The sequence below is a fragment of the Pseudomonas sp. ACM7 genome (assembly GCF_004136015.1).
Classification (GTDB): domain Bacteria; phylum Pseudomonadota; class Gammaproteobacteria; order Pseudomonadales; family Pseudomonadaceae; genus Aquipseudomonas; species Aquipseudomonas frigoris.
On sequence record NZ_CP024866.1, the window covers coordinates 1,487,379 to 1,545,049 of the forward strand.

The 57,671-nt window shown below is 57.2% G+C and carries 50 protein-coding genes and 1 pseudogene (1 of these 51 only partly in view); 31 read left to right on the plus strand and 20 right to left on the minus strand.

What is annotated here, in order from left to right; genetic code table 11:
• The 13 genes and pseudogenes from CUN63_RS31900 to CUN63_RS32075 all read left to right on the plus strand — a co-directional run.
• Positions 1 to 192: hypothetical protein (locus CUN63_RS31900; protein WP_218570145.1), on the plus strand; the 192-nt coding region annotated here is incomplete at its 5' end.
• 259 nt (positions 193 to 451) lie between these two features.
• The gene (locus CUN63_RS07065; protein ID WP_010455578.1) at positions 452 to 967 is read left to right on the plus strand and encodes an Hcp family type VI secretion system effector; all 516 of its coding nucleotides are present in this window, start codon (positions 452 to 454) and stop codon (positions 965 to 967) included.
• Between the two features lie 131 nt (positions 968 to 1,098).
• Positions 1,099 to 3,141: a type VI secretion system tip protein VgrG gene (gene tssI / locus CUN63_RS07070; protein WP_129438211.1), complete on the plus strand. Its 2,043-nt coding sequence runs from the start codon at positions 1,099 to 1,101 to the stop codon at positions 3,139 to 3,141.
• Complete coding sequence (locus CUN63_RS07075) at positions 3,134 to 4,033, plus strand: DUF4123 domain-containing protein (RefSeq protein WP_129438213.1); 900 nt, start codon at positions 3,134 to 3,136, stop codon at positions 4,031 to 4,033. Before tssI ends, CUN63_RS07075 begins: the two co-directional genes overlap by 8 nt.
• Positions 4,030 to 7,392, plus strand: coding sequence for a toxin VasX (locus tag CUN63_RS07080; RefSeq protein ID WP_129438215.1), 3,363 nt, complete (start codon positions 4,030 to 4,032; stop codon positions 7,390 to 7,392). The genes CUN63_RS07075 and CUN63_RS07080 overlap by 4 nt, the downstream gene beginning before the upstream one ends.
• Positions 7,392 to 8,489 carry a DUF6708 domain-containing protein gene (locus CUN63_RS07085; RefSeq protein WP_371928214.1) on the plus strand — a complete coding sequence of 366 codons (1,098 nt, stop codon included), beginning with the start codon at positions 7,392 to 7,394 and terminating at the stop codon, positions 8,487 to 8,489. The genes CUN63_RS07080 and CUN63_RS07085 overlap by 1 nt, the downstream gene beginning before the upstream one ends.
• 61 nt (positions 8,490 to 8,550) lie before the next feature.
• A pseudogene (locus CUN63_RS07090) lies at positions 8,551 to 10,278 on the plus strand (polymorphic toxin type 46 domain-containing protein); the annotation flags it as partial.
• A gap of 59 nt (positions 10,279 to 10,337) precedes the next feature.
• The gene (locus tag CUN63_RS07095) at positions 10,338 to 11,315 is read left to right on the plus strand and encodes an IS5 family transposase (RefSeq protein ID WP_129438217.1); all 978 of its coding nucleotides are present in this window, start codon (positions 10,338 to 10,340) and stop codon (positions 11,313 to 11,315) included.
• A 150-nt stretch (positions 11,316 to 11,465) separates the two neighbouring features.
• Positions 11,466 to 11,675: a polymorphic toxin type 46 domain-containing protein gene (locus tag CUN63_RS32670; RefSeq protein ID WP_371928227.1), complete on the plus strand. Its 210-nt coding sequence runs from the start codon at positions 11,466 to 11,468 to the stop codon at positions 11,673 to 11,675.
• Between the two features lie 27 nt (positions 11,676 to 11,702).
• On the plus strand, positions 11,703 to 11,975 hold the full coding sequence (locus CUN63_RS07105; protein WP_129438219.1) for a hypothetical protein: 273 nt from the start codon (positions 11,703 to 11,705) through the stop codon (positions 11,973 to 11,975).
• A 710-nt stretch (positions 11,976 to 12,685) separates the two neighbouring features.
• A complete protein-coding gene (locus CUN63_RS07115; RefSeq protein WP_129438223.1) occupies positions 12,686 to 13,015 on the plus strand; it encodes a hypothetical protein in 330 nt (109 codons plus the stop codon).
• 147 nt (positions 13,016 to 13,162) lie between these two features.
• Positions 13,163 to 13,663, plus strand: a complete 501-nt coding sequence (locus tag CUN63_RS07120) for a DUF3916 domain-containing protein (RefSeq protein WP_129438225.1) — start codon at positions 13,163 to 13,165, stop codon at positions 13,661 to 13,663.
• A 120-nt stretch (positions 13,664 to 13,783) separates the two neighbouring features.
• Positions 13,784 to 15,106: a HEPN domain-containing protein gene (locus tag CUN63_RS32075; RefSeq protein ID WP_256657670.1), complete on the plus strand. Its 1,323-nt coding sequence runs from the start codon at positions 13,784 to 13,786 to the stop codon at positions 15,104 to 15,106.
• 266 nt (positions 15,107 to 15,372) lie between these two features.
• On the opposite strand, the gene CUN63_RS07135 is transcribed toward CUN63_RS32075, so the two are convergent.
• The gene (locus CUN63_RS07135) at positions 15,373 to 15,870 is read right to left on the minus strand and encodes a DUF4411 family protein (RefSeq protein WP_129438229.1); all 498 of its coding nucleotides are present in this window, start codon (positions 15,868 to 15,870) and stop codon (positions 15,373 to 15,375) included.
• Positions 15,867 to 17,003 (minus strand): ImmA/IrrE family metallo-endopeptidase, encoded by a 1,137-nt coding sequence (locus CUN63_RS07140; RefSeq protein ID WP_129438231.1) that lies wholly within the window; start codon positions 17,001 to 17,003, stop codon positions 15,867 to 15,869. The genes CUN63_RS07135 and CUN63_RS07140 overlap by 4 nt, the downstream gene beginning before the upstream one ends.
• 655 nt (positions 17,004 to 17,658) lie before the next feature.
• Between CUN63_RS07140 and CUN63_RS07145 the strand changes: the two genes are divergently transcribed.
• From CUN63_RS07145 to CUN63_RS07175, 7 genes are all read left to right on the plus strand, one after another.
• Positions 17,659 to 17,970, plus strand: a complete 312-nt coding sequence (locus CUN63_RS07145) for a DUF3077 domain-containing protein (protein WP_129438233.1) — start codon at positions 17,659 to 17,661, stop codon at positions 17,968 to 17,970.
• Between the two features lie 720 nt (positions 17,971 to 18,690).
• Positions 18,691 to 19,167 (plus strand): formate dehydrogenase subunit gamma, encoded by a 477-nt coding sequence (locus CUN63_RS07150; protein ID WP_129438235.1) that lies wholly within the window; start codon positions 18,691 to 18,693, stop codon positions 19,165 to 19,167.
• The gene (locus tag CUN63_RS07155) at positions 19,167 to 20,726 is read left to right on the plus strand and encodes an NADH-quinone oxidoreductase subunit NuoF (protein WP_129438237.1); all 1,560 of its coding nucleotides are present in this window, start codon (positions 19,167 to 19,169) and stop codon (positions 20,724 to 20,726) included. Before CUN63_RS07150 ends, CUN63_RS07155 begins: the two co-directional genes overlap by 1 nt.
• Positions 20,723 to 23,605 (plus strand): formate dehydrogenase subunit alpha, encoded by a 2,883-nt coding sequence (gene fdhF, locus CUN63_RS07160; RefSeq protein WP_129438239.1) that lies wholly within the window; start codon positions 20,723 to 20,725, stop codon positions 23,603 to 23,605. Before CUN63_RS07155 ends, fdhF begins: the two co-directional genes overlap by 4 nt.
• A complete protein-coding gene (locus CUN63_RS07165) occupies positions 23,602 to 23,823 on the plus strand; it encodes a formate dehydrogenase subunit delta (RefSeq protein ID WP_095131521.1) in 222 nt (73 codons plus the stop codon). Before fdhF ends, CUN63_RS07165 begins: the two co-directional genes overlap by 4 nt.
• 246 nt (positions 23,824 to 24,069) lie before the next feature.
• Positions 24,070 to 25,992 (plus strand): alkaline phosphatase D family protein, encoded by a 1,923-nt coding sequence (locus tag CUN63_RS07170; protein ID WP_129438241.1) that lies wholly within the window; start codon positions 24,070 to 24,072, stop codon positions 25,990 to 25,992.
• 14 nt (positions 25,993 to 26,006) lie between these two features.
• On the plus strand, positions 26,007 to 26,510 hold the full coding sequence (locus tag CUN63_RS07175; protein WP_129438243.1) for an adenylate kinase: 504 nt from the start codon (positions 26,007 to 26,009) through the stop codon (positions 26,508 to 26,510).
• Between the two features lie 118 nt (positions 26,511 to 26,628).
• On the opposite strand, the gene CUN63_RS07180 is transcribed toward CUN63_RS07175, so the two are convergent.
• A complete protein-coding gene (locus tag CUN63_RS07180) occupies positions 26,629 to 27,804 on the minus strand; it encodes an aspartate aminotransferase family protein (protein WP_129438245.1) in 1,176 nt (391 codons plus the stop codon).
• 102 nt (positions 27,805 to 27,906) lie between these two features.
• On the opposite strand from CUN63_RS07180, the gene CUN63_RS07185 reads away from it, so the two are divergent.
• A complete protein-coding gene (locus CUN63_RS07185; RefSeq protein WP_056743154.1) occupies positions 27,907 to 28,812 on the plus strand; it encodes a LysR family transcriptional regulator in 906 nt (301 codons plus the stop codon).
• A gap of 75 nt (positions 28,813 to 28,887) precedes the next feature.
• Complete coding sequence (locus tag CUN63_RS07190; protein WP_129438247.1) at positions 28,888 to 29,901, plus strand: sensor domain-containing diguanylate cyclase; 1,014 nt, start codon at positions 28,888 to 28,890, stop codon at positions 29,899 to 29,901.
• A gap of 19 nt (positions 29,902 to 29,920) precedes the next feature.
• On the opposite strand, the gene msrA is transcribed toward CUN63_RS07190, so the two are convergent.
• Genes msrA through msrB form a run of 3 tightly spaced genes read right to left on the minus strand, consistent with a single transcriptional unit; the run spans position 29,921 to position 32,984 of the window.
• Positions 29,921 to 30,628, minus strand: coding sequence for a peptide-methionine (S)-S-oxide reductase MsrA (gene msrA, locus CUN63_RS07195; RefSeq protein ID WP_129438249.1), 708 nt, complete (start codon positions 30,626 to 30,628; stop codon positions 29,921 to 29,923).
• Between the two features lie 31 nt (positions 30,629 to 30,659).
• Entirely contained in the window at positions 30,660 to 32,423 is a 1,764-nt protein-coding gene (locus tag CUN63_RS07200) for a cytochrome c biogenesis protein DipZ (protein WP_129438251.1), read from the minus strand.
• Positions 32,424 to 32,465: 42 nt separating this feature from the next.
• Positions 32,466 to 32,984: a peptide-methionine (R)-S-oxide reductase MsrB gene (gene msrB / locus CUN63_RS07205; RefSeq protein WP_129438253.1), complete on the minus strand. Its 519-nt coding sequence runs from the start codon at positions 32,982 to 32,984 to the stop codon at positions 32,466 to 32,468.
• A 151-nt stretch (positions 32,985 to 33,135) separates the two neighbouring features.
• Between msrB and CUN63_RS07210 the strand changes: the two genes are divergently transcribed.
• From CUN63_RS07210 to CUN63_RS07220, 3 genes are all read left to right on the plus strand, one after another.
• Positions 33,136 to 33,852 carry a response regulator transcription factor gene (locus CUN63_RS07210; protein ID WP_123365373.1) on the plus strand — a complete coding sequence of 239 codons (717 nt, stop codon included), beginning with the start codon at positions 33,136 to 33,138 and terminating at the stop codon, positions 33,850 to 33,852.
• Positions 33,849 to 35,366 (plus strand): HAMP domain-containing sensor histidine kinase, encoded by a 1,518-nt coding sequence (locus tag CUN63_RS07215; protein WP_129438255.1) that lies wholly within the window; start codon positions 33,849 to 33,851, stop codon positions 35,364 to 35,366. Before CUN63_RS07210 ends, CUN63_RS07215 begins: the two co-directional genes overlap by 4 nt.
• 164 nt (positions 35,367 to 35,530) lie before the next feature.
• A complete protein-coding gene (locus tag CUN63_RS07220; RefSeq protein ID WP_129438257.1) occupies positions 35,531 to 36,235 on the plus strand; it encodes a hypothetical protein in 705 nt (234 codons plus the stop codon).
• A gap of 73 nt (positions 36,236 to 36,308) precedes the next feature.
• On the opposite strand, the gene CUN63_RS07225 is transcribed toward CUN63_RS07220, so the two are convergent.
• Both CUN63_RS07225 and CUN63_RS07230 read right to left on the minus strand, forming a co-directional pair.
• Positions 36,309 to 36,803 (minus strand): RidA family protein, encoded by a 495-nt coding sequence (locus CUN63_RS07225; protein ID WP_129445070.1) that lies wholly within the window; start codon positions 36,801 to 36,803, stop codon positions 36,309 to 36,311.
• Between the two features lie 185 nt (positions 36,804 to 36,988).
• A complete protein-coding gene (locus CUN63_RS07230; protein ID WP_129438259.1) occupies positions 36,989 to 37,267 on the minus strand; it encodes a DUF3077 domain-containing protein in 279 nt (92 codons plus the stop codon).
• Positions 37,268 to 37,547: 280 nt separating this feature from the next.
• Between CUN63_RS07230 and CUN63_RS07235 the strand changes: the two genes are divergently transcribed.
• On the plus strand, positions 37,548 to 38,957 hold the full coding sequence (locus CUN63_RS07235) for a PLP-dependent aminotransferase family protein (protein WP_129438261.1): 1,410 nt from the start codon (positions 37,548 to 37,550) through the stop codon (positions 38,955 to 38,957).
• 206 nt (positions 38,958 to 39,163) lie between these two features.
• Here CUN63_RS07235 and cyoE read toward each other — a convergent pair whose 3' ends face one another.
• From cyoE to CUN63_RS07305, 12 genes are all read right to left on the minus strand, one after another.
• A complete protein-coding gene (gene cyoE / locus CUN63_RS07240; RefSeq protein WP_095132943.1) occupies positions 39,164 to 40,051 on the minus strand; it encodes a heme o synthase in 888 nt (295 codons plus the stop codon).
• A gap of 11 nt (positions 40,052 to 40,062) precedes the next feature.
• Complete coding sequence (cyoD, locus tag CUN63_RS07245) at positions 40,063 to 40,398, minus strand: cytochrome o ubiquinol oxidase subunit IV (RefSeq protein WP_033061037.1); 336 nt, start codon at positions 40,396 to 40,398, stop codon at positions 40,063 to 40,065.
• Positions 40,399 to 41,025: a cytochrome o ubiquinol oxidase subunit III gene (locus tag CUN63_RS07250; RefSeq protein WP_008147627.1), complete on the minus strand. Its 627-nt coding sequence runs from the start codon at positions 41,023 to 41,025 to the stop codon at positions 40,399 to 40,401.
• A gap of 3 nt (positions 41,026 to 41,028) precedes the next feature.
• The gene (gene cyoB, locus CUN63_RS07255) at positions 41,029 to 43,059 is read right to left on the minus strand and encodes a cytochrome o ubiquinol oxidase subunit I (RefSeq protein ID WP_129438263.1); all 2,031 of its coding nucleotides are present in this window, start codon (positions 43,057 to 43,059) and stop codon (positions 41,029 to 41,031) included.
• A gap of 3 nt (positions 43,060 to 43,062) precedes the next feature.
• The gene (gene cyoA / locus CUN63_RS07260; protein WP_008147621.1) at positions 43,063 to 44,007 is read right to left on the minus strand and encodes a ubiquinol oxidase subunit II; all 945 of its coding nucleotides are present in this window, start codon (positions 44,005 to 44,007) and stop codon (positions 43,063 to 43,065) included.
• An 817-nt stretch (positions 44,008 to 44,824) separates the two neighbouring features.
• Positions 44,825 to 45,334 carry a disulfide bond formation protein B gene (locus CUN63_RS07270; RefSeq protein WP_129438267.1) on the minus strand — a complete coding sequence of 170 codons (510 nt, stop codon included), beginning with the start codon at positions 45,332 to 45,334 and terminating at the stop codon, positions 44,825 to 44,827.
• A gap of 190 nt (positions 45,335 to 45,524) precedes the next feature.
• Complete coding sequence (locus tag CUN63_RS07275; protein WP_129438269.1) at positions 45,525 to 46,301, minus strand: ABC transporter substrate-binding protein; 777 nt, start codon at positions 46,299 to 46,301, stop codon at positions 45,525 to 45,527.
• A 319-nt stretch (positions 46,302 to 46,620) separates the two neighbouring features.
• Entirely contained in the window at positions 46,621 to 47,073 is a 453-nt protein-coding gene (moaE, locus tag CUN63_RS07280) for a molybdopterin synthase catalytic subunit MoaE (RefSeq protein ID WP_129438272.1), read from the minus strand.
• A gap of 3 nt (positions 47,074 to 47,076) precedes the next feature.
• The gene (locus CUN63_RS07285) at positions 47,077 to 47,319 is read right to left on the minus strand and encodes a MoaD/ThiS family protein (RefSeq protein WP_129438274.1); all 243 of its coding nucleotides are present in this window, start codon (positions 47,317 to 47,319) and stop codon (positions 47,077 to 47,079) included.
• Positions 47,316 to 47,789, minus strand: coding sequence for a cyclic pyranopterin monophosphate synthase MoaC (moaC, locus tag CUN63_RS07290; RefSeq protein ID WP_129438276.1), 474 nt, complete (start codon positions 47,787 to 47,789; stop codon positions 47,316 to 47,318). The genes CUN63_RS07285 and moaC overlap by 4 nt, the downstream gene beginning before the upstream one ends.
• A gap of 237 nt (positions 47,790 to 48,026) precedes the next feature.
• Complete coding sequence (locus CUN63_RS07300) at positions 48,027 to 49,421, minus strand: PhoH family protein (protein WP_129438280.1); 1,395 nt, start codon at positions 49,419 to 49,421, stop codon at positions 48,027 to 48,029.
• 337 nt (positions 49,422 to 49,758) lie between these two features.
• Complete coding sequence (locus CUN63_RS07305; RefSeq protein ID WP_129438282.1) at positions 49,759 to 50,883, minus strand: polysaccharide deacetylase family protein; 1,125 nt, start codon at positions 50,881 to 50,883, stop codon at positions 49,759 to 49,761.
• A gap of 232 nt (positions 50,884 to 51,115) precedes the next feature.
• On the opposite strand from CUN63_RS07305, the gene yaaA reads away from it, so the two are divergent.
• From yaaA to algK, 5 genes are all read left to right on the plus strand, one after another.
• Positions 51,116 to 51,895 carry a peroxide stress protein YaaA gene (gene yaaA / locus CUN63_RS07310; protein WP_129438284.1) on the plus strand — a complete coding sequence of 260 codons (780 nt, stop codon included), beginning with the start codon at positions 51,116 to 51,118 and terminating at the stop codon, positions 51,893 to 51,895.
• An 805-nt stretch (positions 51,896 to 52,700) separates the two neighbouring features.
• Entirely contained in the window at positions 52,701 to 54,017 is a 1,317-nt protein-coding gene (locus CUN63_RS07315; RefSeq protein WP_129438286.1) for a nucleotide sugar dehydrogenase, read from the plus strand.
• A 210-nt stretch (positions 54,018 to 54,227) separates the two neighbouring features.
• On the plus strand, positions 54,228 to 55,709 hold the full coding sequence (alg8, locus tag CUN63_RS07320; protein ID WP_371927029.1) for a mannuronan synthase: 1,482 nt from the start codon (positions 54,228 to 54,230) through the stop codon (positions 55,707 to 55,709).
• Positions 55,710 to 55,744: 35 nt separating this feature from the next.
• Positions 55,745 to 56,914: an alginate biosynthesis protein Alg44 gene (locus CUN63_RS07325; RefSeq protein WP_129438290.1), complete on the plus strand. Its 1,170-nt coding sequence runs from the start codon at positions 55,745 to 55,747 to the stop codon at positions 56,912 to 56,914.
• A 63-nt stretch (positions 56,915 to 56,977) separates the two neighbouring features.
• Positions 56,978 to 57,671, plus strand: partial view of an alginate biosynthesis TPR repeat lipoprotein AlgK gene (gene algK, locus CUN63_RS07330; protein WP_129445071.1) — the 5' portion only. It continues 662 nt past the right edge of the window; 694 of the gene's 1,356 nt are visible here — the first part of the coding sequence; it begins with the start codon at positions 56,978 to 56,980; its stop codon lies off the right edge, out of view.

A 57,671-nucleotide genomic window follows, 5' to 3' on the forward strand; every position in this document is an offset into this window, starting at 1 on the left:
ATTCGCGCGACCTTCCTGCTTATGCCTGTCGGATCTACGTCGCAGCGTCCCGTGCAAGTATTGGGCTTTAGGGAAACACGCCCCTTTACCCCGCTGCGCCGCCTCTATCCGCTTGCTGTTCGTCAAGCCAGCATTTTGCCTCGGGCTTCCTTCAGATTCGCGGTCACCCGCGACACCCTTGCCTCTGGCTAACACTTCCCCTTGCCGGGTGTGTAGAGGACTTTCACCTCCAAGTCACCAGCGAGGCCACCACAGCCAAGCTGGTTGCGCTTGCGCGCAACGCGCCATGCCTGGCGCACTTGTAAAAAACTCGCTGAACGGCGAGCCAGGGCCGGCAGGCCACCGGCGTCTGGGCACTTCACAAAAGCTGGCACGCTCCTTGATAACAGTCAGGCACCCACCGGGCGATACCGCCTCCCGGGCACCCTAACTTTTAGCAAGGAGCACATCCATGGCTACACCAGCGTACATGTCCGTTACTGGCGAGAAACAAGGCCTGATCACTGCCGGCGCATTCACCGCCGACTCCGTTGGCAACACCTACCAGGAAGGTCACGAAGACCAGGTCATGGTTCAGGCTTTCAGCCACGACGTGATTATCCCGCGTGACCCGCAGTCCGGCCAACCGACCGGTCAGCGCGTTCACAAGCCAGTCGTGATCACCAAGGTCTACGACAAGGCTTCGCCACTGCTGCAAGCCGCTCTGACTTCCGGCGAGCGCATGAGCGAGATCGTTATCCAGTGGTACCGCACTTCGGCTCAAGGGACCCAAGAGCATTACTACACCACCAAACTGGAAGACGCGATCATCGTCGCCATCAACAACAAAATGCACAACTGCCAGGATCCGTCGAACTCGCACTTCACTCACCTGGAAGAAGTGCAATTCACCTACCGCAAAATCACCTGGACCCACGAAGTATCCGGTACTTCGGGTTCCGATGACTGGCGTATGCCGGTCGCCTAAGTCAGGCTGACCGTCACAAGCATCGGCCAGCTCTGCTGGTCGATGTTGTTTCCGCCCTTCCAGAATTTCGCGTCCGTTGACCCGGTTTCCGGGTGTCAGCGCATGCCGCAGCACTGCACGAGGAACAAGGGATGTTCGCGCCGGCCAATCAAACTCACTTTGCCCTGACCATCGAAGGTCTTTCCAGCGACTTTCAGGTCCTTTCCCTGCAAGGTCGGGAAGCCATCAGCCAGCCTTTTGTGTTTGAGGTGGAGCTGGTCAGTGAACAGCCGTCCCTGGACCTCGAGACCCTGCTGCACAAACCGGCCTTTTTGCAGCTCTCGCCTGACGGCAGCGGCATCCATGGCCAGATCTATCGCGCCGCCCAGGGTGATTCCGGCAAACGCCTGACCCGCTACGCGGTGACCCTGCGCCCGCAACTGTCCTACCTCGCGCACCGCATCAACCAGCGCATCTTCCAGAACCTCACGGTGCCGAAAATCATCGGCATGGTCCTTGAAGAGCACGGCATCCAAAGCAACGCCTATGAATTCAAAGTCGGGGCGATCTATCCCGAGCGCATCTACTGCGTTCAATACGATGAATCGGACCTGCAATTTGTCCAGCGCCTGTGCGAGGAAGAAGGTATCCACTACCACTTTCAGCACAGCGCCACGGCCCACAAGCTGGTGCTCGGCGATGACCAGACGGTGTTCCCGAAACTCGCACCCGTGGCCTATCAGCAAGACTCCGGCATGGTCGCCAACGACCCGGTGATCAAACGCTTCGACCTGCGCCTGGAAACCCGCACCAGCCGCACCACCCGCCGCGACTACGACTTCGAAAAACCGCGCCTCACCCTCGAAAGCGAAAACCGCGGCGACGCACTGCCCGACCTCGAAGACTACGACTACCCCGGTCGCTTCATCGACCGTGATCGCGGCAAACACCTGGCCAAGCGCAACCTGGAACGCCACCGCGCCGACTTTCAACTGGCCGAAGGCAAAAGCGATCAGCCGTTGCTGGTCAGCGGCCATTTCCTGGCCCTGACCCAACACCCGAAAGCCAAATGGAACGACCTGTGGCTGCTGACCGAAGTCCTGCACGAAGGCAAACAGCCGCAAGTGCTGGAAGAATCGGTGACCAGCGACACCACCAGCCTCAAGGGCGATTTCCACCAGGGTTACCGCAACCGCTTCCAGGCCACGCCATGGGACGTGCCGAACCGCCCGCCGCTGACGCAGAAGAAGCCGCGCATCCTCGGCAGCCAGAGCGCCGTGGTCACCGGCCCAAAGGGTGAAGAGATCCACTGCGACCAATACGGCCGCGTCAAAGTGCAATTCCACTGGGACCGCGAAGGCCAGGCCGACGACAAGACCAGCTGCTGGCTGCGCGTCTCCTCCGCCTGGGCCGGCGCCCACTACGGCGGCATCGCCATCCCGCGGATCGGCATGGAAGTGCTCGTCACCTTCCTCGAAGGCGACCCCGACCAACCGCTGATCAGCGGCTGCCTGTACCACAAGGAAAACGTCGTCCCCTACCCGCTACCGGCGAACAAAACCCGCAGCACCTTCAAAACCCTGAGCTCCAAGGGCGGTGGCGGCTTCAACGAACTGCGCATCGAAGACAAGAAAGGCCAGGAACAAATCTTCCTGCACGCCCAGCGCGACTGGGACGAGAACGTCGAGCACGACCAGAAAATCCGCGTCGGCAACGAACGCCACGACACCGTCGAGCAAAACAGCTACAGCGAATTCAAGGCTGAAGAACATCACACCGTTTATGAAGACCGCAAAGTCGAAGCGCGCGCTAACGACCACCTGACGGTGGGCGTGAATCAGCACATCAAGATCGGCACCGGGCAATTCATCGAAGCCGGGCAAGAGATTCACCTGAGCAGCGGCATGAAAGTCGTGCTTGAAGCTGGAAGTGAATTGACCCTGATCGGTGGCGGCAGCTTCATCAAGATCGATGCGGGCGGCGTGACGATGAGCGGACCGGCGATCAACATCAACTCCGGTGGCGGACCGGGCAGCGGAACGGGGGCGGCGCCGTTGTTGCCGGGGCCGTTGAAGCAGGCGGATGCGGATAAGGCCGGGCAATTGTTGGTGCCCGCACAACGGCAAGCATTGATGCAGAAGAAGCCGATCTGCGCGATTTGCGAGAAGGCCAAACTGGAGGCGCAAAATGCTTAAGTCCGATTGGCCCCTGGAAAATGGGCTGCCTCAAGGATTGCCGTGGAATAGCACGGTCGGTTTGCTGCTGGATGGCGTCAGCGTCGAAAAGCTGCCCCAGCACCTTTATCAATGGTCCGACGACCCGGTGTTCGAGCCCCTCTATCTCGGTACCCAATGGGCGGCATTGGGCGACGTTTCGCCGTGTCTGGTTCAGATAAAAGCGCAGAACAATCCCATCCTGGCAAAGTTTCTGGCTGAGCCTCGCCAGGAATGGGGCTACCTCGTTTTCAGCGATCAACCTTGGGAACACATGATCGATCACTTCCGCTGGCTGACCAGCGTCATGCACCCACAGGGTGAGGAAGTGTTGCTACGCGTCGCTGACCCGGCCGTGGCCCATGCGCTGCTCGACCATGGGGAGAGCATCAAAGATCCTACCCTGTTCGGTCCTTGCTCGCAGATCGTCTCCGCCGACGCGGCGCTGGGCTGCTGGCACATCAACCAGCGACCGGGCAAAGCAGCCGAGCCAAATCACAGCAAACGCTACCGCTTGAGCAACGAACAACTCAGCCAACTGGATGAAGTGAATTTTCGCAGCATCGTCCTGCGACTCGACGCGCACATGCGCGAATACTTTCCGTCCTATCAGTCGCAATCGACGCCATTGCAGCGTTGGGAACACCTGCACGTATTGGCTTCGACCTCGTATGATCGCGGCTTCAACACCGAACTCGACATCACACTTTATGCCAACATTCACGGGTTTCTCGGTGAGCGAGCGCTGGAGGAACATCCCGACCTGGATGCGATACTCAAGACCCCATCGGAACAAACGCCCGCTCAACGACTCGAACGGGTCGCTGATATTGCCCAGGAACGGGCTGGAACCCCGCTAAGGAGCCAAGGATGACAACGCCAACATCGACCGGCAAAAGCCCGAACAACGTTGCAAAAAGCCGGGACGACGGCAAGTGTGCCATGGGCGGCTGCTCGCTGATGAAGGCCAAAATCCAGCTCATCCCACTGCGTTACGGCCTCGTTGAACGGCTCGACCCGTCCAGCGCACTGGCGATGCCTTACAAAACCACTTCCCGCCCATTGGGCATTCGCTTGATCCGCGACGGCTGGCTCTACGTCATCGTCGACAAAAAACCTCAAGCCGTCATGCACGAATACCGAATTCAGAACGGCATCGTGACCCAACTGCTGTGGGAAAAGGGCGAAATCACCGCCAACAAACGCGAAAGCAACGTGGGCGAAGCCGTGCTGGTCTTCCCGCGTTTGAGCAAGCTCTACATCAACTACTCCGAAGTGCAATGGACCGCCGCCAAATGCGCGCAGGTCATCAAGCACAAGTCCGAGCGTGAATACTTCATGCAGGCAGTGGACCTGACCAGGGCTGATCCGGAGAAAGGCGCGGCTAATCTGTTGACGCCAAGTCAGGCGGAAAAGTGGATTGCGGAAGTTGCAGAGCAGCCGAGTAAAGATCCAGCGGCCACGGGTGCCAAGCCTGAGGAGAGCAAAGACTATCTCTGGGAGCAAACACCTCACTTCAAAAAAACTCAGTTGGGCGCGCTCAAAAAGCAAGTACAGGCAGAAAATGAGCGTGACCATCTGTACTTGGTCGTACAGGATGACTTGGGCGTGTTGCGCGATCTCGCTGAGCATCAGGATTTGGTCACTGGCTGGATCAGTGACTGGAGTGACGCTGAGGCCAATCAAAAGAAGTATGTGTTTGGTTGCTACATTGAATCGTTATACACCGTAACCGGCGAAACCATTCTGAATGCCGCCCAAGGCGACCCACGTTTTGCCAAACTCAAGGACGAAACGAGCGAAGAGCAACGGCAATCCATCGTCGACTACGTCAACGTTAAAAATCAAACCCAGTATTCAGGCGCTGGTACGCATCGTGGGGCTATTGCAGCTTCAAAGTCGCGGATGCGTACGAGTCTTGGACCTTTGCATTCCAAGTACGAAGACCTGATCGAGACCATCGAAGACAACGCGGATGAAGCGCTCAATGGCGCAAAAATGGGACAAGAAGGTATCAACGACCTGATTGACCGACCGGCTATGGAAGCCTTTCTTAAACAACAGCGAGCACAATTAAGCCGTTGGAATAAGCGGCTGGATCTGATAACTGAAGATCGAATAAAATTAGTATGCGAAAAACGCTTCTATAAATCTGCTTGGTATTTTGATCCGAAATTTGGAACCCAACTTGAATCGGCTCTTGCTACTGAATACGCGTGCATGAGAGATATATGTCGCACCGACAAGGCTACCGAAGCGATTGCAGACCTAATAGAAAAAGAGCCAGGCTTTACAGTTCCAACCTTCTTTACTGCAAGTTTGACCGATCAGAAGGACCTGTTTGCGAAAATCGGTTCATTAATAAAATCGGCTCGGGATATACCCCTTTCAGCAAAGGACTTCCAAGGACTGCAAAAAATTAGTCGAGAGTTTGTAACGCTCCTGACCCAAGATCTCGCGGCATCAATCAATCTAAGCAACGACGGTATAACTTTCGATCAAGCACGAAACACAGCTTATGAACCTGCCAAACAACTCCGCTTGGCGAATGCTCTAGAAGAAGCTATAGAAGGACTACGCAACGGCCGGGCAATAGACCCATCTAAAGTTCTGCGAAATATTCCCGGTTCAGCATGGATCGACGTACTAAGAACATTTGGCAAAAAAGGAATTACTCTTGAGTTTGCTTCTGCAAGCCAGCTTCATGCGTTCGAAGCTGACATGGCGAAACTCACCGAACTCCGCCAGCAGATGTCCTCGCTCAAAAACAAGATCAGGGAGACATTGGCTAACGAGCGAAAAGGTCGAGCCCCCAAGGGAAGCTATCGATCTTTGGTCGCACAGCGCAAATCTGTTCAGCAATCCGTCGCCCCGTTAGAGAAAAAAATCGCGCCTGCAATGATTGCTGTTGGCGAAGGCCCGAGTAAAGCAAGTATAAAAATTAAAGGCCTAACCAGCGCCCAAGAAGCTGAATTCCACCGAATGGCCGAAGATCATCGCTTAAACACAGGCGACAAGGTAAGAGGACTAGGAAAAGATATATTTCAATCTGCGGGAGGCGACATCTTCGCATCAGCTGTATTTGTCGTGCAATTAATTAGCTTCGTCACTGTTTATTCAGAGTTAAGAAGAAAACCCAGCTGGGATAAAACTGATTACATTGCATTTGGCAATGCGTTCTTCTCTGCAAGCGGAGGAGGCTTTGCGGCTGCACAGGGGATATCAGCCACCACTCTAAACGTAGTCAAAAACAACTATTCAAGTGCAGCCGGCAAAGTTCAGCTAGCCGCGCGCATTGGAAAGCTCACGGGGGGGCTGGGGCTAGCCGCTTACGGGTTCGGTATGGCGGCGGCAGCCACAAGTCTGTATGGGGAAAAAGGCTCTGTCGCTCGTTGGACTGAAGCCTTGAGGTCGGGAGATAGTGCAAAGCTGGCTGGTGCCAGCATGACAATCGCGGGCGACTCTGGACAGTTCGTCGTTAACGGTTGGGCAGTTGCACGGACAGGGCAATATATGTTTGAGGCGGCTTCAAATGTTAGCCAGGCAAGAGCTGTCGCTTGGGTCACAGCTGGTGGCAAACTTCTGAGCGTTGCTGCGAGAGCCAACTTAATAGGGTTAGGCTTGACGGTGTTGCAGCTAGGTGGCGAGTGGATTTACAACCGAAATAATAAAACGAAGCTTGATAACTGGCTTCAGCAGGGCGCGTGGGGAAAGAAGAACCAAAATCGCGAATTCCAAGAAGATCGCATGCAATTGGCAGAGATCACTTCAACCCCTCAGGTCGGTCTGAAACAAATAAACAACAGACCTATTGCAGTGATTAGCATTCCAAATATAACGATTCGAGAGCTGGATGATGTTGGATTTGGCCTTACCGCATATTGGTCAAGCAATCTCCAGCGCAATGACTGGGAGCCTTGGACTGAACCTTTGCTATATCAACTCAATTTACTGAGCCCACCAGACGCGCCACTCCAACTGGGGTTAGAAATTTTTGCACATGAGGCCAACGCCCAGCACGGTCTTGCCATAAAGTTGCGATACCATCCACTCCCCGGAGCCCAAAAATACCAGGAAATAATGTTTGAAACCAAGACACTTAACGTTGGAAGCGGGAAGGAATTCTCAACAACCGGGTTTCTCAGCGCACGAAATACAACCGCTCAAGCAATCATTGTGACCACCGACACGCTGACTGTGCTCGAATCATCAAAACAAGCCGGGCAAACCTAATGTCTTCAATAAATGAGCAATCCAGCGACGATCTCAATCTCAAAAAAATGCGGCCCGTGGCTGGTGAGAAGCGTAAATTCGCGACAGGTGAAGCATTATTCCTCTCCCCGCTTCCGATACCAACGGGCAACGCCCCCATGGATTTGGGCGGAAGCTTTGTTGAGGTGAATGACACATTCCTCGACGTAGGCAGTAGTAATTTCGGCAAGGCTTTCCAAGCGAGGGCAATGATTGGACTCGGGATGATGTTTATTTTTTCATGCCTGATTATTCTGCCTTTGCTTGCAGGATCTACTACCTGGGGAAACCCATTTTCCGAGTCCTTTTGGGACAGAACAGCAGGCATGTTCCATTTCGGTGTGACCTTTAGTATTTGGGGAGGAGGAATAGCTGCGCTCCTGGGTACTTACGTTATCTTGAGCACTACCAGAGCGAAGTCGCGCACCCGTCCTATTAGATTCAACCGCCAACGTCGTGAAGTCTGTTTCTTTCCCGAAGGTTCTGACCTCCCCGTCATTCAACCATGGGAAGAGACAGTATCTTGGCTTTCAATCAGTACAGGTGTTACCGGAGTAGGAGTAACAAGCGCCTATACATTTGGTATGGCGTTCGACGATTCCAAAGCTGACGTAGTGCATTTTGTGAGACAAGGCGTGATGACTCCTGCTCATGCCTTGGGTAAGTGGGAAGCCATACGGATCTATATGGAAAAAGGTCCAGAGTTCTGCCCTGGCAAAGCACCCTACGAGGGTCGCCACACCTTCGATAAAGAACGACAAGACATGCACGAGGAATACCAGCACAACGAACGTTCCGCTTTAGGAGTTGGTTGGTGGTACCTGACACATCTGATCACTTGGTGGCGTTTTCCGTACTGGGTAGCGGAATGGGACCATCGTTTCAGCATGAAATCTCTACCTGAATCCATTGCTGAGTGGTCCAAACCGTTACTCTCTGAACAATGGGTCAAACCAAGCGCCGCTCTGAAAGAGCAAAGCTCGAAAATCGAAAAAGCCTTTGCTCAAGGACAGGATTTCATGGCGTACTTTAACGCCAACCTAAACGAAACCAAGGCAGAAGAATCAACAAATAGCTGAGCACTGTGAAGCCCAAGAATCAGATGGGACGCCGCCAACCGCCTCGCACAAATCACCCTGTCTGATCCAGCAGGAAACCGGCTTCGACGGTCGCCGCACCGCCTACGAGTACGACCTCAACGGCCAACTGCTGAAGAAAACCGAATTCGGCGATGACGGCAGCGAACTGGTTACCGAGTACCAGCGCGACGCCGCGGGCCGCCTGCTGGTAAAGACCCTGGCCGATGGCGAAGAAATTCACTACAGCTACGATGCATTGGGTCGCTTGGTAAACGTCGACGACGGCCACTGGCCTCTCGCCTACGAATATGACCTGCAAGACCGCCTGATCACCGAACACCAGGGCTGGGGCACCACGCGTTACGAGTACGACAAACTCGGCCAACTGAGCCACTGCCGCCTCCCCGACGGCAGCAGGCTCGACTACCGCCACCAATCCGGTGGTCGCCTGAGCAGCATCGACCTCAACGGCTCGCGCCTGACGACTCACCAGTTCAGCGCCGGCCGCGAACAGCAACGTCAACAGGGCTTGCTGCTCAGCCAATACCAGTACGACGAACAAGGCCGACTGCAAGCCCACACGGTGGGTCAGCAAGATCGCAACCTGTTCCAGCGGCGCTACGCCTACGATGCCAATGGCAACCTCGCCGGCATCGACGACAGCCGCAAAGGCAATCGCAGCTACCATTACGACCCGCTCGACCGACTGATCAACGTCCGTGGCACCACACCGGAAAGCTTCGCTCACGACCCGGCGGGTAACCTCTTGGGTCAAGGCGACCAACCAACGGCAAGCCTGGCCAACGTCAAAGGCAACCGCCTGCTGATGCAGGGCGACCGCCACTACGACTACGACGCCTACGACAACCTGGCGCGGGAACGTCGAGGAACCGGACAAAAACTCGTCACGGAGTACCGTTACGACTGCCAGCACCGCTTGATCGGCGTCAGCCTCCCCGGCGGCAGCCATGCAACCTACAAATACGACGCCTTTGGCCGCCGCATCGCCAAAACCGTAGATGGCCACACCACGGAATTCCTGTGGCAAGGCGAGCGTCTCATCGCCGAAAGCGCCAACAACCGCTATCGCAGCTACATCTATGAACCGGGCACCTTCCGCCCGTTGGCCATGCTCGATGGCGAAGGCCCGCTCAAAGCGGAACCGTTCTACTACCAACTCGACCACCTCGGCACCCCGCAGGAACTCACCGACTACAGCGGCCAGATCATGTGGTCGGCGAAATACCGCGCCTACGGCAACCTTGCCACCCTCGACGTTGCGGAAATTGATAACCCGTTGCGTTTCCAGGGGCAGTACTTCGACGCCGAATCGGGCTTACATTACAACCGGCATCGCTACTAAAATCCGGGCACTGGGCGGTATCTGACGCCGGATCCGATCAAGCTTGCGGGTGGGTTGAACAACTACCAGTACGTGCCTAACCCGACGGGGTGGGTGGATCCGTTGGGGTTGAGCTGCGTTCCGAGTAACTGCCCAGATGACAGACGAGCTGAGCTGAATCAAAAATACGGCCGGACAGGGGATATCAATAACGATATCAATGCCCGCGGAAGAAAAGAGACCGCTACGGAGTTTTACCGAACACAAGGCTTTGAAGAGACAAGCATTCCAGGGCATTTAAACGGCATAGATTTTAATCAACCGGTAAATGTAGAAACGTTAAACCGAGGAAAAACCGTTTATCAATTCCAATCACCGGGTGCTCCACAAGGCAACTACTACTCTCTGAACCCTGCTACAACCCCATCAGAGCTAGGAAAACTCTGAAGAAGACTTCCAAATCTGGTGAAATACCCGCCTGACACGAACACGACGGTTGAGTCCCGATGAAACAGATGTCCTTCGCCGATGCCGAGTACGCCGGCAAACGTAAGCAGACCCGCCGCGAGCGCTTCCTGATCGAGATGGATCAGGTCGTGCCCTGGAAGGGCTTGGTTACTTTGATCGAGCCGCATTATCCAAAGGGCGAAGGGGGCCGTCCGGCGTATCCGTTGATGGCCATGTTGCGCGTTCATTTGATGCAGAACTGGTTCGGCTACAGCGATCCGGCGATGGAAGAATCACTATATGAAACGACGATTCTGCGCCAGTTCGCGGGCTTGAATCTGGATCGGATTCCCGATGAAACCACGATCCTCAACTTCCGTCGCTTGTTGGAAAAACATGAGTTGGCAGGCGGGATTTTGCAGGTCATCAATGGCTATCTGGGCGACCGTGGCCTGCTGTTGCGTCACGGCACGGTGGTCGATGCGACGATCATTCACGCGCCGAGTTCGACCAAGAACAAGGACAGTAAACGCGATCCCGAAATGCACCAAACCAAGAAAGGGAATCAGTATTTTTTTGGTATGAAAGCGCACATCGGCGTCGATGCCGAATCCGGCTTGGTGCATAGCCTGGTGGGCACGGCGGCCAATGTGGCGGACGTGACGCAGGTCGATCAGTTGCTGCACGGTGACGAAACTTACGTGTGTGGCGACGCCGGTTACACCGGCGTGGACAAACGTCCCGAGCATCAGGATCGCAAGATGATCTGGTCGATTGCCGCCCGACCAAGCAGCTATAAAAAGCACGCAAAAAAGAGTCTGATCGGGCGCATGCGACGCAAGATCGAATACGCGAAAGCGCAGGTGCGGGCCAAGGTTGAGCATTCGTTTCGCGTGATCAAGCGCCAGTTTGGTTATACGAAAGTGCGCTTTCGTGGCTTGTCGAAAAACATCGCTCAACAGACAACCTTGTTCGCTTTGTCGAATCTGTGGATGGTGCGAAAACGGTTGATGGGGATGGGCGAGGTGCGTCTGTAATGCAGGCTGATCGCCCTGAAACAGCGCGATCAGAGGAAAGAACCATGAATTAAGGGCAAGAAAGGTCTGATTTTCGACCGACTTATGATTTTTGAGCCTCAAGTAGCGAGGGCATGAAAAATCAGTGGGTACTTCAGACCTTCCCTAGGAATTGGTCCACTCGGAGATAATCGTGCAGCAGGGACAGTCGAACTAAAACTGCAAGGTATTTATCGAACAACCGAAAAAACGCCCGTATTGAAATCGACAGCCAAACAGATAGATGATACTTGGTCTGTGAAAGGTGTGACACAACCGTCGTCAGGGGGTGGTACTCAAGTCTTTAGCAGCGCTAAAGGAAACTTCGAAAAAATCCCGTAAACTGTAATAACATTTAGGAGGCCACAAATGAAACAATCCGATCTATATGACATGGCAAGTCGTTGTGGCTTTACGGTAACAGTATTTTCGGATCACCCCGATTTTTTCTCATCTTGGTCTTTGAGTTTCAAAAAAAATGAACAAAAATACATGATCGAACATGAAGGCAGAGACAACTGGTTAATATTTTACAAAGAAAACGAACCGAATAAATTCAAAGAGATAGAAAAAAAAATATCTCACGCAATGAACGACAATGCAAAACTGAAGCAGTGTGAGTCTTGGCTTTTAAGTGTTTAACAAACAAAAAGTTAGCCACAAAACAAAAGGGGATAGCCGTGCCTGAGTTCAGGCGATCTGAAAATCCGACTTTTTCAACAGAATCGGCCGATTGCTGCATGTCGCCAGGTACTTTTCGACCCATAGCGCATGTCATTACGAGGGCGAGGGATGACCGCTAGAGGTGATGCAGCTTGTCGTGATCTCAGTCAACACCGAGCAGGTTGTCTATGATTACTGAACAGAAACTCAAACCACCTTTGAGGTTGAGGACATAGGTCATGATTTCCATCCTTGAACTTCGCCACATCATTGAGTGCGGTTTTCTGCCTCTTTCTTGCGTCTGCACGGCATTTTTTGGCAGACCAGGGAGTCTATCCGTAACCAGTTTCTTGTAGATATTACTCACAGCTCATCGGAAATTGGATGGAGAAATCCGATCAAGCTTCCATCCACACCAGTCCTTATTGGAGGCAGGTAGGGTGTACACTTCACGGTACAACGTGGAAGTGTACACATGCAAAAAACTATGTTAATTATACAGTTATGCTATTATTCGAGTCTCCCTCGGGCACCAAAATTAAGAAAGGTCTTGCTTAGCAAGGCCTTTTTTTTCGTCTGTAGAAAAGCCAACCCCGCCCGCCCTGTAGGAGCTGCCGAAGGCTGCGATCTTTTGATCTTGCTCTTCCACGCCGCCCACACCGGCGGAACATTTCACAAGGATTCCCCCCATGGAATTGCTGCTGGAAACCGTCGCCCTCTTCTCCCTCAAACTCGCTTACGAGACGGAAGATTCAAGTCCGATTCTGCGGGATGATCCGATCATGAGTGATTATGAGCGGGAGGTGTTTGGGTTGCTGGTGCGCAGGGGGAATGTCGAGGGGATTCAGTTTCGAGTGGCGCACTGTGTAAGTTTGGCTCTGGACGCTATAGGCGGGGCTGATACGCCGCTAGGGCGAGAACTGCAACGATTGTCAGCTGATTTCAGCAATGCGCGGACAATGGAGCAGCTTAATGCGCCGCTCATTGCGCTTAAGGATTACCTGAAAGATATTCAGTGAATGATCGGGTTAGGACAGGTTTGACCCCCCTTTTACACCGACTGGTACTGGGTAGGGCTTTGGCTGATATGGAAATAAATCTGTCCAGATTTCACTGCGCCAGCAGACAACAACGAAAGACTTTTTCGGCATCACAAGGACGTATCAATGCGGCAAATCGCCTTCAGCAACAAGCCACTCAGAGGTATTCCCCGCCGCCTTCGCGCTCTGGAACGCTGGGCCTCCAGTTTTCGCGACGAGTTTCACCCGCGATCTGGGCACAATGAGTGCTACACACATTGGAAGATCCCGGTGCACGCGGCCTTGGTTCAAGGCCCTCAAGCCAGGATCGAAGTTCAGGCCTTCTGCATTCAGCAACTGCTCGAAGCCGCTAGTCACCTGTCCAACGCTGCTGACCACTCACAGGGTTACTACCGCGTCGCTTGCCTGCTGGTATGGCCATGGGTTCATCAGAGCGAAGTCACCCTCTTTTATGACCGGGACTATTATCTGGGTTTTCTCGGTGAAACTAACGCTCTCATGCCAGAGCGGATCAGTCATGCTCTTGCGTTGCACACACCAGCGAATTTCATCGAGCACGGGCATGACGTAACTCAACCTGACGATGAGGTCGCAGTTAAGTGGTGGTGCATCGGGGAACCGGCCTGACGGCTTTGGCGAGCAGGCTCGCTCCCACAGGGATTGCGGTGAGCTGACAGGCATCGCTTGGCCCGAGTGCACGAATAATAAATCTGTTCCCTTTTCCGCCCTACCATTGCACGACCACTAATGAACTTGCAGGCCGTATTCATGGAGATGCATTCGAAGACACGCAGAACGGCTGATAGCGACCTTGCCACTTTGTTCCGGACAAAGGAACTGATGCCTGCGCCCAAAACGATCAAAGAGCTCGGGCTGATGGAGAGGCTGTACCGAGAGATTAAAACCCCCAGCGGCTGTCTGATCTACCTGTCCGAAAAAGCGAATGCGAGCTTTCTGCGCTTAGTGGAAACGGTAGAAGCATATCTACCAAGTCGCGACCTCGTATCATCCGACGACATTTATCAGGCATGCAAAATCGAATTGGGCCGTCTGCACGAACAAGAGGCTCCGCTAAAAGATATCGTCACCTTTCTCGCGTCGGTGGAGGCGGCAATGAAGAGCGAAATCATTACGCACAGGTTTTACACGACACTCGATGGTTTGAGCCTCAGCGGTGTCGATCAGATGAAAATCGGTAGGCTGACTGTGCAAAGGCCTAACTTGGCAATACTTGAGAATTGTGTCGCTAACGAAGCGATGGTGAGCGGCACTTGGGCACGAATGAAACAGAGCCTGTGGATCTCTGGTGAAATTACGGGAAGTAGGAAATACGCAGAGCGACGTTTTTTCGAAGATGTAAAGGCAGCATGCGGTTTACTTGCAGTCTCGCTGACAACCGCATTAGAGAGAGGCGGCTACGCCGTACGATTGACACCCAGCATGCCAGGTCGAGTCAGGCCAAGCTCGGCGACGTGGTTTTCAATTGAAACATCCTCTAATGAGCTATGCACCAGCGCATCTATGACAGGATTTCAATCCATCACTCTCAACGATGACCTTGTCGAGGGATTACAGGCATCTGAATGGTTCGGTGAATTAACTCGAATTATTCAAGAAGGGAGTAATGATGATGCAGAACACGCGATACGACGTGCTATTTATTGGTTCTTCGATGCCCAGGCAGACACATCACCAGAGATGCAATTGGTGAAGTTTTGGAGCTGTATTGAGTGTTTCCTTTCCTTCGAAAATGAGGGGAAAACCACGACCAAAAACAAGCGCGGGCTGACCGCACTACTGACGTTTGGAGGCTACGGGTTTGCTAGCTTAGACACTTGGAGGGACCTTGAGAGAGAGATCGACGCACTTTACGAATTACGCTCCAGTGCAGTGCATGACGCAAGGCATAGTCACGTATCGGATCGTGACATCACCACAGTCAGCAAATGGGCCGCTTGGGCAATCCTAGAAGTCGCTGGACTAATCTCTAATGGCTACGAGACCAGGGCTCAGATCAAAGAACAAACAGATCGCCTGTCTGCAATGCTTCAAAAGCAGAGTACTCGGTAGGCGACTGCCCAATTCACCTTGTGTGATTTAGGAAAGTACCCAATGTGCGGTAGTAGTTCAGAAAAATGGCACGCATTTATTTTTTGTTTCTTCGGCACGTTAAAAGCAACCATGGAAAGAAGAGTCAAATATTTTCATATCAAACAAGCATTGATTCAGGCAAATAAATCCACCCCCTTTTCCGTCCAAAATTGGACGGAAAAATATATCCGTCGCATATCCCCTCGCAGCTAACAAAATCGTGTCGAATTTCAGCCCGATGTCATTTAAGCAAACAACACAAACCTGGCTTCAAGTCTGTGCAGTAACTCAAACGTATTCAAAAACGGAACGTTAAGCTGTTCACAAATATTAGGGATGATGAATTTACGTTTAGCGTCGCGATTCAGCACTTCGTGAGTCACTAAAGTCGCACCTGTCGTCATAGCCTTTGCAATCAACCAAGGGTCTGCCCCCGCTAAGAACTCTTCCATGGCGCCAATCTTCATTCTCGGTGCCTGATCCGCCACAAGCCCCACCACCTGCGCGAATGCTTCTTGCGTGGCGTCATCAGTAGTGACGTGAAAAAACGCAGCGTTCTCCTTCGCCCATTGAGCTAATTCGTCATTCCCTTTCGTTAGCTCATCCATCACAGGTCCAATGCTGGCTAAAGCCAATGCTTCATTCTTCAGCAATAACCATTGCCAAAAACCAGGACAGATTTTCATGCCGTAGTAACGGTTCTTTGCTTCGATCAGCGTGTTAGCGTCTAGTAAATGATTCATTCCGTAATCTTGCTGGCGAGAGTCCTTAACTTGGCAGGTTGCACGCCGAGCAAATGTCCCGCATCGCGCAGCAGCATCCGGCCACTCATTGCTTCAGTCAGCACCGCCTTGCTTAGGCGAGGGCTGTTTTTCGCGGTGGAGTTGCGGTAGTAGTCACCAGCTCCACCTTCTTTATCCTGAAAAGCCTTGAGGATTATTCGATAGTAAGCGCTGTACTGGGCCTGGTTTATATATCCAAGATCCAATGCGCGGCGACCGATCGCCAATTTACTGATATGAAACCGCGTCGCCAGCGGAGCTAGATTGTCTTCCCAGTTAACATCGGCGTTCCACAGGGCGCGGAATTGGGCTTCGGGAGCAAGAAACTCACCTGCTACTGCATTGCAGAATCGTTCCTCGTCTCGACCATTCGCTGTGTTCCCGTCAGACACTCCGCTGCTACCAATCCAGATATGGGCCAGTTCGTGGAGCAAAGTAAACAGCCGGGCAGTGGGGGCGTCGGAACTGTTGACGAATACAACGGGTACGTAGGCATTACTGATGGCAAACCCCCGAAACTCGCTAACTTCAAGTTTTCGATGAGTATTCCCTAGAGCAATGCCACTGCGCATAACCAAAATGCCAGCCGCTTCTGCAGCCTCGATCAAGGCACGGCTGTATTTGTCGTAATCCAATCGAGCAACGTCAGGATTTACGCCGAGGATCCGGCGGATATCGTCCACCACCTCTGCGACTTGAGATCGGCTATTGAAGCGACCTACAAATACTAACGGCTGATGCTCCTGGTGTTGCAGATACTCCAGATACCAGTCCTGCTTACGTATGGAATCCCTGACAGTGTCCAACAGCTCCAGACTTGGACGTTGAGGAGCAACCCCTCCGACGGTCCGCAGATCAGGTAAAGGCAGTTGCTCGACGGGCGGCTGCTGAAGAAACAGGAAGCCGAAAGGGACGTGAGCGAGACTCGCCCACTTTTGAGCTTGAAGGAATGTTGGCTTGGTCTCGCCAGCCTCCCATTCCTCTACCCGATCAGGTTTCACTGGCAGCTTTTTAGCAACCTGCTCAGTGGAGAGACCCGCACGCTCACGGGACCACGTGAGCAGGCTTGGGTTGACTAAGGCGGCTTGAATCATAGGGTCGCAGGCAAATCAGATGGGACCGGCAAACGTTCGAGGGCATGCTTGACAGATGCATTCGAATGACGCTGGATCCGGTTATCTGGCATTGCCTTTCTCCTTGGCTATTTAAAGTCTGGTGGCAGGGGCTACAGATTAGTCGAGAAGCAGCGCTACCGACGGTAGAAGCGCGCGATTATGGGGTAATTCCGCAACCACCCGAAGCGCAAATTTGTAACCCACAGTCAGATGGTATTGACCTGTTTCAATGCGTTTCATGACACAGGTGCGACTCGCCCCAAAGGTTGCAGGAACTAGATCTCCACGATACCCTCCCACCGTCGCTGCCAATTCAGCGACCGGGTGTGAGAGCCCGAAACATCAAGGCGCAAAGCGCCCAAAAACCTATCGCGGCGTTTTTTTTCGTCTGCGATATGGCTTTATGGCGGCTGTGCGTGGGAGACCTTCGGGTCTACCGGTTGCCTTGATTGCCGGTTTCTCACCCCGCGCACGGCTGTCACCCAAGCCCGTGAGAAGGCTCGTGGCAGCTCCTCAAATCAAGGATGTTGACCATGACTAGAACGAATCCGTACAAAATTTGGCGTTTCCCTCTACACAATTCCCAATCGCGTAACGCCCTTCCCCGCTGCCTATCCGTTATCGGAGGTGGCAAATGACCGAACAACCCGAACTCAAAACCATCGGCCTAACCCCCGCCATCTACTGCGCGGATCAAGCCCTATTCCATGTCACCCGCGGCGTCCCCCTCGGCGACGCGTTATCAATGGCTTCTGATTTTCTGTTCCTAGCCAAGAAGCTGACCGAAGATGCTGCCTACGCCACAGACACCGACCGTCACTCCTGGGCCGCGCATTATTTGACGGCGATGAGTAAGGCGGTGGTGGATGATGCGGTGAAGGTGCTGAATCGGGATCGGGATAATGAGATGGCGTCTAAGCGGGCGGGGGCGAAGGCTGAAGCTTAGTGTTTGAGGCCTGTGGGGGGTGGGTGGCTTGCGATAGTGGCAGCTGATTCAGCATTTTTGTTGGCTGGGCTGGCGCTATCGCGAGCAGGCTCGCTCCCACAGGGATTGCAGTGAGCTGACAGGCATTATTTGGCCCGACTAGGGGGCTGGGTTGTCATTGCGGTGCATCTTCAGCATTGATGGTGGCTGGGCTGGCGCTATCGCGAGCAAGCTCGCTCCCACAGGGGGTTTTGTGGGGTGATTGGGATTTTGGATTTGGCCCCGCGGTTTTTTCGGGGCTTTTTACTATTCGGCTCGGGGGAAATGGCTTTCGGTTTACAGCGGGATAGATCAACGCATCTGCTCCCTGAATTGCCCACGGATCTGATGCTGTTTCTCACCTGTAATGCTTGCTATACATCAACCATCGACAGGCCCTCAGGGCATTAGGCCGGTGAGTGAACGCCCGCACCCCACTCATCTAGACTTAATGGATAGTCGTAGGCAGAACCGAACACGTCGCTTTGGTGCAGTTCAATCAATAGCAGCGTGGCAAGCTGCCCTTTATGCCCAGTAGAGGTGCGGCAAAGACCGCGCCGGGCACAACAAGATGCCCGCTCAGGGTGCCCTGGCCGACGGCCTGAAATTGCCACGATTCCGTGACGTGGTGTGAGTGCCGCAGCCGACACTTTCGGACGACCGACAACCCTCTGGTTTGTCCGTGACCGTGAGGAATGCTGAATGCCTGATGAGATGTTGCAATTGCCTATGGTCAACAGTGTGCTGGAGCGCCACAAGGGCTCTGCGGGCGCACTGTTGCCGATTCTTCATGAGATTCAGGAGGGCATCGGTTACATCCCCGATGCCGCCATCCCCGAGATTGCCCACGCGCTAAACCTGAGTCAGGCCGAGGTTCGCGGGGTGATCAGTTTTTACCATGACTTCCGTACCGCGCCTCCGGCCCGGCATATCCTGCGTCTGTGCCGGGCCGAGTCCTGCAAGAGCCGCGGCGCCGAGGAGCTTGCGGCGCAGTTGCGCGAACGTCTGCAACTGGACGATCACGGCAGTAGCGCCGACGGCAGCATCAGTTTGCGCCCGGTGTATTGCCTCGGTGCTTGCGCCTGTTCGCCGGCTCTGGAGCTTGATGGCAGGGTGCATGCGCGGCTGAGCGCTGAGTGTCTGGATGCTTTGCTCGACGCTTGCCGGGAGGACGCATAATGTCGGCTTTCTATGTGCCCGGTGATTCGCTGGCCCGTGCCGTCGGTGCCGAAGAAGTTGTGATAGCCCTTATCACCCATGCTCGGGGACGCATTGTGCCCCTGGAGGTGAATCGCACCAGCTCGCGCGGCCTGTACTGGCTGGAACCGCTGCTGGAAGTGGACAGCCCGCAAGGCCGTATCGGCTTCGGCCCGCTGACCGCTGCCGATGTGCCGTCCGTGCTCGAAGCCCTGCGTGGCGATCCGTCTGCTCATCCGCTGGCCTTGGGGTTGGTGGAGGAATTGCCTTATCTGAAGACGCAACAACGCCTGCTGTTTGCCCGCGCCGGCATCACCCGGCCGCTTTACCTCGACGATTACCGGGATCACGGCGGTTTCGAGGGTTTGAAAAGGGCCGTCACCATCGGTGGCGAACAGACCGCGACTGAGGTGTTCGATTCGGGCCTGCGTGGCCGTGGCGGCGCGGCCTTCCCCGCCGGGATCAAATGGCGCACGGTGCGAGCCACTCAAGCGGCGCAGAAATACATTGTGTGCAACGCCGACGAAGGCGACTCCGGCACCTTTGCTGACCGCATGCTGATGGAAGGCGACCCGTTCCTGCTGATCGAAGGAATGGCGATTGCCGGTCTGTGTGTTGGGGCGACGTATGGCTACATCTATGTGCGCTCGGAATACCCGGCTGCCGTGGCGACACTGCGTGCGGCACTGGACATCGCCCGGGCCGCCGGTTACCTCGGCGCCAATGTCGGCGGCAGCGGCCAGGCCTTCGATATGGAAGTGCGGGTCGGTGCCGGCGCTTACATCTGCGGTGAGGAAACCGCGCTGCTGGACTCGCTCGAAGGCAAGCGCGGGATCGTCCGCGCCAAGCCACCGATCCCCGCCTTGAAGGGTTTGTTTGGTCTGCCGACTCTGGTGCACAACGTGCTGACCCTGGCCTCGGTGCCGCTGATTCTGGCCAAGGGTGCGCAGTTCTATCGCGATTACGGCATGGGCCGCTCACTGGGCACCATGCCCTTCCAACTGGCGGGCAATATTCGTCACGGCGGTCTGGTGGAGCGGGCTTTTGGCCTGACCCTGCGGGAACTGGTGGAAGACTACGGCGGTGGCACCGCGAGTGGCCGGCCGCTGAAAGCCGCTCAGGTTGGCGGCCCGCTCGGTGCCTGGGTGCCACCGTCGCAATTCGACACGCCGCTGGATTACGAAGCCTTCGCGGGCATCGGCGCGATGCTCGGTCACGGCGGTGTGGTAGTGGCTGACGACAGCCTGGACATGGCCCACATGGCGCGCTTCGCCATGCAGTTCTGCGCCGAGGAATCCTGTGGCAAATGCACCCCGTGCCGCATCGGCTCGACCCGGGGCGTGGAGGTGATCGACCGCCTGCTGGCCGCGCCTGACCAGAGCGGTCGCGATGAGCAGGTGATCATCCTCAAGGACCTGTGCGACACCCTGCAATACGGTTCGCTGTGCGCGTTGGGCGGCATGGTCTCCTTTCCGGTAGCCAGCGCCCTCAAGCACTTCCCCGCCGACTTCGGTCTGCAATCTTCGGAGGCCGACCAATGATCACTCTCTTCGACCCGAACACCGATATCGATCTGGGCACCCCGGCCCGCGACAGCGACGTGCAGGTGACGCTGAACATCGACGGGCGCAGCATCAGCGTGCCCGAAGGCACCTCGGTGATGCGCGCCGCCGCGCTGATGGGCACTACGATTCCGAAACTGTGCGCCACCGATAGCCTGGAAGCCTTCGGCTCCTGCCGCATGTGCCTGGTGGAGATCGATGGCATGCGCGGTTATCCGGCGTCCTGCACCACGCCGGTCACAGAAGGCATGAGCGTACACACCCAGACGCCGAAACTCGCGACCCTGCGCCGCAATGTCATGGAACTGTACATCTCCGATCACCCGCTGGATTGCCTGACCTGCTCCGCGAACGGCAATTGCGAGCTGCAAACCGTGGCCGGCCAGGTCGGCCTGCGGGAGGTGCGTTACGGCTATGAAGGCGACAACCATCTGGCCGACGTGAAGGACACTTCCAATCCCTACTTCGACTACGACCCGAGCAAGTGCATCGTCTGCAACCGCTGCGTGCGCGCCTGCGAAGAAACCCAGGGCACCTTTGCCCTGACCATTACCGGGCGCGGTTTCGAATCCCGGGTCGCGGCCGCCGGTGGCGAGAATTTCCTCGATTCGGAATGCGTGTCCTGCGGCGCCTGTGTGCAAGCCTGCCCGACCGCGACCTTGATGGAAAAAAGCGTGGTCGAACTGGGTCAGCCCGAACGCAGCGTGATCACCACTTGCGCCTATTGCGGCGTGGGCTGCTCGTTCCGCGCCGAGATGAAAGGCGACCAGCTGGTGCGCATGGTTCCCGACAAGAACGGCCAGGCCAACCACGGCCATTCCTGCGTCAAAGGGCGCTTTGCCTGGGGCTACGCCACCCACCCGGATCGCATCACCAAGCCGATGATCCGCAAACACATCAACGACCCTTGGCAGGAAGTCAGCTGGGATGAAGCGGTGACCTACGCCGCCAGCGAATTCCGTCGGCTGCAGCAAAAATACGGCCGCGACTCCATTGGTGGCATCACCTCCAGCCGTTGCACCAACGAAGAAACCTACCTGGTGCAAAAACTGGTGCGCGCCGCGTTCGGCAACAACAACGTCGACACCTGTGCGCGGGTTTGCCACTCGCCGACCGGCTATGGCCTGAAACAAACCCTTGGCGAGTCCGCCGGCACCCAGAGTTTCGACTCGGTGATGCAGGCCGACGTGATCCTGGTGATGGGCGCCAACCCGAGCGACGCCCACCCGGTGTTCGCCTCCCAGCTCAAACGTCGCCTGCGTGAAGGCGCGCGGCTGATTGTCATCGATCCGCGACGCATTGACCTGGTGGACTCGGTGCATGCCCGCGCCGAACTGCACCTGGCCCTGCGCCCGGGCACCAACGTCGCCATGCTCAACGCCCTGGCCCACGTCATCGTCACCGAAGGCCTGTTGAACCAAGCCTTTATCGACGCCCGTTGCGAGGATAACGAATTCGCCCACTGGCGCGAGTTCGTCAGCCGCGCGGAAAACTCGCCGGAAGTCCTTGGCGCCATCTGCGGCGTAGAACCCGCCGACATCCGCGCCGCCGCCCGTTTGTATGCCACGGGAGGCAACGCGGCGATCTACTACGGCCTGGGCGTCACCGAACACAGCCAGGGCAGCACCGCGGTCATGGGCATCGCCAACCTGGCCATGGCCACCGGCAACATCGGCCGCGAAGGCGTGGGCGTGAACCCGCTGCGTGGTCAGAACAACGTTCAGGGCTCCTGCGACATGGGTTCTTTCCCCCACGAGCTGCCCGGCTACCGACACATCTCCAACGAGGTGGTACGGACGCAGTTCGAACAGGCCTGGAATGTCACCCTGCAACCCGACCCGGGCCTGCGCATCCCCAACATGTTCGAAGCCGCCCTCAGCGGCAGCTTCAAGGGCCTGTATTGCCAGGGCGAGGACATCGCCCAGAGCGACCCGAATACCCAACACGTCACCGCAGCCCTGTCCGCCATGGAATGCATCGTGGTGCAGGACATTTTCCTCAACGAAACCGCCAAGTTCGCCCACGTGTTCCTGCCGGGCTGCTCGTTCCTGGAAAAAGACGGCACCTTCACCAACGCCGAGCGACGCATCTCCCGGGTGCGCAAAGTCATGGAGCCTCTGGGCGGCAAGGCCGACTGGGAAGGCACCGTGGCCCTGGCCAACGCTCTGGGCTACCCGATGAACTACAAGCACCCGTCGGAAATCATGGATGAAATCGCCAGCCTGACGCCGACCTTCACCAACGTCAGCTACACCGAACTGGACCGCCACGGCAGCCTGCAATGGCCGTGCAACGCCGCGGCACCGGACGGCACGCCGACCATGCACATCGAGGAATTCGTGCGCGGCAAGGGGCGTTTCATGCTCACCGGCTACGTGCCTACCGAGGAGAAGGTCAACAATCGCTATCCACTTCTGCTGACTACCGGGCGCATCCTCAGCCAGTACAACGTCGGCGCCCAGACACGGCGTACCGACAACGTCGCCTGGCACGACGAAGATCGCCTGGAAATCCACCCGACCGACGCCGAGAGCCGTGGCATCAACGAAGGTGACTGGGTCGGCATCGGCAGCCGCGCCGGCCAGACCGTACTGCGTGCGCGGGTCACCGAACGGGTCGCGCCGGGCGTGGTGTACACCACGTTCCACTTCCCTGAATCGGGGGCCAACGTCATCACCACCGACAACTCCGACTGGGCCACCAACTGTCCGGAGTACAAGGTCACCGCCGTGGAAGTCAGCCGCGTTTACCACCCTTCCGAGTGGCAAAAACGCTATCAGGAGTTCAGCGACAACCAGCACCGTCTGCTCAACGAACGCCGTCAGGCGCGTGGCACTAAAGCCGAGGTACGCCGATGAGCACTGAAAATCTGATCAAAATGGCCAACCAGATCGCCCAGTACTTCGCCAGCCAACCGGATCAGCAACAGGCCGTGCTCGGCGTGCGTAATCACCTGCAGATGTATTGGACGCCAGGCATGCGCAAGGAATTGCTGGCCTGGCAGACGGAGCATCAGGGGGCAGACTTGCACCCACTGGCGCAGGCTGCGGTCAGTGGGGCGGGCTGGGAGGCTTAGGTTCACACGATCCCTTGGAATTGCCCCTTGGGCGAAGGGGCTAATGCCGGTCAGTTAAGGGGGTAAACACCGCAACCTGTGGGAGCGAGCTTGCTCCGGGCGGCGTTCCGACGATAGCGGCAGTTCAGTCTGCATTGATGTTGAATGTAGCGCCGCCATCGCGAGCAAGCTCGCTCCCACAACCATGCCTTTACGCCAGCTGCGCTATCATCGCCCGCTCCTCTGCGCCCGGTGTCTTGAACCTGCATGTCTATTTCTTCACCATTACCTGATGATCAACACTCACTGCCACCGGTCCTGGTCGGGCCGCTGTTGCGGCGTCTGGAACCCACGCGGCTGGTGATGTGGCTGGTGGGGTCGCGGGCATTGTCGCTGAGGTTGCGCCTGCAAGATCGCGACGCTATCCACCTCGACGCGAGTCAGTGCACGGTCATTGCGGTGGGCACCCAGGCCTTTGTTCATTTGATCGATGTGTCGCTGGACGCCGCCCTGCCCTGCGACACGTTAATCGAATACGACCTGCTGATTGACGACGCTGGCACAGGCATCGCCGATTGGGCCCCGCACTTGCTGTACGGCGACGCCCGTTGCCCCAACTTCGTCCTGCGTAAACGGGCCGATCATCTGTTGCACGGTTCCTGCCGCAAACCTCATCATCCGGCCCCGGACGGTTTGCTGTGCGTCGATCGTTTGCTGGAGGCGGAGCCGGATGCACACAAACGTCCGGCGCTGTTGATGATGAGTGGTGATCAGGTTTATGCCGACGATGTCGCGGGCCCAATGCTGCGAGCCATCCATGCCTTGATCAAGCGCTTGGGGCTGTTCGAAGAGCACCTCGAAGGCGCGGTGGTCAGTGACAGCGCCAAACTCTACGAGCACCCCGCCAGCTACTACCATCGTGCGGATTTGTTACCGGCGCTGGAAAGCAACGAAACCCTGCGCGAGCGATTTTTCGGTGGAGCGCGTAAGCCGATTTTCACCAGCAGCAGTGCCGACAACCATCTGGTGACGTTCGCCGAAGTCATGGCCATGTACCTGCTGGTCTGGTCGCCGACTCCCTGGACATTGATCGTCCCGCTACCACCGGCACTGACGCCTGAAAGACGCGAGCGTTATGCGCTTGAGCAGACGCGCATCGATGGCTTCAAGGCCGGTCTGGAAGGTGTCGCCCGAGCATTCGCTCACCTGCCGTGCCTGATGATTTTTGACGATCACGATATTACCGATGACTGGAATCTTTCCGCGCAATGGGAGGAAACGGCCTACGGCCATCCGTTCTCCAGACGCATCATCGGCAACGCGCTGATTGCTTATATGCTGTGCCAAGGCTGGGGCAACAACCCGGATGCGTTCGGCGCTGTGCTGAAGAAGGCCGACGGATTGAGCGCGACCGGGCATGACCGCTACCTCGACAGTGACATTCAGGACGAGTTGATTGACGAACTGCTGAGATTTCAGAACTGGCATTACGTGCTGCCCACCAGCCCGGCCATCGTGGTCCTCGACACCCGCACCCGACGCTGGCGCAGCGAGATGAACCTCAAGCAGCCCTCGGGTCTACTGGACTGGGAAGCCCTCAGCGAACTGCAACAGGAACTGCTCGATCACCCTTCGGCCATCATCGTTTCGCCGGCGCCGATCTTCGGCGTCAAACTGATCGAAACCGTGCAGCGCGTTTTCAGCTGGTGCGGTTATCCCCTGCTGGTGGACGCCGAAAACTGGATGGCCCATCGCGGCGCGGCCCAGGTGATCCTGAACATTTTCCGACACTCGCGTACACCCGGTAATTACGTGGTGCTATCAGGCGATGTGCATTATTCCTTCGTCTACGAAGTATTGATCCGACACCGCAAGGCCGGCCCGCGCATCTGGCAGATCACCAGCAGCGGCATCAAAAACGAATTCCCGCCCGCCCTGCTCGAGTGGTTCGACCGCCTCAACCGCTGGCTCTACTCGCCCCGCTCGCCACTGAACTGGCTGACCAAACGCCGACGCATGCGCATTGTTCCGCATGTCCCGGAACATGCTGAAGCGGGTGAACGGCTGTGGAATTCGGCGGGGATCGGGCAAGTGTTCTTTAATGAAAAAGGACAGCCGCAGGAGATCTATCAGCACAACTCGAACGGTTCGCCGAAGACGCGGATGGTTGCGCCTGCAAACGAAGACTGAAATGGCGAGTGACCATGAACCTCACCCGAACCCTGATCATCGGCAACTCTGGCTCAGGCAAAAGTTGGTTGGCTAAACGCTTGGCTGAACAACTTCACGCGCCGTGGACCGATCTCGACTTGATTCACTGGGAATCAGACGAAGCCAGCATCGCCCGTCCAAGCGCCGAAGCGCTGGGAATGGCACGGCTCGCGGCAGATGAAGAGCGCTGGGTGATCGAAGGCGTTTACGGCTGGATCATCAGCGAACTCTTGCCTCGGGCGACAACACTGATCTGGCTGTGTGTTGAAGATGAGGAATGTGTTGCCAATGTTCGTCAGCGAGAGGCGCTGCGGGACAAGAATGACGAGCTGTTGATTGCATTGCTCGACTGGGCCGGCAGCTATCGTACGCGCGAAGAGTCCAGTGGGTTTGCCGCGCATCAACGCCTATTCGAAGTGTTCAGCGGTTCAAAAATCAAACTCTGGGATCGAACCGAAATCACAACATTTGCGAACACCCTGCTACACGCCAACTAATCACACTATTTATCAAGGATGCGTATGTTTGCACGGAGCAAGTTAGTCCCCGAATTAATGGTCACGGACATCAAGAAAAGCCATTCCCACGCGGAGCGTGGGAACGATCAATGGTGTATCAGGCCACCTTCACCGCCCGGCAAACCCCTCTGACAATCATCTCCACTTCCCGCTCATCAATCGTCAACGGCGGCAGCAAGCGAATGGTTTTGCCCCGTGTCACGTTGATCAGCAAGCCGTGATCCCGTGCGGCGATGAGGGTCAGGTCGCGAATCGGTTGTTTGAGTTCGATGCCGATCATTAAGCCCTGGCCGCGGATCTCCAGGATGTTCGGGTCGTCCGCCAATTCAATGCGCAATCTGGCCAGCAAACGCTGGCCCTGAAGTTTGGCGTTTTCCAGCAGCCCTTGTTCTTCAATGATTTCCAGCACCGTGCAACCCACGCGGCAGGCCAGTGGATTGCCGCCGAAAGTGCTGCCGTGACTGCCGGGGGTGAAGAGGTCGGCGGCTTTGCCCCGAGCCAGGCAGGCGCCGATGGGAATACCGTTGCCCAGGCCCTTGGCCAGGGTCATGACGTCCGGAACGATGCCTTCGTGCTGAAAGGCAAACCACTGGCCGGTGCGGCCGATGCCAGTCTGGATTTCGTCGAGCATCAGCAGCCACGAGCGGCGAGTGCAGAGTTCGCGAATGGCTTTCAGGTAACCGGGCGGGGCCATTTGGACACCGCTTTCCCCCTGAATCGGCTCCATCAGAATCGCCACGATGCGCGGGCCGTGGGCTTGCTGCACCTTGTCCAACGCCTTGAGGTCGCCGAACGGCACTTTGACGAAGTCTCCCGGCAGCTCGCTGAACCCCAGGCGCACGGCCGGGCCGTCGCTGGCGGACAAGGTGCCGAGCGTCCGGCCGTGGAAAGCGTTTTCCATGACCACCACCAGCGGTTGTTCGATGCCTTTGTGCCAACCGTACAACCGTGCAAGTTTCAGCGCGGTCTCGTTGGCTTCGGCACCGGAGTTGTTGAAGAAGGCTCGCTCCATGCCCGCCAACCGGGTCAGTTTTTGCGCCAACCGCTGTTGCCAGTCGATGCTGTAAAGATTGGAGGTGTGCAGCAACAGGCCAGCCTGTTCACTGATGGCGGAGACGATTCTGGGGTGGGAGTGGCCCACATTGGTCACCGCCACGCCCGCCACCGCGTCCAGGTATTCACGACCGGCCTGATCCCACAGGCGTGTGCCCAGGCCCTTGCTGAAACTCAAGGCCAAGGGTTGGTAAGTGGTCATCAGGCAGGCGGCGGTCATGACATCAAGCTCCATCAACGGTCGGTGTTTTTGCAGTATGGTTAGCCACCTGAGCTAGATAAACGCTGAAACACTTCAATCATTTTAAAGCTGGGTTTGATAATGGATTTGTTCCAGGCAATGACCGTTTACGTCAAAGTGGTGGAAACCGGCAGCATGACCGCCGCCGCGTTGCAGTGCGAAATGTCCACCACCATGGTCGGCAATCACCTGCGGGCGTTGGAGCAACGCCTGGGTGTGCGCCTGCTCAACCGTACGACGCGACGCCAGCGGTTAACGGAATTCGGCACCGCTTATTACCAGCGTTGCCTCGAAGTGCTGGGGCTGGTCGCCGATTCCGAACGCTTGGCCGAGCAGGCTCTCGATGAACCGAGCGGCACCTTGCGCATCACCGCACCGCTGACGTTCGGCACCGAAAAACTGGCACCCGCCCTGAGTGAATTCGCCCTGCTGTGTCCACGCGTCAAATTGGATGTGGTCCTCACCAATCGCCGTCCGGACCTGCTCGAAAACGGTTTCGACGTGGCATTTCGCCTGGGCAATACCGAGGAGGCCCACCTGATCGCCCGTCCACTCCTCGACTACAGCCTGACCATGTGTGCATCACCGGAGTACCTGGCGCGCAAAGGCACACCGCAGAAACCTGATGATCTGCAACACCACGACTGTCTATCCTTTGCCTATCCAGCCGGGGATGACTGGCAGTCGGTGGAAAAACATTGGCGCCTGACCGGCCCCGAGGGAGAAGTGGCGGTCGCGGTCAATGGACCGATGTTGATCAACAGTTCGGCAGGACTGCATCAAGCGGCGCGAACCGGTATGGGCATCGTGGTGTTGCCTGATGCGTTGATGGAGCAAGATCTCAAGGACGGAAAACTGGTGGCATTGATGCAGAATTACCTGCCGCCGAGCCGACCGATGAACCTGATGTATGCCCAGGATCGCTACCGTTTGCCAAAACTGCGTAGTTTCGTCGACTTTGCCTTGCAGAGATGGGGCAAGCACTAGCCGACCGAATACCCCATGCACTAATCTCCTCGACAGGCGGGTCACTTAGATATCAGGGCGGCAGGGAGTGCGGAGATGAGTGAAGCGTCGAATATCGAGCCGTTGAAGTTCAATCTGTCGGATTTGAACGAAGACATGCTGCACACCATTCTGGAACTGGTCAGCGACGGCATCTGGGACTGGAATGCCAACACCGGGTTCGTCTATCGCAACCCCGGGTGGTACGAGATGCTCGGCTACCCGCCTCATTCCCTGGATAACAACGTGTTGACCTGGGAAAACGTGATCCATCCCGACGATTACCAGCAGGTCATGGCGCTGTTCGACGACTACCTGAATCAGTGCGCCCCCGGCTATCAGGCCGAGTATCGCTGCCGCATGCAGGATGGCAGCTATACCTGGATCGAAGACCGTGGCTACATACTGGCACGCAATGCCGACGGTTCGGTGGCGCGGATGGTCGGCGCGCACCGCAGCATCGACGACAAAAAGCGCCTGTTCGAAGCGCTTGAACAACGCAACCAATCCCTTGAAGCGATCGTTGAAGAACGCACCCGAGAGTTGTCTCGCGTCAATCAGCAACTGCAAATCCAACTCGAAGAAAACCGCAAACTGGCGGAAACCGACACACTGACCTCAATCGCCAATCGCTATCTTCTGGAAAAAGCCCTGCCCCAGGAATGCGAACGCGCCCAGCGCTTTCGACAACCGCTGTCGTTGATAGCCATGGACATCGACGACTTCAAGAACATCAACGATCACTATGGCCATGCGCTGGGTGATGCGGCGTTGGTGCAGGTAGTCGAGAGCGTGAAGCACTGCGTGCGTGAAGGCGATCTGCTCGCGCGTTGGGGCGGCGACGAGTTCATCCTGATCCTGCCCAATACACCATTCGTCGATGCCCGGGCCCTCGCTGAACGTATCCGCCATGGCCTCGCAAGCCTGCTACCCGTGGGGGACTTTCAAGTGACCATGAGTTTTGGCGTGGTTCAGCGCTTTGACGAAGAACAACAGACCGGACTGCTGGCCAGGGCTGATCAAGCGCTGTATCGGTCGAAGATCGCGGGCAAGAATGTGATTTCGGGGTAAGGGCTATGCCCTTCACTTCTCACATCCCCGCCTTCACCAACACCGGTTTCTCCTGATACCGATCCGCATACAGCTTTTTCAACTGCGCGACCTTCGGTAGATCGTTGATCACGATGTAGGGATAGGTCGGGTGCTCGGTCAGAAAGTCCTGATGTTCCTCCTCGGCCGGGTAAAAACCGTTGTAGGTCTCCAGCTTGGTGACAATGGGTTTGTTGAACGAATGGGCGGCGTCGAGCTGGGCGATGTAGGCCTGAGCGATACGCTGCTGTTCGCTGTTTTCCGGGAAAAGCGCCGAGCGATACTGAGTGCCGCGGTCAGGTCCCTGACGGTTGAGTTCGGTAGGATTGTGAGCCACCGAAAAGTAGATTTGCAGCAAGGTGCCGTAGCTGACCTGACGGGGGTCGAAGGTGACTTCGACGGATTCCGCATGACCGGTATCGCCATTGCTGACCCGTTCGTACTGAGCGGTGTTGACTGCACCGCCGGCGTAACCGGAGACCGCTTTCTTCACTCCTTTGACATGCTGGAACACACCTTGGACGCCCCAGAAGCAACCGCCGGCGAAGACCGCCTTTTCGCTGTCGGCCTGGGTGGTTTCGTCGAGGGTGGGTGGAGGAATAATGACCGCGTCTTCCGCCGCACCGAAAGAGAACGCCAGGCATTGGCCGATGACGCCGGCAGCGGCCAGGCCCAACAGGGTGCGGCGCCAGGTGAATAGGGTTTTCATGAGACTGATTCCTGAATGAATGGAATGACGATCAACCGAACGTAAACGCATACGCCGACACTTCGGGATCGAGAAACTCGATGCTGAAAATCCGATCCGTCACGCCACCGGATTGGCGCACCAACTGGTACAAGCGTTGTTCAGTCACGCTGCCGCTGCCGTCGGGCGCCACGTCGGTACCGGGGGCTTTTCCGTCAATCAACACTTTGAAACGCACCGGTTTACCGTGAGTGCCAGGCCCCAGCACCAGGTGCAGATCGCGGGCATGGAAGCGGTAGACGATGCGACTGGCCGGGCCGCTTGAAGTCGCCCGCTCCGAGCCGACATTCCATTGACCGTCCAGGCTCCAGTCGTTGAGTGCTAATTGCGATGGAGCGCTATAGGCCGACACCTTGTCCGGCACCAGGCTGGTTTCAGGCACGAAATGCTCGGCACGCTGGTAGCCGACATAGGTTTCCGGTGATTGCACTTCGTTCATGTCCGGGGCCAGTTGAACACCCTCGGCGCTGGCATTGATCAGACCGTCCGCGACCTTCACGGCACCTGCTTCGCGCAGCAGTTGCTGGATCACCCGCTCCGATTCGGCGTACTCGCCTTCGCCAAAGTGGTGATAACGAATGCGACCCTGAGCGTCGGCAAAATAGTGAGCCGGCCAGTATTCGTTGTTGAAAGCTCGCCAGATCTTGAAGTCATTATCGATGGCCACTGGGTAGTTGATGCCCAGGTCCTTCATCGCTTTGGTGACATTGCCTACGTCTCGTTCGAAAGCAAACTCGGGCGCATGGACGCCAATCACCACCAATCCCTGATCGCGGTACTTCTCGGCCCAAGCCTTCACATACGGCAGTGTGCGCAGACAGTTGATGCAGGAGTAAGTCCAGAAATCCACCAGCACGACTTTGCCCTTCAAGGCCTGCACTGTGAGCGGTGGCGAGTTGAGCCATTGCACCGCGCCGTCCAGCGATGGAAGGTTGCCTTCAATCGGCAGTGCGCCCGGCGCTTTGTCAGCCACTTTCATTGCACTTCCCGAGGCCGGAACCTGCGCCATCATCGCCCCGCTACCGTTCGGTGATTTTCCGGCCAGCCGTCCAACCAAAGCCTGCTCGATACCGCCGGTGGACGCCGTCGAAACCCGCGCCAGGATCCCGGTATCGAGCCCCAGGGCAATCGCCGCGACACCCGCCAGCATCGCGGCGCCAAGGCCTCGACGCAGCCACTCGCCAGCGCCGATGGAACGCTTCATCGCCGCGAAGACTTTACCGCCCAGCAGCAGCGCCACCGCGAGGGAAGTTGCGGTACCCGCGGCGTAGGCCAGCAACAACAAGGTGGTTGCGATGCTTGCCCCTTGCAGCGCGGCTCCGGTCAGCAACAGCCCCAGAATCGGCCCGGCACACGGAGCCCAGAGCAGGCCCGTGGCGACGCCGATCAGGAACGAAGCGCCGGGACGCGGCCGGGCATCGGCGCCCGCGGCTTCCGACAACCGGCTGCCCGCTGCCACCAGTGGCCGCGTCAGGCGCTCGGCCAGTCGCGGCAGCAACAGCGTCAGCCCGAACAGTGCAACGAACAGCAACGCGAGCCAGCGACCGTACTGATTGACTTGCACCACCCAACCGCCACCCACCGCCGCCAACGAGGCGACGAGCGCAAAGGTCAGCGCCATTCCCGCCAATAGCGGCAACCCGCTCTTCATGAACGGCTGCCCGGTGCGAGCGAAGACAAAGGGCAGTACCGGCAGGATGCACGGGCTGACAATCGTCAACACACCACCGAGATAAGCGAGGACTAGAAGCCACATAACGTCGACCTGCAAAAATGAGTGAAAGGGAGTACCCGCGGATCAAGCTGTCTTCGGCACAAAAGTCATCGCCAGGCCGTTCATGCAGTAACGCAGACCGGTGGGTTTGGGCCCATCGTCGAAGACATGGCCCAGATGACCGCCACAACGCCGGCAGTGGACTTCTTCGCGCAGCACCCCGAAGGAACGGTCCTGACGAGTGGCCACAGCCTTGTCCAGCGGTGCCCAGAAACTCGGCCAACCGGTGCGGCTGTCGAACTTGGTCGCGGAAGAAAACAACGGCAGGTCGCAACCGGCACAGGCAAACGTACCTTCACGGTGCTCGTTGTTCAGCGGGCTGCTGTAGGCCCGTTCGGTGCCCTCTTCGCGCAGGATTTCGTACTGCTCGGCGCTGAGCATGGCGCGCCATTCGTTGTCGCTGTGAGTCACCTCGAACACCTCTGCCGCGCTGGCATCACTGACCAGTGCAGAGCTCGCGGCAAATTTTGGCAATACACCGATGACCAGGGCTGCAGCGCCTAGCCCGCCGCTTGCTACGAGAAACTGTCGCCGTGAAATCATGGTCGTCTCCGAAAATTCCAGGTGCCTGTCATGGAACACAGCCTAGGCTTGGGTTGATCGCCAAATCCTCACGGAGAGTTAAATAATTCGTGATAACTCTGGCCCCGGAAAACCCGCACAATGCGCTCATTGCGCCGAAGGATTGAGCTTGATGGAACAGACCAAACGCGTCCTCGTGGTCGAGGACGACCTGCATATCGCCGACCTTATCTGCCTGCATCTACGCGATGAGCAGTTCGAGGTGGTGCACTGCGCCGATGGCGATGAAGGCATGCGACTGCTGCAGCAAGGAAGCTGGGACGCACTGATCCTCGACCTGATGCTGCCCGGCGTCGACGGCCTGGAAATCTGCCGCCGGGCCCGCGCCATGGCCCGCTACACACCGATCATCATTACCAGCGCGCGCTCCAGCGAAGTGCACCGGATTCTCGGGCTCGAACTCGGCGCCGACGATTACCTGGCCAAACCCTTCTCGATGCTCGAGCTGGTGGCCCGGGTCAAAGCGCTGTTGCGACGGGTCGACGCCATGGCCCGCAACCTGAAAATGGACGCCGGCAGTCTGATCACGGACGGCCTCTCCATCGACCCGATCACGCGCGATGTGTCCCTTGACGGTCGCCGCCTCGACCTCACGCCACGGGAGTTCGACCTGTTGTATTTCTTCGCCCGTCAGCCCGGCAAAGTGTTCTCGCGCATGGACCTACTCAACGCCGTCTGGGGTTACAGCCATGAAGGCTACGAGCACACCGTCAACACTCACATCAACCGCCTGCGGGCAAAGATCGAGGCCGATCCGGCGCAACCGGCGCGCATCCTCACCGTGTGGGGACGCGGCTACAAATTCGCGGCCAGGGAGGAGCAGCCGTGAGACTGACCCTGACTCAACGCCTGTCTCTGGTGTTCGCCGTGTTGCTGCTCGTGTGCTGCGGCACGTCGGCCTGGTTGCAGGTGCGGTCCAACCAGATGCATGAGCTGGAAGTGGTGCAAGGGTTGTCGCGGGATCTGGCCCGGCACATCGCCCATGACACCGTGCTGATGGACACCAAAGGCCTGATGCCCGACGCCGTGCGCGACCTGTTCAGTCAACTGATGCTGGTAAATCCCAGTGTCGAGGTCTATCTGCTCGACACCGAGGGCCGGATTGTCGGCAGTGCTGCGCCCGAGGGTCGGATACACCGGGAGCGGGTCGATCTGGCGCCGATCCAGCGCCTGCTCAAGGGCGATGCCCTGCCGATTCTCGGCGACGATCCGCGCAGCATTGATGGCCGCAAAGTGTTCAGCGCCGCGCCATTACAGGTCAACGGCAAATCGGTGGGCTATCTCTATGTGGTGCTGCTCAGCGAAGAGCACGACCGCTTCGCCGAACGCGGCGCCACCAGCGCCGCCCTGAATACCGCGCTGTTGTCCATCGGGCTGGTGGCGTTGCTGTGCCTGATTGCCGGTCTCACGGCATTCGCCCTCATCACCCGACCTTTGCGCCGTTTGACCGAAACTGTCAGCCGCTTCGACATTGATGGCACTCCGGTAACGCCGCCGGCATCCGTCCCGGTGGAACAAGCCGCCAGCCACGATGAAATTGCCATACTCGATGCCGCCTTCCGGCAGATGCAAGCTCGCCTCGGTGAGCAATGGCGTTCATTGACCCGCCAGGATCAGGAACGCCGCGAACTGGTGGCTAACATCTCCCACGACCTGCGCACGCCTCTGGCCTCGCTGCACGGTTACCTGGAAACCTTGTCGCTCAAGGACGCCACGTTGTCCCCCACCGATCGCCGCCGTTACCTGGGCATCGCACTGGATCAAAGCCGCAAGGTGGGTGGACTGGCGCAATCGCTACTGGAACTTGTGCGCCTGGAACATGGTTTCGTGCAACCGGTGCTGGAACGTTTTTCGCTGACCGATCTGGTGCAGGACATTTTCCAGAAATTCGAACTGACGGCCGAGGCGCGTCACGTCGAACTCAAGGCCACCTTTGCACCCAATGTTTCAGCGGCCTGCGCCGACCTTGGGTTGATCGAGCGGGTGCTCACCAACCTGTTCGACAACGCCCTGCGCCACACCCCGCAAGGGGGAGAAATCGAGCTCAGCCTGCGCCGTCAAGGACCTTTTATTGAAGTCACCGTCAGCGACACCGGCCCCGGCATCACTGCCGAACTGCGCGAAGGTCTGTTCCTGCGCCCGTTCAACATTGGCGGCGCACGGCGTGACGGTGGACTGGGGTTGCGGATCGTGCACCGGATCCTGCAATTGCACGGCCGCGAGATCCAGCTGATTGACGTTCCCGGCCGCGGCGCGACCTTCCGCTTTTCGTTGCCGGTGGACCAGCAAACGGCTGAGCAATTGGCGGTTCGGTCGATGAATCTGAATACGCTGGGGAAATAGTCGACTGCCTTGGCCACCCGGTTAAAAAAGCCGCTGTGCCAAAAATGATGACCCGCCGCCTGTTCATCCGTGACAACGCCGCCTCGGTCCAATAGATTAGGCGGCCTGAAAAGGCCCTGTGCTTTCTCGCCTCAACCCAAGTTAAAAGAAGTAGTGAAATTTCAATGTCCGATTCCAATACCGCTGAATCCGTAGTCACCTTGTCGTCCAAAGCGGAATACGAAAACTCCATCAATCTTTCACAGCACGTGCCCCAGGCCAAGACCATCAGCGAGATGGTCCTGGACGCTTTCCAGTCCACCCGGGAAAGCGACCAGATCCGCGAGCTGCGCGCCGCGATTCGCCAGGCTCACGACAGCTTCGACGACGATAAAGCCTACGATTTGATGGGCGAACTCAAGCAGCTCAAGGACGCCGAGGCTGCCGACATCGCAGCCCTGGAAGACTTGAGCAGCAAATTCCCGATCAGCCGGATTCTCTCCAGTTTCAAGGACGACCCGGCATTTCAGGAATTGGTCTATGGCCTCGCACTGAAAGTGCTGAACCAGACCCACCAGGCCATCAGCAACCCGAGTAGTGGCAAAAGCAAGGCTGCTCGCGCCAAGAAAGATGTCGAAGTGTTCACCATCAGCAAAGACGGGATCAGCGTGACGCTGCCGCTGCGCACCCCGCGTTCGCGACTGAACGTTGACCGTGAAGCGCTGGAGTTCCTGGGTTTCACCTTCGTCGGTGAAGGCGAAGAAGCGGAACTGGAAAGCGAGACGTTCCTGGACAATGCCGGGGCCGAACAAGCGGTTAACCGCAAGAACATCATCACCGCGCTTCAGCAGCAAACCGCGTTCGATGGCTACAGCATCGCCGCGCAGTAACACACGCCATCGATGACTGAAAAGCCCGCACTGAGATTCAGCGCGGGCCTTTCTATTGCCTGCTGGTTCATCGTTAGAGCGTTGATGGCCGTATCGCCACGATCATGTCAACTTCAATGGCTGCGTCTTTCGGCAGTTGATAAACGCCGATCGTGGTTCGTGTATGTTTACCGGCATCGCCCAGTACATGACTGAAAACGTCCGACGCACCGTTGGCCACTTCGCTCAAATCGACAAAATCCGCGGTGGACTTTATGTATACCGTGACGCGCAATAGCGACTTGATTTTGTCCAGCGAACCGATGGAATCAACAATCAATGCCAGACCGCGCAACGCACTGATGCTGGCAGCGCTCTGTGCATCTGCCAGCGTCAGATCCAGGCCTACCCTGCCCGGATACTGAATTTCACCATTCATCCGCGGCACCAGACCGCTGATATAAAGCTGATCGTGATGCCGCACCAACAGCGCGTAATGCCCGCCGGCCGTATTCTCACCGTAGATGTCGTAACCGAGCTCTTTTGCCAGCGCGATGAATCGTTCATCACAGGTCATGTGTTCAGTCATCTCTCCCCCTCGATCAAAAATTGGATCCATTTTTTTGACAGATTAGCCCAAAGATCTCGATTCGGGGGCCGGCCTATGAAAATCAGCTTGGATCAAATTGATGTCCCTTAGATTCGAAAACGATTGAACTGACGAGCGAACACCTGAATGCCCCGCCCTCGAAAGAAGTGCGGGGCTTTTTTTGTTCACGCGCGGTTGCTACCCGGTGCGTCGAGCACCTTTACCACGTCATCGATGATCGCTTTGCTCATATCCTGCAAAAAATGCGACGCCCAGGCATGGCGGTCTGCATCGCGAACCATGGCGGCGTCTGATGCAAGGTGTTTGGCGACGTGGAGCAGATCAGAGGCGTGGGAGAGGGCTTGAATCACCGGGACGCCGGCGTTTATGCGGAATAGTGGTTTGTTAGCGTGATAGGAAAAGGGGGTGAGGCCAATGGTTGTTAGGTCTTGGGGATTGGTCATTGGGCACCTCCTGTGATTGGACGGAGGTGGGTTATTACCTTTGGATCTGAGGTGCAAGTTTCGAACGTATCGATTGCGTACATTTTGGGAACTCCTTTTAGTAGCGATTTTGCGACCGGATTCACTAACCCGGTCACAGAGCGGAAAGCAACGGTTTGAAGGGCTTAAAGCACTAACATTCCGCAATACCTGTAAGCCGATGGTAGTGAGAAACGTCCGTCTTGATCAGAGCAAGTTTGTATAGAATCGAACGAACTTTATTGCCGGAGAGACCAGTAAAATTCAGATTCAACGCGCAGTCATCGCCACCATCGAGTTCCAGCCTGGCGTGCCGCTGGTCCAGCAGATCGTCGATCAGTTGTCGGTGGCGATCAGCCAGGGCGGGCTGTCTCACGAGACCAAACTACCGTCAATCCGCGAACTCTCCGAGTTGATGAACGTGGGCAAATCCACGGTGGTGGATGCTCTGGACCGCTTGCGGGCCAAGGGTTTGGTGGTTTCACGCCAGGGCTCGGGGCATTACGTGCACCGTTCCAGCACCCCGATCAAGACCGATGCCGGCCCGGACCTGCAACCTCAAGACACGCTCAGCGTGGTCCGCCGCGCGGTGCTGCTGGACAATGGCGCGCTGCGCCCTGGGGCCGGTTTCCTGCCGTCCTCGTGGCTGCCGGCTGAAGAGTTGCTTAAAGCCGTGCGTGGCACGTTGCGCGCAACCTCCCTTCGCATGGGCGAATACGGCGTCGCCGGCGGTTACCTGCCGCTGCGCGAGGCGTTGCGGGTCAAGCTGTCGGCCTTGGGCATCGAAGTGCCGGTGGACCAGATCATCACCACGGCCAACACCGTGCAGGCCATCGACATGCTGATGCGCTTGCTGGTCAAGCCCGGCGACACGGTGCTGCTCGACGATCCGTGTTACTTCACCATGCACACCAATCTGGCCTTGCATGGTGTCAGGGTCATCACCATCCCCCGCGGGAGTGACGGCATGGACCTTGAGGCCTTCGAGCGACTGCTGATTGCCCATCGTCCCGTGCTCTACATGACCAACAATACCTTGCACAACCCGACCGGGCATTCGTTCTCACCGGCGCAGGTTTATCGCTTGCTGGAGTTGAGCCACCGCTATGGTTTCCACATCATCGAAGACGATTTGTATTGCGACTTGCAGCAACGAAGCACGCAGCGTCTGGCAGCGGGCGGGCTGGACAATGTCAGTTACGTATCCGGTTTCTCCAAAACCCTGACGGCTAACAGCCGTGTCAGCTACGCGGTACTGTCACCGCAACTGGCTGCGCGGCTGGTTGCGCTCAAAATGGCCTGCGGTGGCATGACGTCGGAACTGGCGGAGCAGATTATCTGCACGATGCTCAGTGATGGCAGCTATGCCAAACATACCCGGCGCACGGTAGATCGGCTTTACGAGTCGAGCAGTCGGGTGACGAGTTGGCTGGAGGAGGCAGGTTGCTCGGTGTCTTCGCTGCCGGGGGAAGGGTTGTTTATCTGGACGCGTCTGCCCGAAGGGCTGCATGCCGAAACACTGGCAAGGAAAGGCCTGGAAATCGACCTTGTACTGGCGCCCGGCACCCTGCTCAGCAAAGCGCCGAGCGCTAGCCACTTCCTGCGTTTCAACGTGGCGCATAGCGATAACACCCAGGTGCGGGAACGGTTTTTTCGGTTGCTTGATAGCTGAGCATTCTTGATACACCGCGGTGAGGCCTTCGCGAGCAAGCCCGCTCCCACATTTGATCGGCGTTGCCAGCACTTTTGTGACCGGCGCCAAACTAATGTGGGAGCGGGCTTGCTCGCGAAAGCGGCGACACGGTCCACCAGACAATCCCCAACAAAAAGCCCCGCACTTCTCTCGAAGGCGGGGCTTTTCTTTTCGGCATCGAAACCTTAAGGCGCGTACGTCAGCAACAGCTCACTCGGCACTTTAAAGTCCAGCGACATCATCACGCTCAACGCGGTAATGGTGAAGATCGAGAACACGAACAGCTTGCGTGCCCAGACCGTGTCATCCACTGCCTTGTAACCGGTCCAGGCCATGTACAACCAGTACATGCCCATGGCCGCGGCGACGGCGAGGTAGCTCATGCCGGCGTAGCCGCTGAAGGTCAGCATCAAGGTCGCCACGAGGAACGCCAGGATGTAGAGCAGGATGTGCTTCTTCGCCACTTGAATCCCGCGCTTCACCGGCAACACCGGAATCGATGCGGCCAGGTAATCGTTGAAGCGGAAGATCGCGATGGCGTAGGAATGCGGCATCTGCCACAGGCTGAACATCACCAGCAACGTCAGTGCGGCCATGTCGAAGCTGTTCGTCACCGCGACGTAGCCAATCACCGGCGGCATGGCGCCCGACAGACTGCCCACCAGCGTGCCGTGAACCGACTTGCGCTTGAGGTACAGGCTGTAGAAGCCGACGTAGATGACAAAGCCAATCACCGCGAACAAAGCGGCCAATGGGTTGGCCACTTTGTACAACAGTGCAACGCCGAAAACACCCAGGACGGTCGCAAACGCCAGGGCCAGTTTCAGGGAGATCAAGCCCTGGACCAGCGCCCGGTTTTTGGTGCGTTCCATCTTCAGGTCGATGTCGCGGTCGATGCAGTTGTTGAACACGCAACCGGAAGCCACCACCAGCGACGTGCCGATCATGGCGGCCAGGAAAATGGCCAGATCGACATGCCCTTTCGAGGCCAGGAAAAATCCGCCCGCCACAGAAAGCACGTTACCGAAAATGATCCCCGGTTTGGTGATTTGGATAAAGTGCTTAAAGGACATCCGGACTTTCCTCAGTGCGCCATCATGTTGGTGTGGATGCTGTACATGATCCACAGCGACAGGCCTACCAACAGAACGATTACCAGTGCAGCGAAGACAAACGCGATCACGTTGTTACGCTGGGCAGCGGAGCGGTCCAGGTGGAGGAAGTACACCAGGTGCACGAGCACCTGGATCACTGCGAAGGCCAGTACGATCCACAGGGTCAGGGCTTTCGGCAGCGATGGGTACATCACCAGGCCGAAAGGAATGACCGTCAGGATCACCGACAGAATGAAACCGATAGCGTAAGACTTGACGCTGCCGTGGCTGGCGTCGTGGCTATCGTGGGAATGAGCGTTAGCCATTTACATAGTCCCCATCAGATAAACAACGGTGAATACGCAGATCCACACCACGTCCAGGAAGTGCCAGAACAGGCTCAGGCAGCTCAGACGGGTCTTGTTGGTCGCCGTCAGGCCGTTTTTCTGCACCTGATACATCATGATCGCCATCCAGATCAGACCGCTGGTCACGTGCAGACCGTGGGTGCCGACCAGGGTGAAGAACCCGGACAGGAAGCCGCTGCGGCTCGGGCCGAAGCCTTCGGAGATCAGCATGTGGAACTCGTTGATCTCCATGCCGATGAAGCCGGCACCGAACAGGAAGGTCATGCCCAGCCAGCCCAGGACCTGGTTCTTCTTGCCCTTGAACAACGCCAGCATGGCGAAGCCGTAGGTGATCGAACTGAACAGCAGCAGAGCGGTTTCGCCCAGTACGTACGGCAGTTCGAAGATGTCGTGGCCCGACGGGCCACCCGCTACGTTGTTAACCAGTACCGCGTACGCCGCGAAGATCGACGCAAACAAAATGCAGTCGGTCATCAGGTAGAGCCAGAAACCGAATACGGTCATCTCGCCCGAGTCGTGGTGATGGTCGTCGTGCCCATGGTCCGTGCCATGGGCGTGTCCAGCAGTGGTCACTAAGTTCGACATGGTTTAAGCCTGTTCCAACGAGGTTTCAACACGGGTGGCAGTGGCTGGAACTTTCCCGGCCGCTACCAGACGCTTGTGCTGCTCGGCTTCGATGCGCTCGATCACGTCGACCGGCACCATATAGCCCTGATCATCGCGGGCAGCGTGGATCACGAAGTAGCCCACGGTGCCAACCAGGCCAACGATGGCCAACCACCAGATGTGCCAGATCATCGCGAAACCGAACACGGTCAACAGAGCACCCATGACCACACCGGTCGCGGTGTTGTTTGGCATGTGGATCGGTTCGTAACGGGCCGGAGCCTTGTACGCGGTACCGTTTTCCTTGGCTTCGGTGAACGGATCGATGGTGTCCGCTTTTGGCAGCACGGCAAAGTTGTAGAACGGTGGTGGCGACGAGGTCGACCATTCCAGCGTGTGCGCATTCCACGGGTCACCGTGATCGCACATGTTTTCCGGCTTGTTGCGATCACGCACGCTGACGTACAGCTGAATCAGCTGGCAGGCGATACCGGCCGCGATCATCACCGCACCGAACATGGCGACGTACAGGTACGGCACCCACTCAGGGTTGGTGGTGGCGTTCAGACGACGGGTCATGCCCATGAAGCCCAGTGCATAGAGCGGCATGAACGCGACGAAGAAGCCCGAGATCCAGAACCAGAACGCTGCCTTGCCCCAACCTTCGTGCAGCTTGAAGCCGAACGCTTTCGGGAAGTAGAAGCCGAAGCCTGCGATGTAGCCGAATACCGCGCCGCCGATGATCACGTTGTGGAAGTGAGCGATCACGAACAGGCTGTTGTGCAGGACGAAGTCCGCACCCGGAATGGCCAGCAGTACGCCGGTCATGCCGCCGATGGCGAAGGTCACCATGAAGCCCAGGGTCCACAGAACCTGGCTGGTGAAACGCAGACGCCCTTGGTAAATGGTGAACAGCCAGTTGAATAGCTTCACCCCCGTCGGGATCGAAATCAGCATCGTCGCCAGACCGAAGAAGGCGTTGACGCTGGCACCCGAACCCATGGTGAAGAAGTGGTGCAGCCAGACCATGAAGCCCAGGATCGAGATCGCGCCCGATGCGTAGACCATCGAGTGGTGGCCGAACAGACGCTTGCCGGTGAAGGTCGAGATGACTTCGGAGAAGATCCCGAACGCCGGCAGAATCAGGATGTAAACCTCGGGGTGACCCCAGGCCCAGAACAGGTTGACGTACATCATCGGATTGCCACCAAGTTCATTGGTGAAAATGTGGAAATCCATGTAACGGTCAAGCGTCAGCAGTGCCAGGGTAGCGGTCAGGATCGGGAACGAGGCCACGATCAGGACGTTGGCCCAGGTGCAGGTCCAGGTGAAGATCGGCATGTCCATCAGCTTCATGCCCGGGGTACGCATTTTCAGCACGGTGGCCAGGAAGTTGACCCCCGTCAGCGTCGTACCCAACCCGGATAGCTGTAGTGCCCAGATGTAGTAATCCATCCCCACGCCCGGGCTGTATTGCAGGCCCGACAGCGGTGGATAGGCAACCCAACCGGTCTTGGCGAATTCGCCGACGCCCAGGGACAAGTTGATCAGCACCACGCCAGACACCAGCAGCCAGAAGCTCAGGGAGTTCAGGAACGGGAAGGCAACGTCACGCGCGCCGATCTGCAGCGGCACTGCAAGGTTCATCAGGCCGGTGAAGAATGGCATCGCCATGAAGATGATCATGATCACACCGTGAGCGGTGAAGATCTGGTCATAGTGTTCAGGCGGCAGGTAGCCAGGCGAACCCTCGGTGGCCATGGCCAACTGGGTACGCATCATCATGGCGTCGGCAAAACCGCGCAGCAGCATGACCATGGCAACGATGATGTACATCACGCCGATTTTCTTGTGGTCGACCGAGGTCAGCCACTCGGACCACAGATAGGTCCACTTCTTGAAATAGGTGATTGCAGCGAACAGCGCCAGACCACCGAGCGCGATCATGGCGATGGTTATCATCACGATCGGTTCGTGGAACGGGACCGCTTCCCAACTTAATTTACCAAACATCGTTTACTCCTCTGCCCCGGCAGCTGAATGCGAACTCATGTCCATCCCTTCCATGGCGGCCATTTCGTGCTCTTTCTTCTCGTGGTGCATCGGCTTGCCCGGATTCATGCCTTCGTACTTGTCGACGATGATCTGGAACAGGTTCGGCGTGACCGAGGAGTAGAGCTCGACTGGGTTGTTCTGGCTTGGCTTGGAAAGGGCTTCGTATTCAGCTTTTTCAAGCTGTTTAGGTGCCTTTTTGACTTCGCTGACCCAGGCGTCGAAATCTTCCTGAGAGGTGGCGATAGCTTTGAATTTCATGCCGGTGAAACCAGCGCCGCTGTAGTTGGCGGAGATACCGTCCATTTCAGCGTTCTGGTTGGCGATCAGGTGCAGTTTGGTCTGCATGCCGGCCATCGCGTAGATCTGGCCGCCCAGGGCCGGGATGAAGAACGAGTTCATCACGGAGTCCGAAGTCACCTTGAAGTTGATCGGTGTGTGCGCCGGGAACACGATCTTGTTGACGGTAGCGATGCCTTGTTCCGGGTAGATGAACATCCACTTCCAGTCCAGGGCGACTACTTCAATGGTGATCGGCTTGACGTCGGATTCCAGCGGCTTGTAAGGATCCAGCGCGTGGGTCGACTTGTAGGTGACATAACCCAGGGCAATGATGATCAGCACTGGAACAGCCCACACCGCGATTTCGATCTTGGTGGAGTGCGACCATTTCGGCGTGTAGACAGCGTCGGTGTTGGACGCGCGGTATTTCCAGGCGAACAGGAAGGTCATGACGATGACCGGAACCACGACCAACAGCATCAGCAGCGTTGCGGTGATGATCAGGTTTCGCTCGTCCAGGCCGACCTGGCCCTTGGGATCGAGCAAGGTCATGTTGCAGCCTGACAGCAACAACGTGCCGATCAGCGGCAATAAGCCTAGTAGTCTGGGGTACCTGTTTTTACTCATCTCACGACCTCTAAAGCAGCTTGCGCAATGCAGTTGGGTTTTGATCGCCAACACTTCACCCTGCCAAGGGTTGGCATTTTTCTTGGATTGAATAAGTGGCTGCCCGTCGCGCGTCAGACGCTGTTCGACAAATCCTGGGCTAGCGTTGCGTTCTTATTCGAATTCGTGGTCAAAGGCCTTGTTACAGACCAATTCCATTTGGTGCGGATAATTGGAAGGCACCGACACCTGGGAGTCGCATGAAGCCATTCGGCCTCTCGACGCCCTATTCCTGCTCAGGGATGAGCAGTGCCGGGATTTCAGTGCGGGCGATTGTAGATATGTAACGTTTTATAAACCATGTCTCATCCCGAAATAATTTTTATCCATTCCAGCAACAATCATTAACGGTATTTGCAAAAGTGCGCCATGGTATCGAAATTAATTCTCAACAAAAACACCAAAAATTGTAGGTCTACCTCAGGTAGTTCAGACAGTATCGAAGGCGCTGCGCCCTCCTTCGACCCTGCCAAAGCCCCCATGTGACAAGGGCTTCGGCAATTCGCCAGGGCCTGTTAAAACTGCCTGTTCCGGATTGTTGGGGCTGAAGTCGCCAGACGCTAAAGAAGGGCAATTTTGTTGCGTAGCCGTGTACCAATTCGGCGCCTTGAAATGCCTTGCGACACTCCCGCTGTGACAACATGTCGCACACGTGCCGCACCCATACTTGTCACGCATCAAGGTCATTTTACCTGCGCCCTGAAATGCAAAACGCCCCGGCCCCCTCAACGAGGGCCGGGGCGTTTTTTTGTATGACGTAGCGATACGGCGGATGACTTCAGCGCAGCGCTTTGCGGTTACGTGAAGTGAGCAGCGGCACCAGCACCACGACCAGCACAAAGGCTAGCAGCGCCCACTGTGCAAGCGACAGACCGAGGATCGGCGGGTACGGCGTGGAGCAGAAGCCGTCGACCTGGAAGCCCAGCGGGAAGATCTTCGCCAGTGGCAAACCGTCGACAATCGGCTGCAGCACATCGATGCCGCAGCTGACCGCCGGATAGAACTGGGTATAGACGTGATGCCCGGCCACCCCGACGCCTGCCAGGGCGCAGATCACCACCAGGGTTTCAAATACCGTGATGCTGCGGCGGGTGCGCATGGCCGCGCCGATGAACGCGAAGAGCGCGATCAGCAGCAACGCATAACGTTGCAGTATGCACAGCGGGCATGGCGCCTCGCCCAGAACAATTTGCATGTACAGCGCGCCACCGATCAGCGCCAGGCAGATGATGCCCAGCAACACCAGATAGCGCCGTTCACGGCCCAATCGCATCGTTTCCTCGCTCATTGCGTTTCCCTTCTAAATATCGATTGCCCAGAAGTCTACACGCTGGCCCTGACCTTTGAGAGTCCGGCGCGCACAGCGGGGTATCGGGGAATAGACGACAAGCCGGTTAAGAAGGGATTAACTTTCAAGCGTTTCTCAGGAATCGGAACCGCGCAGAGGCTTTCACGAGAAAGCCCCTGCAAGCGATTGATCAGTCGCCGTAAATATCGGATTTGAAGTACTTCTCTGAAATCTTCTGGTATTCGCCACTGGAGCGAATGCCATCGATGGCCGTGTTCAGCTCGGAGACCAACTCAGTGTTGCCCTTGCGCACCGCAATCCCGGCGCCCTCGCCCACGTATTTCGGATCCTTGAGCTCCGGTCCGACAAAGGCATAACCCTTGCCACGAGGCATCGTCAGGAAGTCATTCAGCGGGATGGTGTCAGCAAAAATGGCATCGAGGCGACCGGCAGCCAGATCCATGTAGATCTCTTCGTTGTTGCCGTAACGCTTGACGTTGATACCCTTCGGTTCGAAAACCTCAGAGGCGTAACGGTCAGTGGTGGTTGCGCGTTGCACGCCAACCGTCTTGCCCTTGAGGCTGGCGTACTGGTCATCCACGACCGCTCCGTCCTTCATCACCAGACGCGATGAGGTGAAGTAGTACTTGTGGGTGAAATCCACCGACTTCTTGCGGTCTTCGTTGATGGTCATGGACGACAGCGCCATGTCGATTTTCTTCACTTTAAGCGAAGGAATCAGACCGTCGAACTCACCTTCGACCCAGACGCACTTGACCTTCATCTGCGCGCACAGGGCATTGCCGATGTCGTAGTCGAAACCGACAATCTCGCCTTTATCGGTTTTGGACGCGAACGGCGGATAAGCCGCTTCGATGCCGATGCGCAGGGTTTTATCGGCGGCGAACAGGCTGCTGCACGCCAACAGGCTCAGAGCCAGACCGGTGATGAGGGGGAATTTCTTCATGTTCGTTCTCTCGCGGGTTGTTGTTGGTTTGGCAAGACAGAAGAAAGAGCAGAAACGGGGAAGCGCTTTTTTGTACTTATAATTCCATACTGGACTTTTATGTATTAGACGTCAATCGGGGCCCTTAAAGATGTGGCCGCCGATGGTCGGGAGGTGAATCAGTGGGAAATTGGGTGATGCGGATGGCCTCTTCGCGAGCAAGCCCGCTCCCACATTGGTTCTGAGTCGAACACAAAACTAGTGTTTGATGGAGATCTAATGTGGGAGCGGGCTTGCTCGCGAAGGCGGACTGACAGTCAATGAAGAACTAACTGGCTGTCTACTGCTTCCAGCGATCCGCCGCCGCATGATCACTGTCACGCCCTTCAACCCAACGCGACCCGTCACGGGTGTTTTCTTTCTTCCAGAACGGTGCGCGGGTTTTCAGGTAGTCCATGACAAAGGCGCAGGCATCGAACGCGGCCTGGCGATGGGCGCTGGCGGCGCCGACGAAGACGATCGGTTCACCCGGTTCCAGGGTACCGATGCGATGCAGCACTTCAAGTTTGAGCAGCGGCCAGCGTTGCTCGGCCTCTGTGGCGATCTTGGCGAGGGCTTTTTCGGTCATGCCCGGGTAGTGCTCAAGGAACATCCCGGCGACGTCGAGTCCGTCATTGAAGTCGCGAACATAGCCGACAAAACTCACCACCGCACCAACGCCCACATTGGCGGCATGCATGGCGTTGACTTCAGCACCCGGATCGAACGCCGTGGATTGCACGCGAATCGCCATGGCTCAGCCTCCGGTCACGGTCGGGAAAAATGCCACTTCATCGCCATCGCTCACCGGCTCATAGAGCTGGCACAGGTCTTCGTTGCGGGCGCACATCAAGTTTTGCTCGCTCAACACTTCGGCACCGTCACGCTGGGCCAGGAGCGCGCGCACATCGTCGACTGTGGCGAAGTCACCTTCAACCTTCATCGAGTCCACGCCTATCGCTTCACGGTAACGGGCAAAAAACTTCACGGTGAGGTTCATGGCTGGTCCGCCTGGAAATGGCCGCTCTTGCCGCCGAGTTTCTCCAGCAGGCGCACGCTTTCAATAGTCATGCCGCGATCCACGGCTTTGCACATGTCGTAGATAGTCAGCGCCGCGACGCTGGCGGCGGTCAGGGCTTCCATTTCTACGCCGGTCTGCCCGGACAATTTGCAGCGCGCGACGATGCGCACGGTGTCGTCACCTTCGGCATTGAGTTCGACCTTGACGCCGGTGAGCAGCAGCGGATGGCACAGAGGGATCAGATCGCTGGTTTTCTTCGCGGCCTGAATGCCGGCGATACGCGCCACGGCGAACACATCACCCTTGGGGTGACCGCCGCTGACGATCATCTGCAGGGTTTCGGGCAGCATGCGCACCAGCGCTTGGGCCGTTGCTTCACGGAACGTCACGGCTTTTTCAGTGACGTCGACCATATTGGCGCGACCTTGGGAATCGAGATGAGTCAGCACAGGGATACTCCTGATCAGGAGCACCGATTGTAAACCTGTGGGTCAAAATTCCGCACGTTTGATTGCATGATTGCCACGATCCAATGTGGGAGCGGGCTTGCTCGCGAATGCGGTGTGTCAGTCGACATAGATACTGACTGTCACACCGCATTCGCGAGCAAGCCCGCTCCCACATTTAATTTGTGTCGGGCATAAAAAACCGGGCGACCTTGGAGGCCGCCCGGTTTTGGTGAGGGTTTACAAATGCGATTCGGCGTATTCGGCCAGAATCGAACGTGGCACCCCTTGCAGGGTGATGTGCACACCGTTGGGGAAATCCTTGAAGCGTTCTGTCAGGTACGTCAGCCCGGAACTGGTCGCGGACAGGTAAGGGGTGTCGATCTGCGCCAGGTTACCCAGGCACACTACTTTGGAACCGGCGCCGGCACGGGTGATGATGGTTTTCATCTGGTGCGGCGTGAGGTTCTGGCATTCATCGATCAGGATCAGACTCTGCTGGAAGCTGCGGCCTCGAATGTAGTTGAGGGATTTGAACTGCAACGGCACTTTGCTGAGGATGTAATCGACACTGCCATGGGTGTTTTCGTCATCCATGTGCAAGGCTTCGAGGTTGTCGGTGATGGCGCCCAGCCAAGGCTCCATTTTTTCCGCTTCAGTGCCGGGCAGGAAACCGATCTCCTGGTCCAGACCCTGCACGCTACGGGTCGCGATGATCCGGCGATAGCGTTTGCTGACCATGGTCTGCTCGATCGCCGCCGCCAGTGCGAGGATGGTTTTACCGGAACCTGCTGCCCCGGTCAGGTTGACCAGGTGGATATCCGGGTCGAGCAAGGCGTACAGCGCCAGGCTTTGATAGATGTCACGCGGTTTCAGGCCCCAGGCTTCCTGGTGCAACAGGGGTTCCTGATGCAGGTCGAGAATCAGCAGCTTGTCTTCCTCGATCTCCTTGATCCAGCCGACAAAACCCTGTTCGTCGATGATGAACTCGTTGATGTGCACCGCCGGCAGGTTGTCGATCAACTGCACTTGGTGCCAGGTGCGGCCATGATCCTGACGGGTGTCGACATTCCTCACACGGTCCCAGAAGGAGCCGGTCATGTTGTGATAACCGTTGGGCAGCAGCGACACGTCGTCGACCAGTTGGTCGGTGCTGTAGTCCTCGGCCGCGATCCCGCAAGCCCGGGCCTTGAGGCGCATGTTGATGTCTTTGGTGACCAGCACCACAGGCAGCTTTGGTTCGCGCGCGTGCAGGTCGATCAACTGGTTGATGATGATGTTGTCGTTCAGGTGCTCGGGCAGAATGATGTTCGGTTCGGCACGTTTGCTCATCAAAATTGACAGCAAACCCTTGGGCCCACTCTTGCCGCGCTGGATCGGCACACCGAGTTCGACATCTTCGGGGCTGGCATCGCCCAAGGTCTTGTCGATCAGGCGAATCGCCTGACGGCATTCTGCAGCCACGCTGTGATGCCCGCTCTTGAGCTTGTCGAGCTCCTCAAGCACGGTCATCGGGATGGCGACGTGGTGTTCTTCGAAGTTAAGCAGGGCGTTTGGATCGTGAATCAATACGTTGGTATCGAGTACATAAAGGATTGGCTGGTTGGAGGAAGAACTACGTCCGTGATCATCCATACTCGGTCACCTTTGTGGGAGCCAGTCGACGCAATACCGTGACAGTGCTGCGCCTCGAAGTGGCCACCGAATTCACCTGCGAGGATTCAAGTGAACTGCATCCATAGCTGGGTCTTGGAAGACGCCACCTGTGTTGCAGGTTTCGGCGGTCTGTCTTCGTAATACTCCAAAACCTGTGACAGAAAAAAGTACTTTGACGTTTTTTTGAAGTTTATTTTTCAGAGTGACCAATAGCACTAGGCGGATTGCCATCACCCCGTTAAAGTCGGAAGTCCGCCTGCACCGAATTCTCGCCCAAAATCATCCCTCCCCCAATGTTTACGGCCTTTCGCCGTTTTCAGCGAAACGCGTCCTGACAGTCTTCCCAGCCGATTCCGCTTTGCGCCGTTTGCGTGATGAGCCAGGGCATCGCCGTTTTCAGCGCATCCTGCTTCACGTTGAAGTTGATCACCCCGTGGCGCCACAACAGCATCAGACTCAACACCCGTTGCGCACTCTGATTGGCTTTTAGCTTGCCCGCACCATCCTGGGCATCGATATCCCACAGCGCCACCTGCAAGCCCTGGGATTTGAAGAATCCTTCAGCGTCAGACCGACGTTGACCATCGGGCGGCCGAAACAATGGCACGTAGTTTTCGGGCAGTTTGCTTTTGACCAGTTCGACGCTGCGTCGCACCGAGTCCTGCCAGTCCTGCCAGTGGCTGTGGGAGCGAAATTCCCAGCCTTGTGCGCCAATGCACTGCTTCGAGTACGTCGCTTGCAGGCTGGCTACCGAACGATCGGCCAGACGGGCCTGGATGTCCTTGCCGAGGACGAAGAACGTGCCGTTCATGTTCGACTTGCGCAGGTATTCCGTGGCCCAGGCGGTGTTATCCGGCGCAGTATTGGCGGCGCTGTCGAAGGTCAGCAAAAACAGCCGGTCATGCATCTGATCGCCGTTGCGCTCATAGTCGCCAAAACGATCGACTTCGCTGCTGGTTTGCGGAAACAGCGCTGCCTTGCGCAATTGCTCGTCCAGGTACTGGGCGTGGAACAGCCGGCTCGGCTCGGCCCACTTTATGTAGTAGCTCTCATCGCTGACCTGAAACTTGGCGGCTTGCTGGCGCAGGGTGTCCATGTCCTCGACCAGGAAACAGAAGGAGGCATCCTGATCGCAGCTCTGCTGGGCGTAGTTGTAGTTGGTCAGCAGCCGCTGCCACATGCGCTGGCGCAGGTTGTTGATCGACTCCAGATTGACCGTGCGCAACCCCAGGCGCTGGGCCAGGCTCACTTCATCCAGGGATTCGCTGGCCAACAGGACGCGAGAAAACATGAGGATCTCGGCCCGTGACGCCACATCAAACAGGGTCGGGCTGTTGAGCTGTTCAGGCCAGGTGCTGCGATCAAGCGTCGCCACATCGCCCGACGCCGCCATGGCACCGAAGCTCAACAGCCAGGCCGAGAATAGAAAAACGATACGCAATGGGATGTCTCCATAACAAAACCCGCGCGGCACTATATCGCGGGAAGATCAAAAGATCGCAGCCTCGCTTCGCTCGACAGCTCCTACAGATGTACGCGCACCGTAGGAGCTGTCGAGCGAAGCGAGGCTGCGATCTTGTTCCATGACACCACCGATCACCTATGACGCTCATCGCTGGAGTGAACACGGACAACCCCCTAGAATCGCCCCCACGATTAAAGGAGACGACTTCATGCTGATGGTGATTTCCCCCGCCAAGACCCTCGATTACGAAACACCGCCGGCGACCCAGCGCTTCACCCAGCCACAATATCTCGACCATTCCCAGGAGCTGATCCTGCAATTGCGCGAGCTGGCCCCTGCGCAGATCAGCGAGTTGATGCACGTCTCCGACAAGATCGGCGGGCTCAACGCCGCGCGTTTCGGCAGCTGGACGCCCGCGTTCACTCCGAAAAACGCCAAACAGGCACTGCTCGCCTTCAAGGGCGACGTCTACACCGGGTTGAATGCTCAAACCTTCAGCGAGGCCGATTTCGATTACGCCCAGCAGCACTTGCGCATGTTGTCCGGCCTGTACGGCCTGCTGCGCCCACTGGACCTGATGCAGCCGTATCGACTGGAGATGGGCACCAAACTGGCGAATGCCCGTGGCAAGGACTTGTATGCCTTCTGGGGCACACGGATCAGCGAATGGCTGAACGAAGCCCTGGCCGATCAAGGCGATGACGTGCTGCTGAACCTGGCCTCCAACGAGTACTTCTCGGCGGTCAAACGCAACGTCCTGAACGCGCGCATCATCAATACCGAATTCAAGGATTTGAAGAACGGCCAGTACAAGATCATCAGCTTCTACGCGAAAAAGGCCCGCGGCATGATGAGTCGCTTCGTCATTGAAGAGCGTATCAACGACCCGCAAGCCCTCAAGCAGTTCGACGTACAAGGTTATCGCTACAGCGCCGAGCAGTCTAAACCGGACAATCTGGTGTTCCTGCGCGATCACGGCCCCGAGTAAACACCTGGTTGGCGCACGCCTCATTAAGGGTCGTGCGCCACGTCCAATCGTCCAACAATTCCCCGCCTCATTCGTCATATTACTGACGCCAGAAATCAATCACTCGATTTCCTAACTTTAGTTTCACTCGACTTTGTTGAATTTTTTCAGTAGTGGCACTGAAATTTTTTATCGGTAGTGGCACATAACTATCTAATCCGACAATAACCCTATATATCAAGGGCGAAACAGGCGTTGCTATCAATATGAGAGCAGTGCCATCTTTTTCAATATTTCAAGAAATTTCAGAATTCGCGATGGGTGGACAGGAACTATGTCCAAATGCGTCGCTCATACCACCGGTAACCATTCTCTCTGAGCTTGTACGAGATAACTTACGCAGAGAAGAGATTCACGTAGCAAAGTTGTCACATTAACTTCCGCGAACGGGTCCCTGATTTGGGCAACACATGAAGGACAGGAGATAAACATCTTGAGTATCCCCTACGAGGCCAAGGCTGCGCCCCTATAAACGTGCTCACCTGAGCACCCAACCGCTTGATTTACGGGCTTACGCCTGGCATTGAGCGCGCAAGACCTTTGCACGAATGTCTTCTGATTAGAAGATCTGCTGCATAACAGGGCACGCCATAACAATAAAAGCCTAGTTGCGCACCTTTTGAGTGAACTTATTTAGACACTCGGAACTTATATGCCTGCACGCGGCATTGTGGCGCCTTTAAGGCGCACTTCCGAGTGCACTACCACCGCTGAACACCATTAACTCCGGCCATGTAATGGCTTGATAAACACAGAGGTAATTGCGATGCGCATCAGCATATTTGGTTTGGGTTACGTCGGCGCAGTATGTGCCGGTTGCCTGTCTGCACGGGGCCATGACGTCGTTGGCGTCGATGTTGCCAAAGACAAAATCGATATGATCAACGCCGGTAAATCGCCGATCGTTGAACCGGGTCTGGGCGAGCTTCTGCAGAAGGGTATCGAGACGGGCAAATTGCGCGGCACGACCAACTTCGCCGAGGCGATTCGTGACACCGACCTGTCGATGATCTGCGTCGGCACGCCGAGCAAGAAGAACGGCGACCTGGAACTGAACTACATCGAAGCCGTGTGCCGCGAGATCGGTTTTGTCCTGCGTGACAAGACCACCCGTCACACCATCGTGGTTCGCAGCACCGTACTGCCAGGCACTGTGGCAAACGTAGTGATCCCGATCCTCGAAGACTGCTCCGGCAAGAAAGCCGGCGTCGACTTCGGCGTTGCAGTGAACCCTGAGTTCCTGCGTGAAAGCACCGCGATCGCCGATTACGACCTGCCGCCAATGACCGTCATCGGCGAGTTCGACAAGGCTTCCGGCGACGTTCTGCAATCGCTGTACGAAGAACTCGACGCTCCGATCATCCGCAAGGACATCGCCGTGGCCGAGATGATCAAGTACACCTGCAACGTGTGGCACGCCACCAAGGTGACCTTCGCCAACGAGATCGGCAACATCGCCAAGGCTGTCGGCGTCGATGGTCGCGAAGTGATGGAAGTGGTCTGCCAGGACAAGACGCTGAACCTGTCCCAGTACTACATGCGCCCTGGTTTCGCGTTCGGCGGTTCCTGCCTGCCGAAGGACGTTCGCGCCCTGACCTACCGCGCCGGTTCCCTGGATGTGGAAGCACCGCTGCTCAACTCGCTGATGCGCAGTAACGAGTCCCAGGTGCAGAACGCCTTCGACATCGTCACCAGCCACGGCAAACGCAAAGTCGCCCTGCTGGGTCTGAGTTTCAAGGCCGGTACTGACGACCTGCGCGAAAGCCCACTGGTTGATCTGGCGGAAATGCTGATCGGCAAGGGCTACGACCTGAGCATCTACGACACCAACGTCGAATACGCCCGTGTCCACGGTGCGAACAAGGACTACATCGAGTCGAAGATCCCTCACGTCTCGTCCTTGCTCAACTCCAATTTCGACGACGTGATCAACAGCTCCGACGTGATCATCCTCGGCAACCGTGACGAGAAATTCCGCGCCCTGGCGCAGAACGCTCCACACGGCAAGCAAGTGATCGACCTGGTCGGTTTCATGTCCCAAGCCACCAGCGTGAGTGGCCGGACTGAAGGCATCTGCTGGTAATGCGGTCGTAGGAGCTGTCGAGTGAAACGAGGCTGCGATCTTTCCAGGTCCACTTGAGTTTCAAGCGAAAGATCAAAAGATCGCAGGCTTCGCCAGCTCCTACAGGATTTCTGGCGTCATCCAGACCGGATGTCGCCAGTTTTCGTAAGCCTGCCTTAACCCCATCGGGCCACCCCACAGGCTCGCCCGAGATAGAGACGGATGCAGATTATGCACAGGCTAAAGCACGGCCTACTTCAGGCCGCCGGTTGGCTGTTTTACTTAAGTATTTTGATGGGCATCGCCATGGCGTTGCCTGCGTCCACGTTCGACTCCGAGTCGAAGGACTTCATCTTCCTGATCGGTATCGTCGGTATCTGGCGCTACTCGATGGGTGCCACGCACTTTTTGCGCGGCATGCTGTTTCTGTACGTGGTCTACCCGCACCTGCGGCGCAAAGTGCGCAAGCTGGGTAAAGCGGCAGACCCGTCCCATGTGTTTCTGATGGTCACCAGTTTTCGTATCGACGCGCTGACCACCGCCCAGGTCTACGCCTCGGTGATTCGCGAAGCGATCGACTGCGGCCTGCCGACCACCATGGTCTGCTCCATCGTGGAAATGTCCGATGAGAAGCTGGTGAAAAGCCTTTGGGTGAAAATGAATCCACCGGCTCGCGTCAAGCTCGACTTCGTGCGCATTCCCGGCACCGGCAAGCGCGATGGCCTGGCTTACGGTTTCCGCGCCATCTCCCGCCACCTGCCGGACGACCGCGCAGTGGTTGCAGTGATCGATGGCGACACGGTGCTCGCCGAAGGCGTCGTGCTCAAGACCGTGCCGTGGTTCCAGCTGTTCGGCAATGTCGGCGGCCTGACCACCAACGAGTTCTGCGAAGTGCGCGGCGGCTACATCATGAGCGAGTGGCACAAACTGCGATTCGCCCAGCGCCACATCAATATGTGCTCGATGGCCCTGTCCAAGCGCGTGCTGACCATGACCGGGCGGATGTCGGTATTCCGCGCCACCGTGGTGACCAACCCGGACTTCATCGCCGACGTGGAAAGCGACTCGCTGCAACACTGGCGCCTGGGTCGCTTCAAGTTCCTCACCGGTGATGACAAGTCGAGCTGGTTCAGCTTGATGCGCCTGGGCTACGACACGTTCTACGTACCGGACGCCGCCATTCACACCGTGGAACACCCGCCGGAAAAAAGCTTCATCAAGGCCAGTCGCAAACTGATGTTCCGCTGGTACGGCAACAACCTGCGGCAGAACTCCCGCGCCTTGGGCCTGGGGATGAAACGTCTCGGCCTGTTCACTTCGGTGGTGCTGTTCGACCAGCGTGTATCGATGTGGACATCGCTGTTGGGCCTGACCGTCGCGATCATCGCCAGCTTCAAGTACGGCATCGCGTTCATCCTGGTTTACCTGCTGTGGATCGGCATTACCCGTCTGATCCTGACCGTGCTGCTGTCTTTGTCCGGTCACACGATCGGCCCGGCCTACCCGGCGATTCTCTATTACAACCAGATCGTCGGCGCGCTGGTGAAGATCTACGTGTTCTTCCGCCTCGACCGACAGTCCTGGACTCGCCAGCCCACTTCCCTGACCCGTGATCTCGCCAGCTTTCAAGGTTGGTTCAACACTTGGTCGTCTCGGACCATGACCTTCTCCGCCGGCAGCATTTTTGTTGCTGTGCTGCTGATGATGGTCTGACCGAACTCGCCTGAATTAACTAGGAAATCGTCCATATGAATACCGCCGTCAACGCCAACGTAGTGCATGAATCAGAAGCCCAGCGCCAGCACGCCCGGGTAAAAATCCCGGCCAAGCTGCGCTTCTACGGTCCTGACCGGACCCCGGTAGAAGCTCGGGTCATCGACCTCTCCGCTGGCGGCCTGGCTTTCAACGCCGGTCAGCTGCCATTGAAGATCGGCGATGTGTACAAGGCTCGCCTGCAGTTCGTCATCGATAACCTCGGCCTGGCCATGGACGTCGAGTTACTGGTGCGCTCCCACGACCGCGAAACCGGTCGTACCGGTTGCCAGTTCCAGAACCTCGAATCCCAGGATATTTCCACCCTGCGCCACCTGATCACTTCGCACCTGGCCGGCGACATCGTCACCATGGGTGAAGTGCTGGCCACCCTGCAACGCGACAACTTCACCAAGGCGCGCAAGAACAAGGATGGCGGCCACGGCATGACCCCGTTCGGTCGTCTGCGTGCAGTGACCTTCAGCTTCGCGATCTTCCTCGTCGGTCTGACGGCATTCGGCTTCATCTTCAAGTCGGTGTACGGCATGTACTTCGTCAGCCACGCCCAGGCCGGTCTGGTCAGCGTGGCAGGTATGAACATCACCATGCCGCGCGACGGCACGGTGCAGAGCCTGATCAAAACCGACGGCGTTGCGGCCAAAGGCGCGCCACTGGCGACGTTCAGCACCAGCATGCTCGACGTACTCAAAGGCCATCTTGACGACAATCAATTACAACCGGCCAAGGTTGAAGAACTGTTCGGCAAGCAAATGACCGGCACCCTGACGTCGCCGTGTGATTGCACCGTAGCGCAGCAAATGGTCGCCAACGGTCAGTACGCCAGCAAGGGCGACGTGATCTTCCAACTGGTGCCGCGTAACAGCGAAGCCAACGTTGAAGCGCGCTTCTCCTATCGCCAGTTCGGCGACGTGCTGCCAGGCAGCTCGGTCAGCTTCCAGATCGCCGGCGAAGACAAAACCCGCTCCGGCACGATCATCAGCAGCACCAGCCTGAAAAGCGCCGACCTGTCGTCCGACATCCGCGTGCTGATCAAGCCTGACGAGCCGCTGGACAGCAAATTCGCCGGTCGCCCGGTTGAAGTCAACGCCACCCGTGGTCCGAACCTGAACTGGCTGATCGACAAAGCCATGGCCGCCGGTCGATAAAAACAAGAGGACATACCCGTGACTAGCCCACTCAGAATCCTGCCAGTCCCGCTGACTCTGGCCATGGCAATCGCCCTGGCCGGATGCGCCGGCCTGCCCGACCAGCGTCTGGCCAACGAAGCCCTCAAGCGCGGTGATACCACGCTGGCGGCGCAGAATTACCAGCAATTGGCAGACCTGGGCTACAGCGAAGCACAGGTTGGCCTCGCCGATATCCAGGTCGACAGCCGTGACCCGGCGCAGATCAAGAAAGCTGAGGCGACTTATCGCGCTGCGGCCAGCGTTTCGCCGCGGGCTCAGGCTCGCCTGGGTCGTCTGCTGGTGGCCAAACCCGGCTCCACCGAAGCCGAACAGCACGAAGCCGAAGGCCTGTTGAAGAAAGCCACTGCCGCAGGCGAAGGCAACACCCTGATCCCGTTGGCCATGTTGTACCTGCAATACCCGCACAGTTTCCCGAACGTCAACGCACAACAGCAGATCAGCCAATGGCGCGCCGAAGGCAAGCCGGAAGCGGGCCTGGCCCAAGTGCTGCTCTATCGCACCCAGGGCACTTACGACCAGCATCTGGACGAAGTGGAAACGATCTGCAAAGCCGCGTTGAACACCACCGACATCTGCTACGTCGAACTGGCCACGGTCTATCAGAAAAAAGCCCAGCCAGAGAAACAGGCCGAGCTGATCAAGCAAATGCAAGCCGCTCAGGCTCGCGGCGCGGTTTCCGCCCAGCGGGTGGACAGCGTGGCCCGCGTACTGGGCG

Bases quoted from the DNA above. Each gene is read 5' to 3' on its own strand.
- CUN63_RS07065 (WP_010455578.1), top strand. From the start codon at position 452: ATGGCTACACCAGCGTACATGTCCGTTACTGGCGAGAAACAAGGCCTG.
- tssI (WP_129438211.1), top strand. From the start codon at position 1,099: ATGTTCGCGCCGGCCAATCAAACTCACTTTGCCCTGACCATCGAAGGT.
- CUN63_RS07075 (WP_129438213.1), top strand. From the start codon at position 3,134: ATGCTTAAGTCCGATTGGCCCCTGGAAAATGGGCTGCCTCAAGGATTG.
- CUN63_RS07080 (WP_129438215.1), top strand. From the start codon at position 4,030: ATGACAACGCCAACATCGACCGGCAAAAGCCCGAACAACGTTGCAAAA.
- CUN63_RS07085 (WP_371928214.1), top strand. From the start codon at position 7,392: ATGTCTTCAATAAATGAGCAATCCAGCGACGATCTCAATCTCAAAAAA.
- CUN63_RS07095 (WP_129438217.1), top strand. From the start codon at position 10,338: ATGAAACAGATGTCCTTCGCCGATGCCGAGTACGCCGGCAAACGTAAG.
- CUN63_RS07105 (WP_129438219.1), top strand. From the start codon at position 11,703: ATGAAACAATCCGATCTATATGACATGGCAAGTCGTTGTGGCTTTACG.
- CUN63_RS07115 (WP_129438223.1), top strand. From the start codon at position 12,686: ATGGAATTGCTGCTGGAAACCGTCGCCCTCTTCTCCCTCAAACTCGCT.
- CUN63_RS07120 (WP_129438225.1), top strand. From the start codon at position 13,163: ATGCGGCAAATCGCCTTCAGCAACAAGCCACTCAGAGGTATTCCCCGC.
- CUN63_RS32075 (WP_256657670.1), top strand. From the start codon at position 13,784: ATGAACTTGCAGGCCGTATTCATGGAGATGCATTCGAAGACACGCAGA.
- CUN63_RS07135 (WP_129438229.1), bottom strand. From the start codon at position 15,870: ATGAATCATTTACTAGACGCTAACACGCTGATCGAAGCAAAGAACCGT.
- CUN63_RS07140 (WP_129438231.1), bottom strand. From the start codon at position 17,003: ATGATTCAAGCCGCCTTAGTCAACCCAAGCCTGCTCACGTGGTCCCGT.
- CUN63_RS07145 (WP_129438233.1), top strand. From the start codon at position 17,659: ATGACCGAACAACCCGAACTCAAAACCATCGGCCTAACCCCCGCCATC.
- CUN63_RS07150 (WP_129438235.1), top strand. From the start codon at position 18,691: ATGCCTGATGAGATGTTGCAATTGCCTATGGTCAACAGTGTGCTGGAG.
- CUN63_RS07155 (WP_129438237.1), top strand. From the start codon at position 19,167: ATGTCGGCTTTCTATGTGCCCGGTGATTCGCTGGCCCGTGCCGTCGGT.
- fdhF (WP_129438239.1), top strand. From the start codon at position 20,723: ATGATCACTCTCTTCGACCCGAACACCGATATCGATCTGGGCACCCCG.
- CUN63_RS07165 (WP_095131521.1), top strand. From the start codon at position 23,602: ATGAGCACTGAAAATCTGATCAAAATGGCCAACCAGATCGCCCAGTAC.
- CUN63_RS07170 (WP_129438241.1), top strand. From the start codon at position 24,070: ATGTCTATTTCTTCACCATTACCTGATGATCAACACTCACTGCCACCG.
- CUN63_RS07175 (WP_129438243.1), top strand. From the start codon at position 26,007: ATGAACCTCACCCGAACCCTGATCATCGGCAACTCTGGCTCAGGCAAA.
- CUN63_RS07180 (WP_129438245.1), bottom strand. From the start codon at position 27,804: ATGACCGCCGCCTGCCTGATGACCACTTACCAACCCTTGGCCTTGAGT.
- CUN63_RS07185 (WP_056743154.1), top strand. From the start codon at position 27,907: ATGGATTTGTTCCAGGCAATGACCGTTTACGTCAAAGTGGTGGAAACC.
- CUN63_RS07190 (WP_129438247.1), top strand. From the start codon at position 28,888: ATGAGTGAAGCGTCGAATATCGAGCCGTTGAAGTTCAATCTGTCGGAT.
- msrA (WP_129438249.1), bottom strand. From the start codon at position 30,628: ATGAAAACCCTATTCACCTGGCGCCGCACCCTGTTGGGCCTGGCCGCT.
- CUN63_RS07200 (WP_129438251.1), bottom strand. From the start codon at position 32,423: ATGTGGCTTCTAGTCCTCGCTTATCTCGGTGGTGTGTTGACGATTGTC.
- msrB (WP_129438253.1), bottom strand. From the start codon at position 32,984: ATGATTTCACGGCGACAGTTTCTCGTAGCAAGCGGCGGGCTAGGCGCT.
- CUN63_RS07210 (WP_123365373.1), top strand. From the start codon at position 33,136: ATGGAACAGACCAAACGCGTCCTCGTGGTCGAGGACGACCTGCATATC.
- CUN63_RS07220 (WP_129438257.1), top strand. From the start codon at position 35,531: ATGTCCGATTCCAATACCGCTGAATCCGTAGTCACCTTGTCGTCCAAA.
- CUN63_RS07225 (WP_129445070.1), bottom strand. From the start codon at position 36,803: ATGACTGAACACATGACCTGTGATGAACGATTCATCGCGCTGGCAAAA.
- CUN63_RS07230 (WP_129438259.1), bottom strand. From the start codon at position 37,267: ATGACCAATCCCCAAGACCTAACAACCATTGGCCTCACCCCCTTTTCC.
- cyoE (WP_095132943.1), bottom strand. From the start codon at position 40,051: ATGTCCTTTAAGCACTTTATCCAAATCACCAAACCGGGGATCATTTTC.
- cyoD (WP_033061037.1), bottom strand. From the start codon at position 40,398: ATGGCTAACGCTCATTCCCACGATAGCCACGACGCCAGCCACGGCAGC.
- CUN63_RS07250 (WP_008147627.1), bottom strand. From the start codon at position 41,025: ATGTCGAACTTAGTGACCACTGCTGGACACGCCCATGGCACGGACCAT.
- cyoB (WP_129438263.1), bottom strand. From the start codon at position 43,059: ATGTTTGGTAAATTAAGTTGGGAAGCGGTCCCGTTCCACGAACCGATC.
- cyoA (WP_008147621.1), bottom strand. From the start codon at position 44,007: ATGAGTAAAAACAGGTACCCCAGACTACTAGGCTTATTGCCGCTGATC.
- CUN63_RS07270 (WP_129438267.1), bottom strand. From the start codon at position 45,334: ATGAGCGAGGAAACGATGCGATTGGGCCGTGAACGGCGCTATCTGGTG.
- CUN63_RS07275 (WP_129438269.1), bottom strand. From the start codon at position 46,301: ATGAAGAAATTCCCCCTCATCACCGGTCTGGCTCTGAGCCTGTTGGCG.
- moaE (WP_129438272.1), bottom strand. From the start codon at position 47,073: ATGGCGATTCGCGTGCAATCCACGGCGTTCGATCCGGGTGCTGAAGTC.
- CUN63_RS07285 (WP_129438274.1), bottom strand. From the start codon at position 47,319: ATGAACCTCACCGTGAAGTTTTTTGCCCGTTACCGTGAAGCGATAGGC.
- CUN63_RS07300 (WP_129438280.1), bottom strand. From the start codon at position 49,421: ATGGATGATCACGGACGTAGTTCTTCCTCCAACCAGCCAATCCTTTAT.
- yaaA (WP_129438284.1), top strand. From the start codon at position 51,116: ATGCTGATGGTGATTTCCCCCGCCAAGACCCTCGATTACGAAACACCG.
- CUN63_RS07315 (WP_129438286.1), top strand. From the start codon at position 52,701: ATGCGCATCAGCATATTTGGTTTGGGTTACGTCGGCGCAGTATGTGCC.
- alg8 (WP_371927029.1), top strand. From the start codon at position 54,228: ATGCACAGGCTAAAGCACGGCCTACTTCAGGCCGCCGGTTGGCTGTTT.
- CUN63_RS07325 (WP_129438290.1), top strand. From the start codon at position 55,745: ATGAATACCGCCGTCAACGCCAACGTAGTGCATGAATCAGAAGCCCAG.